Below are 57,671 nucleotides of genomic sequence, written 5' to 3'. Positions count from 1 at the left end.
CGCATTTTTCCCGCGTCCGGTACAACTGCGCTGGACCGGCGTGGAACCCACGCGTCGCGTAAAGCGCTTTGATCACGTGCCGCTGAGTTTTGCCGATGGTTTTCCGTTCCTGCTGGTGAATATGGCCTCGTTGCAGGATCTGCAGCAGCGTTGCCCGGCCAGCGTGCGCGTCGAGCAGTTTCGCCCCAATCTGGTGGTGAGCGGCGCAGCCGCGTGGGAAGAGGACAGCTGGAAACGTCTGCAGATTGGCGAAATCGTTTTTGAGATGCCGAAGCCGTGCAGTCGCTGCGTGTTTACTACCGTGGGCACCGAAAGCGGCCGTAAACATCCTGAGGGCGAGCCGCTCACCACCTTACAGCGTTTTCGCAGTGCGCAGGATGGCAGCGGTGATATCGATTTCGGCCTGAATTTGATCGCGCTGAATAGCGGTATTATTCGCGTCGGCGATGCGGTGACCATTATTGAGAAGCAAACGCCGCGCGCTTATGGTGCCGGTGCGGTCGTTGAAACCCTCGCACCGACCACCAGCAGCCACAGCGAAGTGACCATTGATTATCAGGGCACCGCCTTTAGCGGCGACAATCAGCAAGTGTTGCTGGAGCAGTTGGAGATGCAGGGATTTCGCATTCCCTACTCGTGTCGTGCCGGCATTTGCGGCAGTTGCAAAGTTAAGCTGGTTGCGGGCGAAGTGAAGGCATTAAAGAAAAGCGCGGTGCGCGCAGATGGCACTATCCTGAGCTGCAGCTGTATTCCCGCAGGCGATATCGAACTGGCCTAAGCCGATTATACCGCCCGCGCAAAGTGGGCGGTTTGCTCCTGCTGCTGCGGACGTAAACGATCGTTCATGATCTTAATCGCATCACCCAACTGCATACCTTTACCTGCCACGGTTAACGCGTTTTGCGCGACTAAGCACAGCGCCGCATTCTCACCGCTTTCAACCACAAACAGCTGTGCTTGTTCACCGCTATCGGCCAGCGTCACGGCAACCATCTCACCCGCGGCTGGCTGCCAGCTGTGCGCATGATTGGTGAAATGCCAGCTCTTAGGCATTAACGGTTTGAGAAAACGGCTCGCGACTAACGCGTTTAAAACTAATTCAGCGCGCTGATCGCCTTTTAATCCACTTTGGCGGCAGCGCTCCTCAAAAGTAAAATAGAGCGCGGCGTCATCAACGCAAAAACCGCTGACATTAAAGGCATCGGGCGTGAGCATTTTACGCGAGAAGCGCGAGCGAAATAACATACCATCCGCTAAATCCAGCATCATGCGGTCATGCTCGGCGTCGAAATACCAACGCCAGTTGTCATCAGGTTTGATTTTCATGATCTGCCCTGTGGTTTATCGCTGCGCTAAATGGCGCTTAATTAAAAAAATAAATCTGAGAAAAGGCTGAAAATGCACCAGCAGGACAAAATATAAACGAGCCGAAGGGATAAATAAACCCCTCGGCGCAGTAAAGTGGGAAATGTCTTAGAGGTGAGTCACGATATCTTTAATTAAACCCGGGCCTTTATAAATAAATCCGGAGTATATCTGCACTAATGTTGCACCCGCGGCGATTTTTTCACGCGCAGATACCAGCGAATCAATGCCACCTACGCCAATAATAGGTAAGCGTCCCTGAAGCTCTTGCGCCAGGCGGCGAATCACTTCGGTGCTGCGCGACTGCACCGGACGGCCACTTAATCCGCCCGCCTCGTCGGCATATTTAAGGCCGGTTACCAGCGAACGATCGAGCGTGGTATTCGTCGCAATCACTCCGTCAATTTCATGGCGCACCAAACTGTTCGCCACCTGAATCAATTCTTCTTCTGAAAGATCCGGTGCGATCTTAACCGCCACTGGCACATATTTAAGGTGCCGTTCTTGCAGCTCTTTTTGCTTTAATTTGATGGCGGAAAGAAGATCGTCCAGCGCTTCGCCATATTGCAGCGTGCGTAATCCTGGCGTGTTCGGCGAGGAGATATTGATGGCAATATAACCGGCGTGGGCATACACCTTTTCCATGCAGATGAGATAATCGTCTTTGCCTTTTTCGACCGGCGTATCTTTATTTTTACCAATATTGATACCGAGAATACCTTTAAAGCGCGACTTTTTAACGTTCGCAATCAGGTGATCAACACCGTGATTATTAAAGCCCATGCGGTTAATAATCCCTTCCGCCGCCACCAGACGGAACATGCGCGGTTTGTCGTTGCCCGGCTGGGCAAGTGGCGTCACGGTTCCGACTTCAACAAAACCAAAGCCCATTGCACCGAAGGCGTCAATGCACTCCGCATTTTTATCGAGACCGGCGGCTAAACCGAGTGCGTTCGGGAACGTCAATCCCATACAGGTAACCGGACGTGAAGGCAGCGACTGGCGAATCAGCCCTTCCAGCGGCGTACCGCTGATAAAACGCAGTTGTTGAAAGGTGAGTTCGTGCGCACGCTCAGGATCAAGCTTAAACAGCGCCGGCCGGACGATAGGATATAACATGCACTCTCCTCAAAGACGGATATCAGGGAAGTCGGGGTGCACGGGAATTTGTGCGCCAGAATGGTAAGGTGCTCTGGCGCAAAAGTAAATTGTTCTACTGCATCACAAATTGATCGGTATCAGCGCCGGGCAGAATAGCGTCCAAGCTGCTCGCGACACACCTGCAGCCCACTGTAAATCGTTGGGCAGTACCACATCAGTTTTAGACGCGCGCTGTACTGCAACACATTGCGCACCAGCTGATTCACCTGCGGCTGCCAATCTGTGGGAATCACCATATGATTTTTGCGAATTTGCGCTAAACAGCTTTGCATCACCGTTTGGTAATAGCTATCCAGCAGCGTTGCATCGACCGGCAGTTGATGATCGCGTAAGAACTGCTCGCTACTGGCGCGCGCAATAAAGTAGTTTTTCACATAGGAAAAATCGCGGGTGCTCTGCGACAACGATGTCAGCATAAAGCGTTTGTAGTAGTAGCTTTGGCTGGTGCAGTAGATGTTGCGCGCCTGCAGATAGAGCGCAAACATGTATGGTGCATCTTCATGGTTTTGGATCGGCAGAAACTGCAGCGCCAGCTGATCAATCAACCGGCGGGAAATAATGCTGCTCCACACCACGCGATGTGCCGATTGATGCTGCATCAAGGTACGCAAGCTGGTGCTGCCGCCGGGCAACAGCCCGCTAACATGACGCTGATGAATGGTTTGATAGTGCCGCTGTGCCGCAGGCAGATCAAAAAACATCTTCGCGCCGAAACAGAACAGATCGATATCGTCATGGCGCGCCTGTACGCGGCGGAAATCGGCGAACAGATCGGTGGAGACAAAATCGTCCGCATCCATAAAGTAAACGAAATCGCCGGTGGCGACAGACAGCCCTTTCATGCGTGCCGCACTGACGCCACCGCGTTCGCCGCTGAGCAGCACCACCTGCGGGTGCTGCTCAGCAAATTCCGTTAACCAGGCAACGCTGTTATCACTGGAGCCATCGTCGATAACAATGATCTGTTCCGGCGGCGATGACTGACGCAGCAGTGAACTCATCGCCTCTGGCAGCCAGGGCGCGCAATTCCAGTTCGGAATGATGACCGAAACCGTAGGGATACGGTGAGATGACATCATGCTCATCCTCTTTCCTCAACGTTAAACAACGGAATTCTGAGGCGCTTCAACACCACGCTATGCAGTAAGCAGCACACGCCGAGATTGAAGGCACCGATCACCGCCAGCCACAGCAGGTTGATCCAGCGATTTTGATTCCACTCGATAGGCAACAAGGTACTCAGCCAGGCAATTGCCGCAGAAACCGCCCAAATCAGCATCACGTCGCGGGTTAACCAGGTGAAATGAATGCCTGGTGCGAAGCGGCGATGCACCAGCCACGCCCAACCCACCAAATAGAAAATGTTCTGGCCCAGCCACAGCCAACCGGTGCCCAACGCGCCATAGTGAATAGCGCACCAGATATTGAGCGGCACCAGCAGCACGGCAAAGCAGGTGAACCCTTTCATATGCAGCTTGAGATTGCCGTTGATGTACTGCAGGTGATAGAGCAAGCCACAGATTGCCTGAATACCGCTCCCCAACGCGTACAGGCTGAGGACAAACGACATCTCATCAACAATCTGGCTCTTCTGCGTCCACGCCCACAGCAGCGGCCCGGCATAGCAGGCAATGGTAATGCTGAGCGGCGCCATGAAGATCGCTACCGCTTGCGTGGTGTAGCGATAGAGCTTCAGCGACTCCGCATCGCCCTCTTTACGCGTTTTCATGCCGGTCATGCGCGGCACAATGGCCTGCATAATCGGACTACTCAGCAGCAGGATCCCGGTAGCCGCGGTTGCTACCACGGTGAATGAACCGTATTCGCTCAACGGCAGCGTCTTGGACAGGACCAAACGGTCGATTTGCGAAATAAAGGTCCACACCGCGCTGGAAAATGCCGCGCTGAGAGCAAAACGAATGAAGGGTTTGAGCACCTCTTTGAGATCGCCGCGCTTCTCTTTGCGTGCCGCTCGGGGAATCAGCTGGCAGGATTTGTAAATGCAGCAGGCCGCCTCGGCAATCGACACCAGCAGTTGCCAGACAAAGAAGGCCAATACCGGATTAGAGAAGAATTGAATGACCAGCACCGCGCCGAAGGTACGCAACGTGGTGATGATCAGGTTAACGCCGTTCAGCCATACCTGATGCTCAAAGCCGACAATCACACTGCGATAAGGACTGGTGCGCCAGCGGATTGCAGCAGTGATCACCATGATTGCCACCGCAATCACCACATCACCTGACGGAAGATGCTTTGCATCCAGCCAGTGGGTCGCTATCCACGGCGTTGCCAGCCAGCCCAACACCACCAGCACGATGGTGGAGAACAGGAAAAATTTGGTGAGGGTGGCAAACAGCGCAGGAAACCAGACAAATTCCGCCTGGTTAGCCCGGTAGCGCGCCGCTTCGCGCATTAAGGTCGTGGAAACACCGGCATCCAGTAATTGCAGCCAGGTTAATAAGATCGAAAAGAAGCCGACTAATCCATAGGCTTCCATTCCTAAGTGTTGAATATAAAGGGGTACAACCAAAATACCTGACAGCGTCAGATAGATCTGGCCAACGTAGTTGGCAATCGCGTTACGTTTTATAGACATAGGTGTTTTGGCATCTGGGGATTTATCTCAGTGGCCTTAAGCGTGACATAAAAGCATTCACGCGCACACCGGAGTTATTCTTAAAATTAATGTTGGCGCTAAGCACCCAGCCTTTTTCTCATTTTCATAATAGAGAAATAGATGTCAGGTTGTTTCAACATAAGTTTTTCCATTGCACCCTGGACTGGAAAATTATCTGCAAAGTAAGTCAACGCATGACGGATATTATCTGAGAATTTATCTGCGCTACTCAACTCCTGCTGGACTAATTGTAATAAGCCGCTGCGTAAATAACTTTCACGGTAGCGGTTTCGCTCCGGAATAAAGTGTGACAAACGTGTGAGTTTTTCATAATCAGTAATAAATTGCTGATAAGTGAAGGGCTGAGAGGCATTTACGTTCGCTGCAAGCGCCGTTTCACTGGCGTAGTCGAGCACCCATGCGGTTTGGGTATGGAGTAATCCCGCCAGCATCACATCCTGAATCCGGTTTAGTGGCGCACCGCTCCGGGCCAGGCCCGCGCGCAAAATCACAGCAAAGGCGCCTTGTTGCCACCAGCGCTGCTCATGGAGTTGCTGAAACAGCTGGGTAGACGAATGCAAGCCGGCAGCCAGCTCTCGCTTTGCCAGAGAGACAATGAAACAGTTTAGCTCAGGCCGTTGATCGCTGAGTTTCGCGACATCCTGTAGCAGGCTGGCGGGCAAGGCACCGCGCTCTGCACTGAACAGCAGAAAATCATCGTCGGACGGTGTACTGTGCGGAAAGGTGGGCAACAGCGAAGAGGTAAAATGGGCTGACGCAGCATCAGCCTGTAGCCAATAACACACCAACTCCTCTGCAATTTTACTGGATGGCGTGAGGCGATTAAACGTGACAGGCGCAGCCTGCTGCTCAGTAAATTCCTGAGCACGTGTTGCTCTTTCCATATTCATCTCCCTGGGGAAAATTGGTTTGCCACAACGGCATTACACGCCACAAAAGGTGGACGTTAATTAAATAAGCGCAGTATCGTTATTGAGTTCTAGCGGAAATTAGCTCAACCAATTATAAACAGGCTGAGAGATTTAATTCCATCGTCGACCTTTTACGTTGCGTTTATGAAGCTCATAATTGTTCAATATAACTTGAGTAAAAAGTAAATCGCCGGGCAAAAAGTAACAATAAGTTTTGCTACTAGAGATAAGAACCGTCTTGTAATTAATCTTTGTAGGCTTTTTCGCAACCACCCGCTCAAATAAAAACCATTCATTAATAGGAAATAGTGGGCTCCTCCTAAGCTAATTCCGATTCCAGGTGAATAGAATAAGATTGAATCGGCATTTTTCTTCTTGTGATTCAATGGCAGTTTTCGCCAGCGCGGTATCATGTTGCCATCTGTGCAAATCTGTATCCGCGTAAACGCCTCTATTAAACCCTTTCATCAATGTGTTTAACCATTAACCGAGATAAACACGCTGTGCTGATTAATATAACTACGCCGTTTTTTCCCGGCTTTTCGGATTAACCCTAAGCATGCTAACCGGCCTGTATTCGTCTTCCTTTATATGTCTCTGGCTATCCCATTTTACGACTTAGGATTACCAGATAAATCATTTAAGCCTCGCCCCCCGCTCTGACAGTATTGAACACATCAGTTCTGAATATTAGATAATCAATAACTTTCAGTTATAAGGAGTGACTATGCGGGTTATTACGCTGGCGGGCAGCCCTCGCTTCCCTTCACGCTCTACAGCACTGCTCAGCCTGTGCCAGCACGCGCTGGAGGCACGCGGTGTTGACGTCATTCCATGGAATATTCACAACTTCCAGCCGGAAGATCTGCTTTATGCACGCTTCGATTCCCCCGCATTAGCCGCTCTGAAAGCTGATTTGGCGCTGGCAGATGGTTTAATCGTCGCCACCCCTATCTATAAAGCCTCGTTTTCCGGTGCGTTGAAAACCTTGCTTGATCTGCTGCCCGAGCGCGCACTGGAACACAAAGTGGTCCTGCCACTGGCGAGCGGCGGAAGTTCATCACACCTGCTGGCGGTCGATTATGCGCTGAAGCCGGTGCTCAACGCGCTGAAAGCGCAGGAAGTATTGCACGGCGTATTCGCCACTGACGGCCAGATTACCGATTACGATCGCCAGCCGCTGTTAGATCCGCTGCTGTCGCAACGCATTGATGAGGCGCTGGATACCTTCTGGCACGCGCTGCATCGTCGCCATCAACCCTACGCACAAGCGGTATAAAGGAAGCATGATGAAACGGATATTGACGGGCTTGCTGCTCCCCGCTGTAGCGGGACTACTGGCTTTAAGCGTTACAGCCCAGGCCGCTGATGCACCGGAACAGCTACGCATTGGTTATCAAAAGGGTTCGGTCAGCATGGTGTTGGCGAAAAGCCATAAGCTGCTGGAGCAGCGCTTTCCTCACACGCAGATAAAGTGGGTGGAATTCCCGGCTGGGCCGCAAATGCTGGAAGCGCTCAACGTCGACAGTATTGATTTGGGTAGCACCGGCGATATCCCGCCACTGTTTGCCCAGGCTGCTGGCGCCGATCTGTTGTATGTCGGATCTGAACCACCAAAACCGCAGGCGGAAGTGATTCTGGTGCCGAAAGAGAGCCCGATCCACAGCGTAGCCGATCTGAAAGGCCATAAGGTGGCGTTCCAGAAAGGCTCCAGCTCGCACAATCTTCTGCTGCGCGCCCTGGAACAAGCCGGACTGAGTTTTAAAGACATTCAACCCACCTATTTAACCCCCGCCGATGCGCGCGCGGCTTTCCAGCAAGGTGACGTGGATGCCTGGGCGATTTGGGATCCTTACTACTCTGCCGCCCTGCTGCAGGGCAACGTGCGTGTGCTGGTCGATGGCAGCAAGCTCAATCAAACCGGCTCCTTCTATCTAGCCACGCGCAAATACACCGAGGCTAACGGCGCATTCGTGCAGCAGGTGCTGAACACCTTCAGCGATGCCGATGCATTAACCCACAGCCAGCGCGACCAGAGTATCGATCTGCTGGCGCAGGCGATGGGCTTACCGAAGCCGGTGATTGCCAGCTATCTCGACCATCGTCCACCGACCACCATTACGCCGGTCAGCGCCCATACCGCGCAGGCCCAACAGCAAACGGCCGATCTGTTTTATGCCAATCATCTGATGCCGGTAAAAGTGAATATCGCCGATCGCATCTGGCAGCCACAATCCGCCCAGCCTAAAGGAAATTAATCATGAGCGTATCCGTATTCTGGTTTCTCCCGACTCACGGCGATGGTCACTATCTCGGCACGGCGGAAGGCTCGCGCCCGGTTGATCACGGCTACCTGCAACAGATTGCGCAGGCGGCGGATCGCCTCGGTTTCGGCGGCGTGCTGATTCCCACTGGTCGCTCCTGTGAAGATGCCTGGCTGGTAGCGGCATCTTTAATTCCGGTCACGCAGCGCCTGCGCTTCCTGGTCGCGCTGCGTCCGGGCGTGATATCGCCAACTCAGGCTGCGCGTCAGGCGGCCACGCTCGATCGTCTGTCGAATGGTCGTGCGCTGTTTAATCTGGTCACCGGCGGCGATCCGGAAGAGCTCGCCGGCGATGGTGTGTTCCTTGATCACCGTGAACGCTATGAAGAGTCCGCTGAGTTTACCCGCGTCTGGCGTCGGGTCACCGAAGGCGAAACCGTCGATTACGATGGCAAGCACGTGAAAGTGCGCGGTGCGCGCCTGATGTTTAAACCGGTGCAGCAGCCGCGTCCACCGCTGTGGTTTGGGGGATCGTCGGATGCGGCCCAGGATCTGGCCGCCGAGCAGGTCGATGTTTATCTCACCTGGGGCGAACCGCCAGCCTTAGTAAAAGAGAAGATTGAGCAGGTGCGGGCCAAAGCGGCGGCACAAGGTCGCACCGTTCGCTTCGGTATTCGTCTGCACGTCATTGTGCGTGAAACCAATGAAGAAGCGTGGCAGGCGGCAGATCGCCTGATTGCCCATCTCGACGATGCCACCATTGCCAAAGCGCAGGCGGCGTTTGCACGCACTGATTCGGTCGGTCAGCAACGTATGGCCGCGCTGCACGGTGGCCGCCGCGACAAGCTGGAGATCAGCCCGAATCTGTGGGCTGGCGTAGGTTTAGTTCGTGGTGGCGCCGGCACCGCACTGGTGGGCGATGGTCCAACCGTGGCGGCGCGCATGCAGGAGTACAGCGATCTCGGCATCGAGACCTTTATTCTCTCCGGTTATCCGCATCTGGAAGAGGCGTATCGCGTGGGTGAGCTGCTGTTCCCGCACCTCGATCTGGCCATTCCGGACGTACCGCAACCACGCGTGGTGCAAGCGCATGGGGAAGCGGTAGCCAATGATTTCACGCCACAAAAAGTGTCGCAGAGCTAAAGGAGCAGATGATGGCGAACGTTAAAACCAGGTTGACGAATGCGGTACTGCCCTGGGTTTTGCCGGTGGTGCTGATTGCGGTGTGGCAACTGGCATCGCAGGTGGGCTGGCTGTCGACGCGCATTCTGCCGTCGCCGGAAAATATCCTCATCACCTTCTGGAAGCTGACGGTAAGCGGTGAACTGTGGCAGAACCTGGCGATCAGCAGCTGGCGCGCCGCTATCGGCTTCTCCATTGGCGGTTCGATTGGTTTGATTCTGGGTTTGATTACCGGCACTTCACGCGTGGGTGAACGCTTGCTGGATACCTCGGTGCAGATGCTGCGTAACGTACCGCATCTGGCGCTGATTCCGCTGGTGATTTTGTGGTTCGGTATTGACGAATCCGCCAAGATTTTCCTCGTGGCGCTGGGTACTCTGTTCCCGATTTATCTCAACACTTATCACGGTATTCGCAACATTGATCGTGGCCTGGTGGAGATGGCGCGCAGCTATGGTTTATCCGGCTGGAGCTTATTCATTCAGGTGATTTTGCCGGGTGCGCTGCCGTCCATTATGGTCGGCGTGCGTTTTGCTCTCGGCCTGATGTGGCTGACCTTGATTGTCGCCGAGACCATTTCCGCTAACTCCGGCATTGGTTATCTGGCAATGAACGCCCGTGAATTCCTGCAAACCGATGTGGTGGTGGTGGCCATCATTCTCTATGCCCTGCTCGGCAAACTGGCTGACGTCGCGGCACAACTGCTGGAGCGCGTCTGGCTGCGCTGGCATCCGGCCTATCAATTGAAGGAGAACGCATGAGCAACGCAACCCTAAATCCGGCGCGCCTGAATCGCGGTACACCGGTTGGCGTAAAGGGCGTCAGCAAGCAATATGGCGATCGCACCATCCTGAACAATATTGATCTGCACATTCCGTCCGGACAGTTTGTTGCAGTTGTTGGCCGCAGCGGCTGTGGCAAAAGTACCCTGCTGCGCCTGTTAGCTGGCCTGGAATCCACCACGCGCGGTGCCTTACTGGCCGGAAATGCGCCGTTATCGCAAGCACGTGAAGACACGCGGCTGATGTTCCAGGATTCACGCCTGCTGCCGTGGAAAAAGGTGATTGATAACGTTGGACTGGGACTGAAAGGCCGCGAATGGCGTGCCGCCGCACTGGAAGCGCTGGATGCCGTTGGTTTGGCCGACCGCGCCAATGAGTGGCCCGCAGCCTTGTCCGGCGGTCAGAAACAGCGCGTGGCGCTGGCGCGTGCGCTGATTCACCGTCCCGGTTTGCTGCTGCTCGACGAACCGCTGGGTGCGCTGGATGCATTAACGCGTATTGAAATGCAGGGATTGATTGAGTCGCTATGGCAGCAGCATAACTTCACCGTGCTGCTGGTGACGCACGATGTTAGCGAAGCGGTGGCGATCGCCGATCGCGTGCTGCTGATTGAGGAGGGACAGATTGGGCTGGATTTGCTGGTCGATTTGCCGCGTCCGCGCCGTCGCGGATCTGCGCGTCTGGCGGAACTGGAGGCCGAAGTGCTGGATCGCGTGATGAAGCGAGGTTCATCGGAGCAGCCGCTGAAGTTTGCACAGCAGAGTTGATCAAAGACGCGCGATAAATCGCGCCGCTACAAATACGTGCAAAGTCCCGTAGCGGCGCAATTTATTGCGCATTGTTTTCTTAAGCGTTCAATGCTTTAGTGATCTTCTCGTACAGATCGCCAGACAGCTTATCCAACCCTTTCAACGTCTCCAGCGCCTTGCGCATCAACGCCTGACGGTCGGCATCGTAACGCTTCAGACGAATCAACGGCTCGATCATCCGCGCGGCCACCTGCGGGTTACGCGTATTGAGATCGGTCAACATCTCTACCAGGAACTGATAGCCGCTGCCATCTTTGGCGTGGAATGCCGCCGGATTAGCAGAAGCAAATGCCCCAATCAGCGAACGAATACGGTTCGGGTTGCCCATGGTGAATGATCGGTGATGCAGCAGTTCGCGCACCTTGCTCAGCACATCCGCCGCCGGGCTGGTGGCTTGCAGCACAAACCATTTATCCATCACCAAACCATCCTGATGCCAGCGCTCGTCGTATGCGGCTAACAAGGTATCGCGGCACGGCAGATTCGCCGCTACGGCCGCAGCCAGCGCCGCTAACGCGTCGGTCATGTTGTTCGCCTGCTGATATTGCGCCTGCACCAGCTTGTCTGCTTGTGCCGCATCGGCAAACGCCAGATAGCCAAGGCAGACGTTTTTCAGCGTGCGCTTGCCAATTTCTGCATGCTCAATTTTGTATTCGTTGCTTTGGTTGGCCAGATAGAGGGCAAAGAATTCATCACTCAACTCTTTAGCCAGCGTACGTACCAGCGCATCGCGCACCGCCGAGATCGCCAGCGGATCGATGACATCAAACAGTTCCGCAATTTCATTCTCAGAGGGCAGCGACAGAATCAACGCTTTCAGCGCCGGATCGCCCTGCTCATCCAGCAGCACCGCGCGGAATGCATCGGCGACATGCAGCGGCAGCGACAGCGGCTGCCCCTGCTGATGGCGGGCCACATTCAGACGAATGTAAGTGGCCAGCAGACTCTGTGCCGCATCCCAGCGGGCGAAATCGTTGCGCGCGTGACGCATCAGGAAGGTGAGCTGCGCATCGCTCCATTTATAGTCGAGCTTCACCGGCGCGGAGAATTCACGCAGCAGTGAGGGCACCGGCTGGAAATAGACTTTGTCGAAAATAAAAGTCTGGAACTCTTCGGTGACGTTCAGCACGTGATGCACCGGATGTCCGTTGTGCTGCAGCGGGATCACGTTGCCTTCGTTATCGTACAGTTCGATATCCAGCGGAATGTGTAGCGGCAGTTTCTCTTTCTGCTCGGCGGTGGCCGGCGTACGCTGGGTGACATGCAGCGTGTACTGCTCAAGCTCAGGATTGTAGTCATCGCGCACCGTCAGGATTGGCGTGCCCGCCTGGCTGTACCAGCGGCGGAACTGAGAAAGATCAACGTTGGAGGCATCTTCCATCGCCTGCACAAAATCATCACAGGTGGCAGCGCTGCCATCGTGGCGCTCGAAATAGAGCTGCATGCCCTTCTGGAAATTCTCTTCGCCGAGCAAGGTGTGCATCATGCGGATCACTTCCGAACCTTTCTCGTATACCGTTAAGGTGTAGAAGTTGTTCATCTCGATCACCTGATCCGGTCGGATCGGATGCGCCATGGGGCTGGCGTCTTCGGCAAACTGCGCACCACGCATCACGCGCACATTATCAATGCGGTTGACCGCACGTGAACCGAGGTCTGAACTGAACTCCTGATCGCGGAACACCGTCAGGCCCTCTTTCAGGCTGAGCTGGAACCAGTCGCGGCAGGTGACGCGGTTACCCGTCCAGTTGTGGAAATACTCATGTCCAATAACCGCTTCAATGCCAAGATAATCTTTGTCGGTGGCCGTTTCGGCTTTCGCCAGCACATATTTGGAGTTGAAGACGTTGAGACCTTTGTTCTCCATCGCGCCCATATTGAAGAAATCCACCGCAACGATCATAAAGATGTCGAGGTCATACTCGAGGTTGAAGCGCTCTTCATCCCACTTCATGCTGGCTTTTAGCGAGGTCATCGCCCAATCGGCGCGATCCAGATTGCCGCGGTCGACAAAGATCTCCAGCGCCACATCGCGGCCTGAGCGGGTGGTGAAACTGTCACGTAGCACGTCGAAATCACCGGCTACCAGCGCAAACAGGTAACAGGGTTTCGGGAAGGGATCTTGCCACTTCACCCAATGACGGCCATCTTCATGGCGCCCGCTCTCCAGCTTGTTGCCGTTCGAGAGTAAATAAGGATAGCGTGCGGCATCGGCAATAATGGTGGTGGTAAAGCGCGCCAGCACATCCGGGCGGTCGAGATACCAGGTGATGTGGCGGAAACCTTCGGCTTCACATTGGGTACAAAGCGCTTCGCCAGATTGATATAACCCTTCCAGCGCGGTGTTTTTATCCGGATGGATGTCATTAATGATGGTCAAGGTAAAGTTGTCCGGCACCTGGCTAATGAACAACGCGCCCTCTTCTTCGCGATAATGCGACCATGGATTGCCATCCACCGCTAGCGACACCAGCGTGAGGTCTTCACCATCAAGGCGCAGCTCCGCATCCGCAGCACCCAGTCGCTTGACCTGACTGACCGCCGTAACGCGCGTAGAGGCGGCATCCAGTTCAAACGTCAGGTCGATGTCGGTAATGGTGTAATCCGGCGCACGGTAATCGTGGCGATATTTAATTTGCGGCTGTTGCGTCATAAGTCCTTCTCGCATCTTTTAATCGTTAATATGTTGACCCGTCAAAGTCTAAGCGGGTTGTGCCTTCGTTGCTACGCACAATGCGTGCCTTCGTTGAAAAGGCTACAATTCATTAACAATGGCACAAATGACCCTCGACCTGCCACCCGCAATTATGGTGTGATCGCGGTCATTACTGTTTTATACTCCTGCGTCTTTATGACTTTGTTGAACACCGGGCTCTGCTCCGCGGAAGAGGATGCTGAAACGCACCATGACTGGACATGCTTCCCCGATTTTGACCACGCTGCTTGATACCGATGCGTACAAGCTTCATATGCAGCAGGCCGTCTATCATCGCTATTATGATGTCCCGGTTACGGCGGAATTTCGCTGCCGTGGCGATGAACTGCTGGGTATTTATGCGGACGAGATCCGCGCACAAATTGAAACCCTGCAAACGCTTGCCCTTAGCGACGATGAGTATCACTACCTTAGCGGGCTCCCCTTCTTTCAAACCGATTACCTCAACTGGCTGCGCCAGTTCCGCCTCGATCCTTCACAGGTAAATGTCCGCAACGACAATGGCCATCTGACGATTCAGATTCATGGTCCGTGGCGTGAAGTGATTCTGTGGGAAGTGCCGTTGCTGGCGTTGATCAGTGAAGTCGTGCATCGTCATCGCACGCCGCAGATGGGTGTGGACCAGGCGGTAGCGCACTTGCATGACAAGCTGGTGGCGTTCCGTCAGCAGGTGGGTGATTTGGATATGTCGCGCTTCCAACTGATGGATTTCGGCACGCGTCGCCGCTACTCCAAAGCGGTGCAGGAAGCGATTGTCAGTGCGCTAAAAGCCGAATTCCCGTGGTTGGTTGGCACCAGTAACTACGATTTGGCGCGCCGTCTGCAACTTAATCCGGTGGGTACTCAGGCGCATGAATGGTTCCAGGCGCATCAGCAGATTAGCCCGGTGCTGGCGAATAGCCAACGCGCCGCGCTGCAATCGTGGCTGGATGAGTATGATGATCAATTGGGCATCGCACTCACTGACTGCATCACGATGGACGCCTTCCTGCGCGACTTTGGGCCAGGCTTCGCCCATCGTTATCAGGGTTTGCGTCACGATTCCGGCGATCCGGTGGAATGGGGCGAGAAAGCCATTGCGCACTATCAGCGTCTGGATATCGACCCGAAAAGCAAAACGCTGGTGTTCTCAGATAACCTCAATCTGGACAAAGCGCTGGCGCTCTATCGTCATTTTGGTCAACGCGCCAATGTGGTATTCGGCATCGGTACGCGTTTGTCCTGCGATATTCCCGGCGTTACGCCACTGAATATCGTGATCAAACTGGTGAGCTGCAATGGCAAACCGGTGGCAAAACTCTCCGATAGCCCTGGCAAAACCATATGCCAGGATAAAGCCTTCGTGCGTGCCTTGCGCAAAGCTTTCGATCTGCCGCTGGTCAAAAGAGCCAGCTGATTCCTATTACAGGGTGCTTGCACCCTGCTTCTCGTCAACAAATCTCCCTTTCACCTGCCAATTTTGCTTGTTTCCTGTTGGCTCGCAAGTAACATAGCAAAACCCCGAAAAAGGGCTTTTATCCACTATATATATAGAGAGAACTTTATGAGCGTTGTGCCTGTAGCGGATGTACTGCACGGCCGTGTCGCGGTTGACAGTGAAGTCACCGTACGTGGTTGGGTGCGTACCCGAAGAGATTCCAAAGCTGGTCTTTCCTTTATCGCCGTTTACGACGGTTCCTGCTTTAATCCCGTTCAGGCCGTCGTCAATAATTCTCTGAATAATTATCAGGATGAAGTGCTGCGTCTGACCACCGGCTGTTCCGTGATCATTACCGGCAAAGTGGTGGAATCACCGGGCGAAGGCCAGGCATTTGAGCTGCAGGCGACCCAGGTTGAAGTCACCGGCTGGGTTGACGATCCAGATACCTATCCCATGGCGGCAAAACGTCACAGCATCGAATACCTGCGCGAAGTGGCGCATTTGCGTCCGCGTACCAACCTGGTTGGCGCCGTGGCTCGCGTACGTCATACGCTGGCGCAGGCGCTGCATCGCTTCTTCCACGAAAACGGTTATTTCTGGGTCTCCACTCCGCTGATCACCGCTTCGGATACGGAAGGTGCTGGCGAGATGTTCCGCGTGTCGACGCTCGACATGGAAAACCTGCCGCGCGATCCGCAGGGCAAAATCGATTTCGATAAAGATTTCTTCGGCAAAGAGGCGTTCCTGACCGTATCTGGTCAGCTCAATGCCGAAACCTATGCCTGTGCGCTCTCTAAGGTGTATACCTTTGGCCCAACCTTCCGTGCTGAAAACTCCAACACCAGCCGCCATCTGGCGGAATTCTGGATGCTTGAGCCAGAAGTGGCTTTCGCAACGCTGGATGATGCCGCAGCCCTGGCTGAAGCCATGCTGAAATACGTGTTCCAGGCGGTGTTGAATGAGCGCGCGGATGACATGGCTTTCTTTGCGGAGCGCGTTGACAAAGATGCAGTTGCCCGTTTGGAACGTTTTGTTCAGACCGATTTTGCGCAGGTGGATTATACCGATGCGGTAGAGATCCTGCTGAAAAGCGGCCAAACCTTCGAGAACCCAGTGTCTTGGGGCGTGGATCTCTCATCTGAACACGAGCGTTACCTTGCCGAGCAGCACTTTAAAGCACCGGTGGTAGTGAAAAACTATCCGAAAGACATCAAAGCTTTCTATATGCGTATGAACGACGATGGCAAAACCGTGGCAGCGATGGATGTCCTCGCGCCGGGTATCGGCGAAATCATCGGTGGTTCGCAGCGTGAAGAGCGTCTGGATGTACTGGATGCGCGTCTGGCAGAAATGGGCCTGAATAAAGAAGATTATTGGTGGTATCGTGACCTGCGTCGTTACGGCACCGTCCCACATGCAGGCTTCGGATTAGGTTTCGAACGATTAATCGCCTATGTCACCGGCGTACAAAATGTAAGGGATGTTATCCCCTTCCCACGTACCCCACGCAATGCGAATTTCTAAAATTAGCGATTAATTATAAGTAATTCATATATATAAAGAGGTCGGCCTAGCCGGCCTTTTTTTATTTTTGTAAATTTAGAGTTCTCTCACAAAGTTCCCGATATTTTACAAATTGTAATACAATTTTTCCTTTTGATACTCAATTGCGAGATTTGAATCATCTTCGGGCTAGAATTAGCAACCCCGTGATGGAAAGATGCGTGCAGACACAGGAGACATCAAACTTCTTTCAAGGTTCTGTAAAGATTTCTTGGCAGCAGTGGCAGATGTCCAAATAACTCCAATGAGGGTAATAAAAAATGATGAAGCGCAACATTCTTGCAGTGGTTATCCCAGCTCTGTTAGCTGCAGGCGCAGCAAACGCAGCAGAAATTTATAACAAAGACGGCAACAAACTGGACCTGTACGGTAAAGTTGATGCACGTCACACTTTCTCTGATGACGCTGGTAATGATGGCGATGCAACGTATGTTCGCTTCGGCTTCAAGGGTGAAACTCAGATTACCGACCAGCTGACCGGTTATGGCCAGTGGGAATACAACGTTCAGGCTAACAACACTGAAGGCGCTGATGCGCAAGACGGCAACAAAACCCGTCTGGGCTTCGCCGGTCTGAAATTTGGTGATGCAGGTTCATTCGACTACGGTCGTAACTACGGCGTTATCTATGACGCAATGTCTTACACTGACCAACTGCCAGTGTTCGGTGATGATACCCTGTATCAAGACAACGACAACTTCATGATTGGTCGTTCAAGCGGTCTGGCTACTTACCGTAACAGCAACTTCTTCGGTCTGGTTGAAGGCCTGAGCTTCGCAGCACAGTACCAGGGCAAAAACGAAGGTTCTCGTGACCCACTGGCACAGAACGGCGACGGCTGGGGTACTTCTGTAGCGTATGACACCGGTATGGGCATCAGCGCTGTCGGTTCTTACTTCTCTTCTGACCGTACCAACGATCAAGTTGCAGATGGCAACGGCGACAAAGCTGACGCATACGGTTTCGGTCTGAAATATGACGCGAACAACGTATACCTGGCAGCATTCTACGGTGAATCACGTAACACCACTGCTTACGGTAGCTTCGCTCGTCAGACTGCTAACAAAACTCAGAACTTCGAAGTGGTTGCACAGTATCAGTTCGATTTCGGTCTGCGCCCATCCATCGCTTACCTGCAGTCTAAAGGCAAGCAGCTGAATGGCAACACTAACACCGACAACGGTGCGACCTTCGCTGGTGGCGATGCTGACCTGGTTAAATACATCGAAGTGGGCACCTACTACTACTTCAACAAAAACATGTCTGCGTATGTTGACTACAAAATCAACCTGCTGGATGACAACGATTACACCCGTGCTCAGGGCGTAAGCACCGACGACGTAGTTGGCGTTGGCCTGGTTTACCAGTTCTAATCATCCGATTAGAGTTGCGTAATACCTAAAAACGGAGCCTTCGGGCTCCGTTTTGCATTTCAGTGATCGGCTTCGCAATTAGCTTTTCTACTTTCAGCACCCGCCCTATTTCTTTTTTATATCAACGGTTGGCAAGCGTGCCGTCTAACGCTAACCTGATAGCTCATTTCGCTAAAGTTCACCCAAACGGAACTGACTCATGTTTGAATCGATCTCTGCCGCACCCGCCGATCCTATTCTGGGACTGGCTGACCTTTTTCGCGCCGATGACCGCCCGACTAAAATCAATCTTGGCATTGGTGTGTATAAAGATGAAACCGGTAAAACGCCGGTACTCACCAGTGTTAAAAAAGCTGAGCAGTATCTGCTGGAAAACGAAACCACCAAAAACTATCTGAGCATTGATGGTCTGGCGGATTTCGCGCGTTGTACGCAGGAATTGCTATTCGGAAAAGAGAGCCCATTAATCTCAGCGGGCCGCGCCTGCACAGCACAGACGCCCGGCGGCACCGGCGCCCTGCGCGTAGCGGCAGATTTCCTGGCAAATCAAACTGACGTGAAGCGCGTTTGGGTGAGTAATCCAACCTGGCCGAACCATAATAATGTGTTCAACGCCGCGGGCCTCGAAGTATGTGATTACCACTATTATGACGCAGCAAGTCACAGCCTCGATTTTGACGGCATGGTGGCATCACTGCAGGAAGCCAAAGCGGGCGATGTAGTGTTATTCCATGGCTGCTGCCATAATCCAACCGGCGTCGATCCAACAGCCGATCAGTGGCAACAACTGGCGAAGCTGTCGCAAGAAAAAGGGTGGCTGCCACTGTTCGATTTCGCCTACCAGGGCTTTGCTCGCGGTCTGGATGAAGACGCTGAAGGCCTGCGTATTTTTGCAGCGTCACATCAGGAACTGATTGTTGCCAGCTCTTACTCTAAGAACTTCGGCTTGTATAACGAGCGCGTCGGCGCCCTGACGCTGGTTGCAGCGAGTAGCGACGTGGCGAAAACCGCGTTCAGTCAGGTTAAATACACCATTCGCGCCAACTATTCGAATCCACCTTCACACGGTGCTGCGGTAGTCGCCACCATTCTCAGCAATGATGCGCTGCGTACTATCTGGATTCAGGAACTGACCGATATGCGTCAGCGCATCCAGCGCATGCGTCAGCTGTTTGTGAATACCCTGGCGGAGAAAGGGGCTAACCAAGACTTTAGCTTTATCATTAAGCAGAACGGCATGTTCTCATTCAGCGGGCTGACTAAAGATCAGGTGGTGCGTCTGCGTGAGGAGTTCGGTGTATATGCGGTGAATTCTGGTCGCGTTAACGTGGCTGGTATGACGCCAGACAATATGTCGGCGCTGTGCGAGGCGATAGTCGCGGTTTTATAATCCGTTAAATAATTCATGATGCAGGCAGGCGGCAAACGAGAGAGTCCCGATGAGCTTACATTAGTAAGCGATTAGGCGAACGAGAGCAGCTAACGCGCCTGCAACATGAAACGGGTAAAAAAATGGGCCGGAATGGCCCATTTTCTATTCTTGCAGGAAAGGATTGCTAACGCGCTCGCGCCCCAACGTCGAGACAGGTCCATGACCCGGCACGAAAGTCACATCATCGCCTAATGGCAGCAGCTTGGTTTTAATCGCATTAATCAAGTCGCTGTGGCTGCCCTGCGGGAAATCGGTGCGTCCAACGCCCCCGTTAAATATCACATCCCCCGAAATCAGCAGACGTCCCGCACGGTCGAAGAACACAATATGGCCTGGCGTATGGCCGGGGCAAAGCAGCACTTCCAGTACGACATTGCCAACCTGCACGGTTTCGCCCTCTTCCAGCCAGCGATCCGGCGTCAGCGGTGCGCATTCCGGTAAGCCAAACATACGGCTCTGAGTCGGCAGATTATCCAACCAGAAAGCATCAAGCGGATGGGGACCGACGATCGGGACCTGATAGTGTGCAGCCAATTCTGCAGCGGCCCCAACATGATCGAGATGACCATGAGTGAGCAATATTTGCGACGGCGTTAAACCACGTTCAGCCAATATTGCTTTGATAGTTTCCGCATCACCGCCGGGATCGACCAGTGCGGCTTGTTGCGTTTCATCATCCCAGATAACTGAACAGTTCTGGGAAAAGGCCGTAACCGGAATAATTTGGTAATTCATAGCGCTCCATGACCGACACACGCAGCGCTGCCGGTATCAGGACCAGTGCCTTGCAGGCCCGGTATCAATGTGTACGAAGTTGCTGCGCGGGTAATATCCTACACCACCGGCGCGCATAGATAACGCCGCTTTGCGAACATTGCTCAACGAAATTCCCTCAATATGGAAATCCATCGCTTGTCCTTTAGTGTGATAGCTTTTTTTCGCCACGCCCGGACCGGACTCACGCAACATATTGTTGGTTGCCAGAGAACGGTAACCCGAGATCAGCTGCACCGGTTTACGCGTATCCAGCAATGTCTGCAAACGATAAAGCTGATCAAAAAGATGGGGATCGATATTCTTCACCTGATTGGCGCGGAAATCACGGAAGAAGTGGTTTAAACGTGCTAACTCATCCTTGTCATAACGCTTACCGTTAAAAAACTCTGTTTTGAGGGTTTCACCGGTATGAAGGTTACTAAGCGTCAATACTCGTGGGCGGGCAGTGGAAAGCGAAGCCAGAGCGGAGCCTGGAAGCATCGCCAAACCTGCTGCTGCGCCTCCAATCAAGAGTAATCGACGACGTTGAGAATCAAAATTAGCCATGAAACGGGGTTACCTAATCTAAAGCGGATAAAATATGTGCGAAAAGTACACAAGGCCGAACATTAACCGCAGGCAAAAGCTCAGTCAACCCAGAATATGGCGCAGACGGCCAAAACCAGCGCAAAATCAAATTTTCGCGACTGGTCTTGGTTAATGAAATGTAAAAGGAGGAGCGTCAAATCAATGACTAAAGCAGTAATTGTCCTGCTTTATGCAATACCTGACTGCCGGAACGCGCGGGATTATCATAATTGTAAATATCTGTACGATACTGTGGTTGCCCATCATCGGCGACCCAGGCGGTTAAATAATAGAGGTTGACCGGAATCCGATGGCGAATCGACACATAACGCGTGTTGCCCTCTTTCAATGTGTCCGAAATACGTCCGTCGTTCCAGCCCACATCCTGCAGCAAGAGATCGGCCAGCTCTGACGCTTTATTCACGCGCACGCAGCCCGAGCTAAGCGCCCGAATATCACGCTGGAACAGCGTGTGGTTGGGCGTATCGTGCAGATAAATGGCATCCGAACTTGGCATGTTGAACTTGTAACGCCCAAGTGAGTTGGTCGCGCCTGGCGCTTGGCGAATGCGATATGGGAAACTCGCTGCCGACACCATATGCCAGTCAATCATCGACGGATCAATCACTTCGGCATCAGCGCTCCAGCCAGACAGCAGCGTGTAGCCATGCTTATACAGGTAAGTCGGGTCCTGCTTCACTTTTGGCACAATATCCTGGCGTACCAGAGTAGTCGGAACGTTCCACGGTGGATTCAGCACCACATTATTCAGTGCGCTGCGCATCAATGGCGTTTTGCGGTCAGGACGTCCCACAATCACCCGGGATGACAGAATGGTGGCACCGTTGTTGTAGTAGGTCAGTGAATAGTTCGGGATATTCACCATGATGCCGTTATGCATATCATCCGGCAGCAGGCGCAGACGCTGGATATTCAGTGCCAGCAGCGAGGCACGCAGCTGCGGCGGCACATTCAACCATTGACGCGTACGCGGACCAATCGCGCCGTCATCTGCTAATCCCTGCCAATGCTGGAAGCGCTTGACCCCCTCGACCAGCGCAGTGTCATAGACATTGGGACCGGATGCCGTCGGAGTAGCAGCCACATTATTATTGGCCACGTCAGGAGAAGCAGCGAGAGCAGGCGCTGCATCAATATCATCAAAGTTTGCAGCGGACGGACTCACTGCCACCGGTTGATTGCTCTGGCTTACGGGAACCGGCGCTGTGGGTACTGCATCTTCTGCAGGTGTTGGCGTGCTACTGTGGCTAGCGGTCAGCATGCCTGTACGTTGCAGAATCTCACGCAGCGCCGGCACATCATTACTGATCTGGCCCGGGCGCAGGGTGCTGCTGTCGCGCAGTTGCGGCCATGGATTATTATCAGTCAGCAGGGCTTTCAGTGCGTTATGCATCGGCAGGTATTGCGGATGCTGTGGTTGCAATGACAACACGAACGTGCGGCTACCACCGGCGTTAACCGCATTCTGCCATTGATTGATCGCCGCTAGCGCTGGCATGGTCAGCTTATACGGCACATTGCTGTAGAGCCAGGTTTCGCCTTGCGTCGGCACGTTGGCAACGAATTGCAGATAGCCTAGCATGGCATCACTCAGCACGATATCGCGCGCCAGCCCTTTGATATTAGGGTTGGTCAGCCGCTCCACCCAGCGGGTAAATTGTGGCTGCACGCCGGAGAGCGCCACTTCCGCCAGCTGTTGCTGAAACGCCTGCACCGCTTGCGGGTCTTGCCAAAGCGGTGCCATATCACGCGATGCGTAAATGCCGGCTAAGCCCGGCAAGTAGAAAGGTTGCTCAGTGGCGCTAAAGGCCTGCTGAATTTGTTGCTGGCTGGCAGCAACTGACATTGTACTGTGCGTAGAGTGGGGTAGCGTGGAGGTGATGGCCGCATAGCTTACCGTCAACGGCGATAATACCAATGACAAACCGAGTGCTACTGCAGCACGACTCATTTTGCTCTTATTGTTTAGCAACATCCCTGCCCCCTTCTCACTAATGACACAGCGCCCTGTGATCGCCATGTACAGCCATACTCTTAATGTTGAGTATACGAATAAAAAACGGCATCTGCCTCTCAGTGCAAATGCCGCTTATAGATTAAACGCAGTGCTGTTTTTTAACCAGATTCAGCGTTAGCTATTTTCCGTTTCCAGACCGAGCCTGGAATTTTCATTTTTCACCGGCGATGGGTCCGCTGAAAAACCGCGCAGACCAACGACATGCACGTGCTCAGTGTTGTTAAACACCTTACGCACCAGCTTGTAGGTGGTCCCTTTTTCCGGGCTGATGTTTTCCGGTGCTGCAATAACCAGCTGCATCTCCAGACGTTCGCACAGCTCAAACAGCGTAGCGATTGAACGTGCATCCAGACGCGCCGCTTCATCAAGGAACAGCAGACGGCACGGCGAAATATCTTTGCCACGCAGACGACGCGACTCCTCTTCCCAGCTCTGGACCACCATCACCAGAATCGACATCCCGGTACCAATCGCTTCACCGGTAGAAAGTGCGCCACTTTCCGCACGCAGCCAGCCATCAGAACCACGGTTAACCTCCACTTCCATCTCGAGATAGTTGCGATAGTCGAGTAGCTCTTCACCAATGGTTTGCGGCGTGCGCTGGCCCATATCGATCTGCGGATTCAGGCGCTGATAAAGTTTCGCCAGCGCTTCTGAGAAGGTCAGGCGATTACTGGTGAACAGATCCTGATGCTGCTCATGCTCTTCTGACAGCGTATCCAGCAGCGTTGAGTGCGCTTCACGTACGTTAACGTTCAGGCGAACGCTGCGCACCTGACCAAAGCTTACGGCCTGCAAGCCCTGATTCAGTTGGCGGATACGGTTCTGCTCGCGCTGGATCGTTTTGCGAATAATGTTCGCCGCACTGCGTGAACTGATGGCTAGCGTTTGCTCGCGCGCGGTCAGCTCTTCAGTCAGACGATTCAGTTCGATTTCCATCTGTTCGATAGCTTCGACCGGATCGTCGGTACGAATGATGTCCTGACGAATACGTTCACGCAGATGCTGGTACACCGCGATAAAGAACTGAATCTTGCGTTCCGGACGTTTCGGATCTTCAGACATGCGCAGCACATCGCGCAGATGTTCGTTATCCGCCACCGCCAGACGCAGCGCACCCAGCGCCTTATCCGACATGGATCGCAGCTCATCGCCGCTGAGATACGCCAGTTCGCGACGATGCAAACGACGCTCAACGCCGTTCTCTTTAACCAGACGCAACACCGTGCACCAGCCCGCTTTGGCAGTAACCACCTGCTCACGAATCTGGTGATAATCGCGCTCCAGCTTGCGCAGTTTCTTCTGCAGGCTGTCCATCTCGGCTTCACAGAAGGTGATCTGTTTTTCCAGCTGATTGCGACGCGCACGGTTATGGCTAAGCGCGCTGTACAACTCATCACGACGAATGCGCGCCCGCTCTTCCGCGCTGGCATCCGCCTGCACGCCGATATCCTGCATCTCTTGCTGCAGCTCTTTCAGCATGTCGCGCTTAGCATCGTAAGAACTTTTTAGCGACGCCAGCACCTGTGAATACTGCGTCAGCTGCGCCTGATGCCCGCGCAGACGTTCGCGCGCGCGGCTGCGCTCGCCTTCTGCCTGCTCGAGACGCTGGCGCAGTTGTTCATTGAGATCGGTGTTGCCGCCCAACATGCCAGCCGAGCTTTCATAGTTGAAATGCGCACGGCGCTGCACCACTTCGGTCAGGGCAAAGGCCTGCTGACGTGCATCGCGCTGCTGTTGCTGTGCCTGCTGATAATCGCGCTGCAACTGATCGTGCTGCTGCGGATCGCTTTGCAGTACCGCAATCAACGGCTCCAGTTTGCTGAGTTTGCTGCCGTGCTGATGCAGGAAACGCGCGGCTTCCTGCGCCTCTTCCACGCGCTCGCGAATCTCTTCACAACGATCGCCGAGCGTATCATCGAGCAGCAGATTAACGCGCGGTAATAGGCGGTTCAGCTGGCTCACGCCCTCTTTAGCCTGCTCAAACTGTGCGCGCTGCTGTTGATTGTCGTTTTCATGCTGCGCCAACGCACGCTCCAGTTCGCCACGGCGGCTGTTGAGCTGGCGAATCAGTGCTTCCGGATCTTCATCAAACGCCACCGCTAAGTGGCTACCGATAAAGCGGCTGAAGGATTGATGCAGACGTTGGGTTTTCTGCACATCAAACGACAGCGTGGCGTAACGCTCAGCCAGCTGTTCACGTTCGTTGTTGAGCAGCTCAAGCTGATTTTCACGCGCCGCACGACCAAATAGCGGCACTTTCGGGAAGCGTGAGTAGCGCCACTGACGCTCAGCCACTTTCACCACCACCGCTTTTTCCAGCTCTTCGACGCTAAAGACGCTATCGTCAAACGCTTGCGGATCGCCCTCAATCAGGTAGAGATCTTCCGGGCACTCATCTAAACCGTCGAGCAGTTCGCGCACCAGCGACAAATCTGGCACCACGATGGCGTGACGCGATGGACCATACAACGCCGAGAAGTACGGCGCGTCATCCAGCGTGACATCGTCGTAAATTTCAGACAGCAGCACGCCGCCAAAGCGTTCCGCCAGCTGCGTCAGGCGCGCATCTTCCGCTCCGCCCGGCTGGCTCAGTCGTTCAATTTGCTGTTCGACTTCACGCTTACGCGCCGCCAGCTCATCGCGCTCAACGGTGGTTTCGCGCTCGCGCTCCAGCAGTTGCTGCATAAACTCGGTGATTTGCTGGCTGCTGGTCAGCTCCTGGCCGGTTTGCTCGCTGAGTTGGGTGAGGATCTCCTGCGCTGCCAGCCAATGTGGCGCGCGCGCGGTCAATGCGGTAATACGCTCACGCAGCTGCTCCAGCTCCTGACGCATCAGCATGCGGCGTTCACCCGCATCCGAGACGCTTTCATTAAGCTGCTCGATTTGCGCTTCGAGTTCACGCTGCAAACCGTCCAGTGCATCCGCATCGTATTGCTGGCCCTGACGTTTACAGAAGTCCGCCAGCAGGCGCTCGGCATCATGCTGCTCACGCAGACGGGTTTCCAGCTCGTTGAGACGCAAACGCAGCGATGACAGCTGATCGGCATGATGACGCTGATTAGCCGCATCGCGCAGTAATTCGCGCCCCACTTGCCAGGCATCCTGACGGCCGACGTCATCACCGGCAATGCTGGTGACCAGGCTTAACGCCTGCTCGAACTGGCTGTGTGCCGCTTCGGCGACGCTCAGCTTCTGCTCCAGACGCAGTAATCGCTCGGTGGCTTCTTCTTCCCGCGCCTGGAAGGTTTCCTGCCATTCGGCAGCATTATCGATACTCAAATCGGGCAGCTGACACTGCGTACGCGCTTTTTCCAACGCCTGCAATGCCTGCTGATACTGAATCGCCCGCGTCTGTTGCACATCAAGTGCCTGCTGAAAATCAGCAAGCTGGCTTTTCAGCTCATCCACTTCGATTTCAGCCGCTTCGGCGCGCGCTTCATTCTCTTCCTGCACGTCACGCGCTTCAGCAACCACTTCGTTCTGCTCTTCCAGACGATAGGTCAACTCTTCCAAATCGGCATCGTATCGCTCGATTTTCTCCTGCTGACGCATCGCGGTTTGCACCAGATTGAGGTGATCGCTGGCACCCTGATAATCGGTTTCCAGGTCGTTCTCGGCAGCGTTGTGCTCAGACAACTCACGCGCCATCTCAATGTGACGATACTGCTCGGAAATCAGCTGATTGCGACTGGTGAACAACTCATTACGCAGTTGGAGCGCACCGTCGAGGTGAATACGACGCTCGTTGGCGTGGCGCATGTAGTCGGCAGAAACATAGCTGGTGGCTTCAGAGATCAGATGCTTAAACAGGTCGCGATCGGACTGGGTGACGCGAATCGCTTCCAGCGTCATGCGGTTTTCACGCAGCGCGGCTTCCATATCCTGGAAAGCCTTACGCACGCCGCCGTTTTCCGGCAGCAGGTAGTCGCGCAGCGAGCGGGTAATGGCGCTAGAGATACCGCCATACAAGGAAGCTTCAATCAGGCGATAGAACTTACTGCGATCGCTGGCATTACGCAGACGACGCGGCACTACGCCGAGCTCGAACAGCACCGCATGATAGTCCGTTACTGAGTTGTACTGGCGGAACTGCACGCCTTCCTGCGCTTCAACGCGCTCCTTCACTTCCGTCAGCGGTAAGACGCGCGCCTGGCGGTTGTTGAGGATTTCAGTCAGCATGTCGGTTGGCTGCGAATCCGTCGGTAAACCGTGAATACTGAATGGCTTGATATCGACCTTTTTATCGCGCCCGGCCACCTGCTGCAGACGCACCCCAACCACCACACGTTGATGGCGTGAGTTGACCACATCCAGCACCGAATAACAGACGCCAGCGCGCAGTTTGCCGTGCAGCCCTTTATCGCGCGAACCCGATGTCGCCCCCGCTTCGGTGGTGTTTCGGAAGTGCAACAGCGTTAGATCAGGGATCATCGCCGTGACGAAGGCCGCCATGGTGGTAGATTTACCGGCACCGTTACCGCCCGATAGCGTGGTCACCAGCTCATCGAGATCAAAAGTACGGGCAAAGAAGCCGTTCCAGTTGATCAGCGTTAGCGAACGAAATTTACCGCGTTCAATCATGCTTGCTCATCCTCCGCGTTATCACTCGCGTCGCTTTCAGCGTCAATATCATTATCTGCTTCATCGTTCTCTGTCGCAGCCGGCGCGCTTTCCAGCGTCATCGCTTCACCGTCACGAATCAGACGCAGCTGCGCTTCACGCGCATCGTCACCGCTGCGCACGTCAGCACCAAAGCGGAACACCGATTCGGTGATGCGGAATTTGCTGCTGTCATTGCCCATAAACCACACCATGCCAAGACGGCGCAGACGGCTCAGCGAGGCGCGCATTTTTTCCTGCAGCTTAGCGCGATCGAGATCGGAACCGGTGGAACGCTGGTTCACCAGCTTCAGCAGTTTGCTCTCATCGGCCAGCGACAGCAGCTCGTCGTACAGCTCCTGGTGGGTAAAAATTCCCTCATTGGCCAGACGTTCCGGACTGAGATAGAGGTAACAAAGAATTTTGCCCACCATCATATCCAGCTCGGACAGTACCGAGCGCGGAATCAATGTGGTAGAACGCGGACGCAGATAGAAAAAGCCTTCCGGCGCGCGGATCAGTTCAACGTTGTAGCGCGCGTAAAACTCTTCGAGGTATTCCTGGTAATCCATCAGGAAGGCGTGATTATCCAGCTCTTCAATGCCAATGTGGCGACCCGCGCGTAACTGGCTATCGAGCGCCGGGAAAATCGGATTTGCCAGAGCCAATGCCAGTTTGACTGGCATCACTTGTTCAATATTTGTCGATGACATGTGCCTGCACCTTGGCTCCGTAATCATTAATGGCCTGCCATTGCGCAGGCAGGCCGGCTAAATCAGCTTCGGCCACGCCGAGTCGTACCGCCTGGTCGATGACGATACGTGCCAAATCAAAGTGGCGCGCGCGCGGATACTGCGACAGGTAGTCGCGCATAACCGTCGCCAGATGGAGCGGTTTCTGCTCCTGCTTGTAGATCTGCAGCGCCTCTTCGATCATCGCGGCCAGCTGTTCGCGAATCTCATTAAACTCTTCATATTCCATTTCCGGCGGCAGCTCGCCCATCACTTCGTCATTGCGCAGCGTCATCTCTTCATCGCGCATATCATAAAGACGATCGGCATTGGCGTAGGTTAGCGCCCACGGCTGGTCGAAATAGTTCTGCACCGACAGGCGTAAACGCTGCGCAAAAACGCGGTTCTTATCCATGTCGATGGCGGTACGAATAAACTTATGTACGTGGCGGTCATAGCCGATCCACAAATCGATAGCCTGCTGGCCCCAGCTGATGATGCGATCCAGCTTGTTTTGCAGATCAAACACCAGCTTATCGACAAAGCCGAGATCCGGGCTGCTCAGCGTGGCGTCCTGGATACGCAGCAGGTTGGCCTGCAGCTTATCGCCCGCCGCCTCTAGCGTATCCTGCAGCTCACGTAGGGTACCGGAGGTTTCTGACAACAACATTTCACAGCTGGAGATCGCCGCACGCCAATCTTTGTTAAGCAGATCGGCAATATCGGTTTTCACCGCCTGTTGCTGCTCATCCATCAGACGTTGCGTCATGTCGATGCTATCAAAAATTTCCGCCACCGAATATTTCAGCGGCGCAAAGACGTTGCGATGCCAGTGGAATTCGTCACCATCTTCTTCGGCCGCATCCGCCGCGCGTTTAAGTTCCTGCGCCACAATCGACAGCTGCATCGAGAGACGCAACGTGGAGAATTCACGCTGGCGAATGTAGTAGTCGGTAATGCCGATGGCGAGCGGCGTCAGACGATAGATGGCGTGGCCTTCCGTCAGCTCACTGGTAAAGCGGTTGAGCAAGCGCTGGCGCACCATGTCATTAATGGCGTTATTGGCACGCACCTGCACGGTTTCGTGGGTTTGTTCGAAAGCCTTGCTAACGTGACGAAACGCGTCAATCAGCTCGCCTTCGCTCATCTCGCCGTCCATGCGCTCACCGTTTAAGGTGGCGATAGCCAGCAAAAAGGCCAGACGTTCTACCGGCAACGCAAGCGAAAAGTCGTTCTTGCGCGCCCATGCCACCAATTCGGGGACCGTCTGGGAAAATTCGCTCATAATTGATCCTTCTGACTGGGTTTGCGCGCGGTCACGTGGATATAGCGCCCTAAACTCAAAAAGGGCTCCTGGCGACAGAAACGCCGTTCCATCTCAATGATTTCCTCAACGCTCTTCCCTGCGCCGGGTTGCGGCTTCATATAATCACAGAAGACGCGAATGCCCGCACGCCGTTCAATTTCAAATCCGCAGTTTGTCAGCCAACGCGTCACATCATCGGGATCGCGAGGGAAATCCGGCGACAGCGTGCGCTTTTTGCGTTTGCTCATATTGGCGCGCATATAGCCGAAATTACCGAGCGTTAGGGTGCGGAAAGTTAAGCCATGCGCGTTGTAGAACATCAGCGACAGCACGCCGCCAGGCTTCAACGTGTGCCACAACGCTTGCAGCACCTCTTCCGGCTGTGCGACCCATTCCAACACCGCGTGAAACAATACCAGATCAACCTGCGTATCCAAATGTTCGCCCACCTGCTGGGCGCTAATTTGTTTGAATTGCATGTTGTGGCTCACACCCGCGTTGTGCGCATGTGCTTCGGCCAACTTCAGCATCTCGCCAGAGAGATCGCACAGCAGCACCTGATGACCACGTGCAGCCAGGCCGCTTGAGATTTGTCCCACGCCGCCACCGGCATCCAGCACCGCGAGCGGTCCAGCGGGCAGCGTGGGTAACAGTGCTTCCAGTTCATCCCAGACGATCGCCTGGCGCACCTGGCCTTTGCGCGTGCCATAAATGTTCTGTGAGAATTTGTCCGCCAGATCGTCAAAGTTACGATCCTGCATGATGATGGCTCCGCTTTGCTGCATTCAACTTGTGCTATTTTGTCACAGGCTCAACAAGAATGAACCTTTCATGCCACCGTAACTGTCTGGCTGCTGTTTTTTCGGACAAAAGGAGCAATTTTCGATGTTTTTCACTGTTAAAAAAGTCGTCGGCGGGATGTTGCTACCCTTGCCACTGCTGTTATTGCTCATGGCAGCGGGACTTTTGCTGCTCTGGTTCAGTCGCTGGCAAAAATGCGGCAAAATCATCATCTCTTGTAGCTGGTTGTTACTGCTACTGCTAAGTTTGCAGCCGATCGCCGATCGCCTGTTGTTACCATTGGAAAACCACTATCCCACCTGGAACGGTAACGAGCCGGTCGATTATATCGTGGTGCTCGGCGGCGGCTACACCTTCAATCCGAATTGGGCGCCGAGTTCCAATCTTATTAACAACAGCTTGCCGCGAGTGACGGAAGGTGTTCGGCAATGGAAGCGCTATCCGCAGGCGAAAATGATCTTTACTGGCGCAGCAGCGGGCAAAAATCCACGCAGCAGTGCCAGCGTGGCTGCCGAGGTAGCAGAGAGCCTTGGCGTTCCTCGTGAAGCGATTATTCAGCTGGATCAACCACGAGATACGCTTGGCGAAGCGCGGGCGGTAAAACAGGCGATTGGTGAACATCCGTTTTTGCTGGTGACATCTGCTAACCATTTGCCGCGTGCGATGCACTTTTTCCAGCGCGCAGGCATGAATCCGCTGGCAGCACCGGCAAATCAGCTGGCAGTAACATCGCCGTTAAACGGGTGGGAACGCGTTATTCCATCGCCAGTTTGGCTCGCCCACAGTGAACGTGCCGTTTATGAATCGCTGGGACAGATCTGGCAGCAGCTGCGCGGTGACGAACTTACCTCAACCCAGCCAGGGGAGTAATTGCGCGCGGGCATGATCAAAGCGCGGACGATCAAACTGTCCGCTGCTGACCAGCGTATCGACGCAGTCCCACAGCTGATACAACCAGCGTCGCCAAAGAAAACCCTCCGCCACAGGCGCACGCTGCAAATAGTGTTGCAGCAGCGAAGCTTCTGCCCCGCTATCTGCCAGCCGCATCAGATCGTATTCCCGCGGCGCCCAAAGGATATTTCCCGGCTGCATCATCGCAATCAGTTGGTCGCTGTGCGCATCTTTTAACACGCTGGCCAAACGTAAATTACCGTGCATCAACACGCAGGCATCGTTAAAACCGTTGAAAAAACGTGGAAGCAGCTGGCGACTGCGGAACAATATTTGACGATCTTCCATGGTGAAAAACGGTGGCGACAGATAACCCAACGTCGACCACAACACATCAACCCGTTGGCGATACCACGCTGGCCAGTTGTTTTCCTGCACGCTGTCTACGCTGCCGACTAAGCCCTGACTGTCGATGCGATGCCAGGCCAACACACCTTCCACAATCTGTTCGCACAGTTGTTCCCAGCGCGCAGCATTGCGCGTTGGAGCTTCTGCCGACACGCCATTAAAACGCGCCATCAGCAACATCTCATGCGCGGGCTTCTGCTGACTTAGCACCAAGCCAAATACCGCTGGCACGGCGATCAAACCATCGTGACCGAGCATGGTGAGTTTTTTGGCTTCCAGCGCAGCACGTCCCTGATGGCGAAAATACTTCGCTACCAGCGGCATCGGTTTACCGGCGTCATCATAGAGTGCGTACAGCCGCGTTTGCGCCTGCTCGCTGATGGTTTCGAGACGGCTGATGCTTTCACCCAGCACCAAGGCAAGTTCTGAACGGAGCTGTTCCATGCGATATCCTCCGATGTCAAAGGGCTAGAATATGCTGGAGGTGATGGCGACGCGAAACTTAGCGCCAGATCAAACTTTTAGGCCAGCGAGAGCCGCTGGCCGGTCGGAGATTAACCCTGCATAGCGAGACGAACGCGCTCAAGGTCTTCCGGCGTATCTACTCCAACACTTGGGATAGTTTTTGCCACCGCGACGTGAATTTTTTCACCGTACCACAGCACGCGTAACTGTTCGAGTAGCTCAATGTGCTCCAGCGGGCAGGGCTCCCACGCGATATAGCGACGGATAAAACCGGCGCGGTAGGCATAGATACCAATATGGCGCAGTAGCGTGTCGCCGATCTGCTCACGCGAACGAGCATAACGCTCGCGATCCCAGGGAATGGTGGCACGTGAAAAGTACAGCGCATACCCTTTCGCATCCATCACTACTTTCACTGCGTTCGGGTTAAAGGCCTCTTCAGCATCGGTAATTGGCACCGCCAGCGTAGCCATTCCGGCTTCAGACTGCGCCAGATTACCCGCCACCTGGCGTACAATTTCCGCCGGGATCATCGGCTCATCGCCCTGCACGTTGACGATAATAGTATCGTCAGCAAACTGGTATTTCTCGATCACTTCTGCCAGGCGTTCAGTGCCTGATTGATGATCGACGCGCGTCATGCATACTTCTCCGCCCGCCGCCGTCACCGCCGCAGCGACATCCGGATGATCGGTGGCGACAATCACACGATCGGCGCCCGATTCGCGCGCGCGTTCCATCACGTGCAGCACCATCGGTTTGCCCTGAATATCCACCAGCGGCTTGCCTGGCAGACGCGTTGAAGCGTAACGCGCAGGAATAATGGCCACAAAACTCATGGATGGATCTCTTCAACAGACAGCGTACGCGCTTCCACTTCCAGTAACACCGGAATACCATCGCGTACTGGATAGGCCAGGCCGTCGGGTTTACAGATCAGCTCTTGCTGCTCTTTGTTGAAATACAGTTTTCCGTTGCAAACCGGGCAGGCAACGATCTCGAGTAAACGGTGATCCATAATCTTCTCCTTTCAGGACCGCTTCAGGCGGTTAGCATATCATAATAGCGTGCGCGTTAATGACGCACTAAAGCCAGACTCTTTGCGGATTTATTCGCTGATCGACCAGCGATTTGACCAAGCCGCCAGAAGTTCTGCAGGCGCATTTTCGATCATCACTTCATTGGCACCTTGCCAATGAGCAAAGCGATTAATGGCTTTTTGTACATCATTGAGAAAAGCATTACTAACGCGCGTGCCCTGTTCCAGCCAGAATGTACGAATCACTAATTGCTGTGCCTGACGATCCATTTTGGCGTCAATACGCGCTTTTAGTGCCCCGCGGTGCAAAACTGGCAGGACAAAATAACCATATTTGCGCTTCTCTGCTGGCGTATAGCACTCAATGCGGTAATCAAAATTAAACAGCTCCAGCGCGCGCCGCCGATCCCAAACCACAGGATCAAAGGGCGATAGCAGAGCCGTATGTGTAGCAGAAAGCGGCTTTTCCAGCATTGGCAATAATGTGTGGTGTAACCACATTTCTCCCAGCTGCTCCACCTCAACACGGACAATCTCGCCGCGTGCTGCGGCATCGGCTAGCCACAACTTGAGCGGTGCATGCTTGAGGCGATAGTAATCCGCTAACCAACTGCCGCGGAAAATCCCGAGACTGCGTGCACTGTGATTCAACATTTGCATAACAGCCTCTGCTTCACTCAGCGCATGCTGTTCGTCAATCCAGTCTGGCATGACACGGCTATGCAGATCATAAACCCTTTGGAAGTTGCGCCGCTCGACTACCATCAATTCACCCGAACTGAACAAGTTTTCCAGATGACGTTTATGCGGCTTCCATGCCCACCAGCCAGGTTTAGTCTGTTTGTCATTACTGAAATCGGCAGCACGAACTGGTCCGTTGGCGGCAATGTGCTCCAGCACCTCAGCAATTTCCTGCTGATGCTTTGCCACCCAATCCGCGCTGTATTTCCAGCCAAGTCGCTGTGGCTGCAGCATACGATGGCGCAGCAAAGGATAATCTTCGAAGGGAATAAAACAGGCTTCATGCGCCCAATATTCAAACAACGCCCCTGACGCCAGCGCCTCTTCCAGCCAGTTGGCGGGGTAGTTACCAAGCCGGCTGAACAGCACCAGATAAGGGCTCCGCGCGACAACATTAATGGTGTCAATTTGCAGCAGCGACATCTGACGCACGGTCGCGTGAATATCGGCAAAGCGCGCGCGGCGGCCCAAAGGACGCAGCAGTCCCTGAGCGGCCAAATGGAGATGACGAGCAGTTTGCAGCGAGAGGGAAGCGGAAAGGTTCATGGCTTAATTCCCTTTCAGATGTTTAGCGCGAACGGGCTTCGCGTGCGGTGAGGCCGAGTTGGGTGATATCGTCTAACAGGGTTGCCACACTCGCTCCTTGCAGATGCGCATCGACTGGCAGATACCACCAATTGGGGCGAGCAAAGCTGCGGCACTTCACTGCATCTTTTTCCGTCATCAGCAAGCACTGTTCTGCCTGAGTCAAACGACGCAATTCGTCTTCGCTATAAGCATGGTGATCGGCGAAAGCAATTTCTGCCACCGGCTTAACGCCTTGCTGTTTAAGGGTATTGAAGAAGCGCGGTGGATGTCCAATACCAGCCATCGCCACAATTTCTGGCAGCTGTTCCAGCGAGGCGGTGGCGCCGCTAATCAGATTAACAGCCAGCCCGGGTTGTAATGTCATGGCAATTTCGTTGCTTTGCGTATCACCACCATTGAAGATTACGGCGTTGACCTCACGCAAACGGGAAGCGCGCTCGCGCATCGGTCCAGCCGGTAACCACCAGCCATTGCCAAAACGGCGTATGCCATCCACCACCACAATTTCGCGGTCGCGCTGTAATGCATAATGCTGCAGGCCATCGTCAGTGATGATCACATCAAGGTCGTGCACAGCAAGTAAGCCTTCGACCGCCAGACGGCGCTGCGGCGCAACCGCAACCGGCACCTGAGTACGCTGTGCGATTAACACCGGTTCATCGCCTGCTTGCGACGTTGCTGTCTCAGCGGTGACGAGCAGGGGATAACGTTCGGCTTTACCGCCGTAACCACGCGATACCACGCCAACACGTAATCCGCGTTGTTGCAGGGCCTGCACCAGCCAAATCACAACTGGCGTTTTACCATTGCCGCCGGCGGTAAGGTTACCCACTACAACTACCGGACAAGGCGCACGCCAGCTTTTACGCCATCCGCGTATAAAGCTAAGGCGAATCAGCCAGGTGATCGCCCCATACAGCAAACTTAGCGGCCAAAGCAGCAGCCATAACGGCGATCGCCCGCTCCAGATGCGTTCAATCATTGACCAAACTGCATCTTATGAAGTTGCGCATACGCGCCCTTCTGTTCCAGCAGAACGGTGTGAGTGCCGCGCTCTACAATGCGCCCATCTTCAACCACAACAATCTCATCGGCCTTTTCAATGGTCGACAGGCGGTGCGCAATAACCAATGAGGTGCGGTTTTTCTGCAACTCATCCAGCGCAGCCTGAATGGCACGTTCTGATTCGGTATCCAGCGCTGAAGTCGCTTCATCAAGAATCAAAATTGGGCAGTCACGCAGAAGCGCACGCGCAATCGCAATACGTTGACGCTGTCCACCAGAAAGCAGTACGCCGTTCTCACCAATGATCGTATCGAGGCCATTATCCATTTTCTGGATAAAGTCCATTGCGTGCGCCATGGTTGCAGCCTGTTCGATTTGCTCACGCGTATATTGGCCGTTACGAGCATAGGCGATGTTATTAGCAATGGTGTCGTTGAAAAGGTGCACGTTTTGAGAAACCAATGCCACCTGATTTCGCAACGAACGTAGGGTGTATTCACGCAAATCATGACCATCCAGCAGAATCTCACCGCTATCAATGTCATAAAAGCGCGTTAACAAGCTGGCCATTGTAGATTTACCGGAACCTGAGCGTCCTACCAATGCTACGGTTTTACCCGCAGGCAGCGACAGATTGATATCACGCAGCGCGGGAATATCACGACCAGGATAGGTAAATGTCACATTGCGGAATTCAACATCACCTTTTGCGCGTTCCAATTCACGCTTGCCATTGTCAACTTCCTGCTCGCTGTCGAGAATTGAGAACAGCGTCTGACAAGCAGCCATACCACGCTGGAACTGCGCATTGACGTTGGTCAGTGACTTCAGTGGACGCATCAAAGCGATCATGGAAGAGAACACGACAGTGATGGTACCGGCAGTTAACGTCTCCATTACGCTTGGGAAGCTGGCGGCATAAAGTACGAAAGCCAGTGCCAGCGATGCGATTAGCTGAATAATCGGATCAGAGATGGAGGAAGCCGACACCAACTTCATGCCTTGCTGACGCATTCTGTTGCTGACCTGAGAAAAACGCTTCGCTTCTACATCTTGCCCACCAAAGATCAGCACCTCTTTATGCCCTTTCAGCATCTGTTCAGCACTAGTGGTGACCTGACCCATGGTGTTTTGCATATTTTTACTGATGCTGCGGAAACGCTTTGAGACGGTGCGAATTGCAAAAGAAACGATGGGAGCCAGCACGATGAGAATCAGTGACAACTGCCAGCTGTAATAGAACATCATGATAAACAGGCCAATGATCGAAGCGCCTTCACGCACGACGGTAACCAGTGCACTTGAAGAGGAAGAGGCAACCTGCTCAGAATCATAGGTAATACGTGATAAAAGCGTACCGGTAGATTGCTGATCAAAGAAGGTGACTGGCATTCCCATCATATGACCGAATAAACGGCGACGCATGTTCATGACCACGTTGCCGGAAACCCATGAGATGCAATAACTGGAAATATAACTGGTCACGCCGCGTACCAGCATCAGGCCGATAACGACCAGTGGCATCCACAGCATTACGGATCTGTCAGCTTTACCGAAGCCATCATCCAGTAAAGGTTTCAACAGAGAGAGCATCAGGGTGTCGCCTGCCGCATTGATAATCAGCGCTATCGCTGACACATACAGGCCAGCCTTGTGGGGTGCAATCATCGGCCAGAGTCGACGGAATGTCTGCCACGTTGAGAGATCTTTATCTTGATGCATTATTTATTCACGCTGTTTGAAATAGCCGCTCATTCTACCTGGATTCGCGTTTGACGCCAAACCACTGATGATACCAGCGGGGCATTATTTGCTCTCGTAAGCCCTTAATTTGCCAATGCCCCTGTCTGATAGCGATATGAATCTGCCCTGATTGCCCCGTGTCGTACCACCTGTAACCCTGTTGACGATAGCGTTCTACCACCGCGGGTGCCGGCATACGCCAGGCGTTATAATGTGCCAGTGAAGCAAGTGCAGCCTGACCTGCAACATTACGTAACAGTAATGAACCTGAAGAGGTGCGACTGCCGTGATGTGGGACCTGTAAAAATGTTGCCTTCAGCGCATCATGTTCGAGTGCGACGATTTTTCTCTCCGCTTCTAACTCAATATCACCGGTCAGCAGCAGACTAATTTTACCGTCATCGACGTGAATAACACACGAATCGTTATTTTGCCCTTGCGTTTGATTTGCCGGCGGCCACAACGCCGTAAATTGCAATTTTCCCCACTGCCACTTTTGACCACGATGGCAGGGCAAGTGCCCCTCTTCCCCCAAGGCACTGCGAACTTTTATTGTTGGATTCGCGTTGAGCACTGAGTGTAGTCCACCACGGTGATCAAGATGTTTATGGCTCAGTATCAGTGAATGAAGCTTCCGTCCTTGATATTGCAGCCATGGCAGAAGCACGCGCGCACCGGCATCATCCTGCTTCCAGGCTGGGCCGACGTCATACAACACCACTTCTTTACCCTGTGTAATAGCAATGGCTAAACCGTGTCCTACATCAATCATGTCTATCTGCCAATCATCACGTTGCGCATTATTGCGCCAGACGATGATCGCGATGACCAGACTCAAGCAAGGCATTACGCTGCGATGTGCCAGCCCGCTACGCCAAAGCAGCATTCCCACCCAAAGCAGCACAATAGCGGGGAGCGTATCGCTCCATGCCCACCAGCCTGCAGGTAACGACTGCAGCCCACTCATCACTGTAGTAATCGAAAGATCAGCCAGGCTCCATAATCCACTTGATATAACCGGCGCAGGCAGCAGCATTGCCAGTAATATCAGTGGTACGGTGATGAATGACACCACCGGTACCGCCATCAAATTGGCCACTAACGCACTAAGGCTTAAGCCCTGGAACAGGAAAATTTGTAACGGTGCCATCAGAATCATCATGCCGAGCTGTAAATGCAGCAATTGGAGCAACAGCCATCGACGCTGCGTGCGAAAACGAGGCGGTAAAGCAAACCATTGATACCAGACGATCAACATAGCGACTGCAAGTGCCGATAACCAAAAACTCTCGGATAATACAGTTAGCGGATCAAGCGCCAGTAATCCGCCTATACATAATGTCCATACTTGCCAGCCAGTTAATTGCCAGCCGGCCGCGCGAATCCCGATCCATAGAATCAGCGCAACTATCGCACGCTGAGCCGGAGCGTGACTGCCTGACACCCAAGTGTAAGTCGCCGCAGTGATCACGCTCACCATGAGCGGAAATAGATAACCAATTAGATGGGCGGGTAAAATTACCTGAATAACACGTGCCAGTAGCCACCCAACGCTCGCGGCCAGCGCAATATGCATACCTGAGATCGCCATTAAGTGAGCAGTACCCGTTTCTCGCAGCAGTTGCCGCTGCTCTTCGGTCATGTTGGTGCGTATACCAAACGCCAGTGCCTGAATAATCCCGGGATGCTGAAGCGTTGCAAATGCGGGCCAATGGTAATTGATCAAGGCTGTCCGCCAGCTACAAGATAACGATTCTGACTGCTGGCCGATGATGCGCCCTTGCAGCGGCATATGATTAGACATAGCAAAGCGCTGAATATCAAACTCACCTTCATTTAATCTTCCATGGACAGGCCGCAACTTAAGTTTCATTTTCCAGCGTTGACCGGAACAGAATGATTGAATTAACGCTGCGTTGTTGAGCGTGACAAATACGGGAGGGAATTGATAACGATCGCCAACACGCAAAATTTGTGCCGTCAGTTGCTGCTTTTCTTCGCGAACCTCTGTAATACGGACAGTCGCCTCTATGGGAGCGGCAGCCAATAACTCGATTGTATTGACCATGTGCCGCGCCTCAAACATCGCCCAGGATAACAGTAATAGAGCCACACCCATCATGCGCAGCAAGCCATTTGGCGTTACTCCTAATAGCAATGCAAAACCTGCTATAGCCACAATCACGCTGGTTTCGGGTATTTGCGGCAGGACGCCTAATGGTAATGCTGACACAATCATCATTCTGGCCAGCACAATCCAACTTATTCGCATTGGTACTCTCCCTTAGTGGGAAAGATTGTGCGGTTAACAGGAAGAGATTGCTCCTCGGGAAAATTAGGATACAGAGGTGAATTCAGAAATTTATAACGGTATTACAGCTAAAGTAGCAATGCTTTGAGGGCAGACTCTCAATACTGAAGATTTAAGCAAAAAAAAACGACACTCAAGAGTGTCGTTTTTATCGTTCGGTAACGGCTTAGCCGTAAATATTCGCACGGTCACGCAATTCTTTGCCCGGCTTAAAGTGGGGAACGTATTTACCTTCCAGATCCACTTTATCACCCGTTTTCGGGTTACGACCCGTTCGTGGTGCGCGGTAATGCAAAGAAAAGCTGCCGAATCCCCGGATTTCAATGCGCTCGCCCTGTGCCAACGTAGTGGCCATGTGCTCAAGCATCTCTTTGACCGCATCCTCAACGACTTTCGCCGGAATATGAGTATGCTGTCCAGCAAGTCTTTCAATCAGTTCTGACTTGGTCATGTAACCTCCGGTTAATCCTTATTTGGAAAGGTATGACAGCTTTTACCGAAACCGGACGACTTGCATCGTCCGGTGCCTTAGGTCGATTACTCGCCTTTAGCCGCTTTGAACGCTTCAGCCATTGCGCTAGAGAAGTTGCTGCCTTCATCCTGTTTGGTGTTAACAGTGTTGATAGCTTCTTTCTCATCAGCCTGGTCTTTAGCACGAACAGACAGGCTCACAACGCGGTTCTTACGGTCAACGCCGGTGAATTTAGCTTCAACGTCGTCACCAACGCTCAGAACCAGAGTTGCGTCTTCGATGCGGTCCAGAGAAGCTTCAGAAGCGCGCAGGTAACCCTCTACGCCGTCAGCTAATTCTACTGTAGCACCTTTCGCGTCAACTGCAGTGACTTTACCAGTCACGATAGCGCCTTTCTTGTTCAGGGTGATGTAGTTGTTGAATGGATCTTCAGCCAATTGCTTCACACCCAGAGAGATGCGCTCGCGCTCTGCATCAACCTGAAGTACAACGGCAGCGATTTCGTCGCCTTTCTTGTACTCACGAACGGCTTCTTCGCCAGTCGCGTTCCAGGAGATGTCAGACAGGTGAACCAGACCGTCGATGCCACCGTCCAGGCCGATGAAGATACCGAAGTCAGTGATTGACTTGATTTTACCTTCAACACGATCGCCTTTGTTGTGGGTCTCTGCGAACAGCTGCCATGGGTTAGATTTGCACTGCTTCAGACCCAGGGAGATACGACGACGCTCTTCGTCGATGTCCAGAACCATTACTTCAACCACGTCGCCTACGTTAACAACTTTAGACGGATGGATGTTTTTGTTGGTCCAGTCCATTTCAGAAACGTGTACCAGACCTTCAACGCCTTCTTCGATTTCTACGAAGCAGCCGTAATCAGTCAGGTTGGTTACACGACCGGTCAGCTTGGTGCCTTCCGGATAGCGCTTAGCGATAGCTACCCACGGATCTTCGCCCAGTTGTTTCAGGCCCAGAGATACACGGGTACGCTCGCGGTCGAACTTCAGCACTTTAACAGTGATTTCGTCGCCCACGTTGACGATTTCGCTCGGATGCTTAACGCGTTTCCAAGCCATATCGGTAATGTGCAGCAGGCCGTCAACGCCGCCCAGATCCACGAATGCACCGTAGTCAGTGAGGTTCTTAACGATACCTTTAACTTCCATGCCTTCCTGCAGGTTTTCCAGCAGCTGATCGCGTTCAGCGCTGTTCTCAGATTCAATAACTGCACGACGTGAAACCACGACGTTGTTACGTTTCTGATCAAGCTTGATTACTTTGAATTCAAGCTCTTTGCCTTCCAGGTGCAGAGTATCGCGAACCGGACGAACGTCTACCAGTGAACCTGGCAGGAACGCACGAATACCGTTCAGCTCAACTGTGAAGCCACCTTTAACTTTGCCGTTAATAACACCGGTAACAGTTTCAGCGTCTTCGTAAGCTTTTTCCAGCGTGATCCAAGCTTCATGACGTTTAGCTTTCTCACGGGACAGCAGGGTTTCACCGAAGCCGTCTTCTACTGCGTCCAGCGCAACGTCAACTTCGTCACCTACCTGGATTTCCAGTTCGCCGGCTGCGTTCTTGAACTGCTCTGCAGGAATTGCAGATTCAGATTTCAGACCCGCATCAACCAGGACTACGTCTTTGTCGATAGAGACAACAACGCCACGAACGATGGAACCCGGACGGGTTTCGATTTCTTTCAGGGACTCTTCAAAGAGTTGAGCAAAAGATTCAGTCATATTGATAATCTTAGGATTCTTCAATTTAACGTCCACCTGACGTCATTGTCGGATGGGGTTGTTTCACATGCCCAGCACCGGGTCCTTGGTACAAGGTTACAACAATTCGATTGCCGAAAGATTAAATGCCCAGCTTTTGCCTGGCATAATCAAGCGCCTTTTCAATCACTTGCTCAATAGACATACTGGTTGAGTCCAGTACCAGAGCATCAGTGGCAGGCACTAAAGGTGCAATGGCACGATTACGATCGCGGTCATCACGTTCCTTTATCTCGGATAAAAGGCGATCAAAGTTAACATTAAAGCCCTTCTCCTGCAACTGTAGCATACGGCGATGCGCCCGCTCTTCCGAGCTAGCGTCGAGGAAAATTTTTACTGGCGCGTCAGGGAAAACTACTGTCCCCATGTCACGTCCATCGGCGATTAAACCGGGTTCTTCGCGGAAGGCGCGCTGGCGTCGCAGTAATGCCTCGCGCACTCGCGGAAAAGCAGCAACGCGTGATGCGGTGTTGCTCACTTCTTGCGTGCGGATTTCACCGGTAACGTCTTCACCTTCCAGTACCACCTGCATTTCACCCTCAACCGACAAAAAACGCACATCGAGGTGTGCCGCCATCGGCACTAATGCTTCTTCGGATTCAATATCCACCTGATGATGAAGTGCGGCCAATGCTAAAACGCGATAAATAGCGCCAGAATCCAGTAAGTGCCACTGCAACGACTCCGCCATCGCTTTACATAAAGTCCCTTTACCCGCGCCACTTGGCCCATCAATGGTAATAACCGGGGCGATTGCCGTCATTGTTCTCTCCTGTTGCTGCGTGCTTATTTTCAGCCCTTCCAGGCCGCCTGGAATGCGCGGCATTATACGCTGCCCGCATCAGGTTGGTTACCCTTTAGCGTAGACAGCGCTAGAAATATAGACAGATTCAGAAGAATTTCCGCCTGATAAGGCCAAAAGTTAGCAAAGAAACCCGGCGCAGCGCACCGGGTTAGAAGATCAGGACGTGCTGCTAATTTTCGCCAATTGCTCGAAGTAGCTTGGGAAGGTTTTCGCGGTACAGCCGGGGTCAAGGATCGTTACTGGCGTATCGGAAAGCGCCACCAGCGCAAAACACATCGCCATGCGGTGATCGTTGTAGGTGCCAATATCTGCGTGTTGCAGTTTCGCCGGTGGTGTGACACGAATAAAATCATGCCCTTCTTCAACTTCAGCACCAACTTTGCGCAATTCAGTCGCCATGGCGGCAAGACGATCGGTCTCTTTTACGCGCCAGTTATAGATGTTACGCATCAGCGTGGTGCCTTGTGCAAACAGCGCTGTCGTGGCAATCGTCATCGCCGCATCGGGAATATGATTCATATCCATATCAATGGCAGTAAGCGAACCACGCGTACAAGAAATGTAGTCATCGCCCCACTCAATCACCGCGCCCATCTTTTCCAACACATCAGCAAAATGGATGTCGCCCTGAACGCTGTTGCGACCAATACCGGTTACGCGCACCGTACCACCTTTGATGGCTGCCGCAGCGAGGAAGTACGAGGCGGAGGACGCATCACCTTCCACCAGATAATCACCCGGAGACTGGTACTGTTGCTGTCCTTTTACCACAAATCGCTGGTAATTCTGGTTATCAACTTCGACGCCGAAGCTACGCATCAGGTGCAGCGTGATATCAATATAAGGCTTGGAAACCAGGTCGCCCTTAATAGTAATAACTGTATCTTGCTGCGCCAGCGGCGCGGTCATCAGCAATGCAGTGAGAAACTGACTCGAAACGCTGCCATCTACGCTAACTTCACCACCCACAAAGCCACCATTGAGACGCACTGGCGGATAATCAGTCTGCTCCAGATAATCGATGTTGGCTCCGCCTTGACGCAGTGCATCAACCAGATGACCGATTGGGCGTTCTTTCATGCGCGGCTCGCCCGTCAGGACGATTGATTGTTGGCCCAAACAGAGCGCAGCAGCCAATGGGCGCATCGCTGTACCAGCATTACCAAGGAATAATTCGAGGGGTTGTTCAGCACGCAAAGGCCCCGCGTTACCCACCACTTCGCATACAGTGCGATCGGCAGAGAGCGTGAAGCTGACACCCAGCGCTTTTAGCGCGTTCAGCATGTGTTTAACGTCATCGCTATCAAGTAAGTTAGTTAAACGCGTAGTGCCGTTTGCCAGCGCGGCCAGCAATAGTGCGCGGTTCGAGACGCTTTTTGAACCCGGTAGGTTTACCGTGCCGTCAACGTGGGCAATCGGTTGTAGAGTCAGGGAGTCCTGCATGTGAAACTAAATCTCCAGAAAATACGAAACCCCATCATATGACGGGGTCTGATACCAGACAGGCTGGCATGAAAAAAGTCGTTAACCGTGGCGACGTTCGAAATCAACCATAAACTCAGTTAGTGTTTTGACGCCTTCCAGCGGCATCGCATTGTAGATTGATGCACGCATACCGCCAACCACGCGGTGGCCTTTCAGTGCGTGCAGGCCCGCGTTGAGGGACTCATCAAGGAACACTTTATCCAACGCTGAATCCGCCAACTGGAATGGCACATTCATACGAGAACGGTTTTCGGTCGCTACATCGTTACGATAAAACGCGCTATTATCAATCACACCGTACAACAAATCGGCTTTGGCCTGATTCAGCTTATCCATCTCAGCAACGCCGCCCTTCTCTTTCAGCCATTTGAATACCAGACCAGAGAGATACCAGGCGAAAGTCGGCGGGGTGTTAAACATCGATTCGTTTTCTGCCAACACTTTGTAATCAAGAATAGATGGCACATAACGCTGCGCTTTACCCAGCAAATCTTCACGCACAACCACCAGCGTTAAACCCGCTGGTCCAATATTTTTTTGCGCGCCAGCATAGATTACGCCATAGCGATTGATATCAATCGGACGCGACAAAATAGTAGAGGAGAGATCCGCAACCACAACCTTATTGCCAAAATCCGGCTCTTCATCAATGGCAATACCGTCAATAGTTTCATTCGGACAGAAGTGGACATAAGCTGCATCGTCGCTCAACTGCCATTCACGCATAGGTAATAAAGCACGCTTACCATCACGCGTGGTTTTTACATTAATGGTCTTAGGTGAGCAGAATTTTTCGGCTTCCTTGATGGCGCTATGAGCCCAGTAACCACCATCTATATAATCTGCCGTTTTAGCCTCACCCAATAAGTTACCGGGAATAGCAGCGAACTGCGCGCGGGCACCGCCGTGGCAGAACAAAACTTTGTAGTTGGCTGGGATCTTCAGCAGATCGCGAAAATCTTGTTCTGCCGCTTCCGCAACCGCAATAAACTCTTTGCTGCGGTGACTGATCTCCATCACCGAGGTGCCTAACCCGTGCCAGTTTGTCAGTTCTTGTTCTGCGCGACGGAGCACTTCTACCGGCAGCATAGCCGGGCCAGAGCTAAAATTATAAACCTGCGTCATTTCCCCTCACCACTGTCATATCGAACGGTTATGAATACCCCATCGGTTTTATCATTGCCTCCAGATGGCTGCAATCATTAATCCGGCAGCGATCACATTTCCAGAGCCAGCCCCACCGCAGCTTATGTCATAAATGCATTAAGCTGCGGAATTTTGTGAGGTGGCTTATGAAACAAGAACCCAGGTGTTAAAGGGAGTAAATGCCGTTACCAGACTCAGATAAATTTGGCGGACTGAATAGCGAAGCACGTGTAAAACCCGTATTATTGCGCGCTTTACGCCCACCCCATTGACTTGAGAGAGCGCCACCATGACGCAAACGTTTATCCCCGGTAAAGATGCCGCACTGGAAGATTCCATTGCACGCTTCCAGCAGAAACTGCAAGACCTTGGTTTCAATATTGAAGAAGCTTCCTGGCTGAATCCGGTACCACACGTCTGGTCAGTGCACATTCGCGATCGCGACTGCCCGCTCTGCTTTACTAACGGTAAAGGTGCCAGCAAAAAAGCGGCATTAGCCTCAGCGCTGGGCGAATATTTCGAACGTCTCTCAACCAACTATTTCTTTGCTGATTTTTGGTTGGGCAAATCCATCGCCAATGGCGATTTTGTACACTATCCGAATGAAAAGTGGTTCCCGCTCACAGAGGATGACAGCCTGCCGGAAGGCATTCTGGATGCGCGCCTGCGCAAATTCTACGATCCTGATGAGAGCCTGGGTGCCTCTGAGTTAATTGATCTGCAATCTGGAAATAGCGAGCGCGGCATTTGCGGCCTGCCATTTACCCGTCAATCTGATCAGCAAACGGTTTATATCCCGATGAACATCATCGGTAACCTGTATGTCTCAAATGGCATGTCAGCTGGTAACACCGCAAACGAAGCGCGTGTACAAGGCTTATCTGAAGTGTTTGAGCGTCATATCAAGAACCGCATCATCGCCGAGTCCATCAGCCTGCCAGAAATTCCTGAAGCAGTAATGCAGCGTTATCCGGGAGTGATAGAAGCGATTGAGCGTCTGGAAGCAGAAGGTTTCCCTATCTTCTCTTATGATGCTTCACTGGGCGGCAAATATCCGGTTATCTGCGTCGTGTTGTTCAACCCGGCGAACGGCACCTGCTTTGCCTCTTTCGGCGCACATCCGGACTTTGGCGTTGCGCTGGAGCGGACGGTAACTGAGCTATTGCAGGGCCGCGGTCTGAAAGATCTCGACGTGTTCACGCCACCTACATTTGATGATGAAGAAGTAGCTGAACACGCTAACCTGGAAACTCACTTCATCGACTCTAGCGGCCTGATCTCATGGGATATGTTTAAAGAAGATGCCGATTATCCATTCGTCGACTGGAGCTTTGCGGGTACGACTCACGAAGAGTTTGATACTTTGATGGCCATCTTCCGTGCGGAAGATAAAGAAGTTTACATTGCCGATTACGAACATCTGAGTGTTTACGCCTGCCGCATCATCGTGCCTGGCATGTCCGACATCTATCCGGCAGAAGATCTACTCCTGGCAAACAACAGTATGGGTGCACCGCTGCGCGAGACGCTGCTCGCGTTGCCAGAGAGTCAGTGGGAACCTGAAGCCTATCTCGATCTTATTGTTCAGTTAGATGAAGAAGGTCACGATGACTTTACTCGCGTGCGTGAACTGCTGGGTCTGGCGTCGGGCAAAGATAATGGCTGGTATACGCTGCGTATTGGCGAGCTAAAAGCAATGCTGGCACTCGCTGGCGGTGATTTGGATCAGGCGTTGATCTGGACTGAATGGACGATGGAATTCAACCAGTCGATCTTTAGCGAAGAACGCGCTAACTATTATCGCTGCCTGCAAACTTTGCTGTTACTGGCGATGGAAGAAGAGCGTGACCCACTTCAATACCATCGTGCTTTCACACGTATGTATGGTGAAGCAGCCGTAGATGCTGCTTCAGCCGCGATCAGTGGTGAAGCGCCATTCTATGGATTGCAAGCCGTCGATCTGGACCTTAAAGCCTTCCCTGCTCATCAATCACTGTTAGCCGCTTATGAAAAATTACAGGCAGCTAAACGTCGTTACTGGTCACAAAAATAATTATCCCTCTTTAATTTTTTAGTTGGATAATTCACGTAACGTAAATGGCACTGAGTAAGATCAGTGCCATTTTTTTAATCAAAAAATTAAAGAAGCATAAAACTTTATATTAAATAACAATTCAGCTTTAATCGTTAATGATATTTAACAAAACCAAGCCTGCATCACAACTCACTTCAACTTATTTTGCATAAATTAAAAATTATTTATTCTATTAATTTCAATATCTTAATTTAAAATCACCTTACTAGTCGCTTCGCTTAGCGCCTACCTTCCGGTCAAATATGATCCACGTCAATTTCTGACCTATACTCCTTTGTTAGTATCTTTACAGGCAATTTTTGGAGAGCGTTAGTGTGAAAGCTGACAACCCTTTTAATTCATTATTACCGGCGGCAATGGCAAAAGTTGCAGAAGAAGCCGGCATATATAAAGCAACCAAACATCCTTTAACCACATTCTTCCTTGCCATTACTGCTGGCGTATTTATCTCAATTGCATTTGTCTTCTATATCACTGCGACTACCGGAAGTGGAGCGATGCCTTATGGCATAGCAAAATTGATAGGCGGCATCTGTTTCTCACTCGGTTTGATGTTGGTAGTGGTTTGCGGTGCTGACCTGTTCACCTCAACCGTATTGATAGTGGTAGCGAAAGCCAGCGGACGAATTACCTGGTTGCAACTGGGCCGACACTGGCTGACCGTCTATATCGGCAATCTGTTCGGTGCACTATTCTTTGTAGCACTCATCTGGTTAGCTGGTGAACACATGGTGGCAAATGGTGCATGGGGTTTAAACGTTCTGCAAACTGCTGACCATAAAATGCATCACACCTTTATTGAAGCCGTCAGTCTCGGCACGCTCGCCAACCTTATGGTTTGCCTCGCTGTGTGGATGAGTTATTCCGGCCGCAGTTTGATGGATAAGATGTTCGCGATGATTTTACCGGTGGCGATGTTTGTTGCCTGCGGCTTCGAACATAGCATCGCCAACATGTTCCTGATCCCAATGGCCATCGTTATTCGCGATTTCGCCAGCCCAGAATTCTGGCAAATGGCCGGTGCAAGCGCAGCTCAATTTCCTTCACTTAGCGTTAGCGATTTCATTCTTAACAATCTTATTCCCGTGACCATCGGCAACATTATTGGCGGCGGATTGTTAGTAGGTTTGACCTACTGGGTAATCTATCTGCGTGGCAATGAGCCGGTGCATTAATGAATTGGTACGGGCGTGCTGACTCAGCGCGCCATACGTCAAAGTCTCCCTAAATAAGGCAGGTATATCATGTCCGAACTGAATGAAAAAATGGCGTCAGCCTGGGAAGGATTTAGCGCCGGCGAATGGCAGAACAGCGTCAACGTCCGTGACTTTATCCAGAAAAACTATACACCGTATGAAGGCGACGAATCCTTCCTGGCCGGTGCAACTCCGGCCACAACTAAGCTGTGGGATAGCGTGCTTGAAGGCATCAAAATCGAGAACCGTACTCACGCTCCGGTTGATTTTGATACCGATTTGGCTTCAACCATTACCTCTCACGATGCAGGTTATATCAGCAAGTCGCTGGAAAAAATTGTTGGCCTACAAACTGAAGCGCCATTGAAACGAGCCATCATTCCTTTTGGCGGCATAAAAATGGTTGAGGGTTCATGCAAAGTTTATGGCCGCGAACTCGACCCTGCGCTAAAAAAAGTTTTCACCGAGTATCGTAAAACCCACAACCAGGGTGTATTCGATGTTTATACCCCAGACATTATGCGCTGTCGTAAATCAGGCGTACTGACTGGTCTGCCAGATGCTTATGGTCGCGGACGTATCATCGGTGACTACCGTCGCGTTGCGCTGTACGGCATCGACTATCTGATGAAAGACAAAGTCGCGCAGTTCAATTCATTACAGAGCGATATGGAAAACGGCGTTGATCTGGAAGCCACCATCCGCCTGCGTGAAGAGATCTCTGAACAGCATCGTGCGCTTGGTCAGATTAAAGAGATGGCTGCGAAATATGGCTCAGACATTTCACTGCCGGCCACTAATGCACAAGAAGCAGTACAGTGGACTTACTACGGCTACCTCGCTGCGGTGAAATCGCAGAACGGTGCAGCGATGTCCTTTGGACGCGTATCAACCTTCCTGGATGTATATATCGATCGTGATATTCAGGCAGGCAAACTGAATGAAGAAGAAGCACAGGAACTGATTGACCATCTGGTCATGAAACTTCGTATGGTGCGCTTCCTGCGTACCCCTGAATATGATGAGCTGTTCTCAGGTGACCCAATCTGGGCAACTGAATCACTCGCCGGTATGGGTGTTGATGGCCGTACTCTGGTGACCAAAAGCACCTTCCGCTTCCTGAACACGCTTTACACCATGGGCCCATCACCGGAACCCAACATGACCATTCTTTGGTCTGAAAAATTACCGGTTAATTTCAAAAAATACGCAGCGAAAGTCTCGATCGATACGTCTTCATTGCAGTATGAGAATGATGACCTGATGCGTCCTGACTTCGATAACGATGACTATGCTATCGCTTGCTGCGTAAGCCCGATGATTGTCGGCAAACAGATGCAATTCTTCGGAGCACGCGCCAACCTGGCTAAAACTCTGCTGTATGCAATCAACGGTGGCGTAGATGAGAAGCTGAAAATGCAGGTTGGCCCAAAAGAAGCGCCAATTACTGACGAAATTCTCGACTTCGATACTGTGATGGAACGTCTGGATCACTTCATGGATTGGCTGGCTAAGCAGTATGTCACCTCCCTGAATATCATTCACTACATGCATGATAAGTACAGCTACGAAGCTTCATTAATGGCGCTGCACGATCGTGACGTTTATCGCACCATGGCGTGTGGTATCGCTGGCCTGTCTGTCGCAGCTGACTCACTCTCTGCGATCAAATATGCGAAAGTAAAAACCATCCGTGATGAAGATGGCTTAGCAGTAGATTTCGAAATTGAAGGTGAATATCCACAGTTTGGTAATAACGACTCTCGCGTTGATGATATGGCCTGCGATCTGGTTGAACGTTTCATGAAGAAAATTCAGAAACTGCAAACCTACCGCAACGCGGTACCAACGCAATCAGTACTGACCATCACCTCTAACGTAGTTTACGGTAAGAAAACCGGTAATACCCCAGATGGCCGTCGTGCAGGTGCGCCGTTTGGACCGGGCGCTAACCCAATGCATGGTCGTGACCAGAAAGGTGCAGTTGCGTCATTGACCTCAGTCGCGAAACTGCCGTTCGCTTACGCTAAAGACGGTATCTCTTATACCTTCTCCATCGTGCCGAATGCGCTGGGCAAAGATGATAACGTGCGTAAAACTAACCTTGCAGGCCTAATGGATGGATATTTCCATCACGAAGCCAACATCGAAGGTGGTCAGCATCTGAACGTCAACGTAATGAATCGTGAGATGCTGTTGGATGCCATGGAACATCCTGAGAAATATCCGCAGCTGACCATCCGCGTTTCTGGCTATGCTGTACGCTTCAACTCGCTCACTAAAGAGCAGCAGAAAGATGTAATTACACGTACTTTCACCCAGTCGTTGTAATCGCACCTTACTAAGATTAAAAGGCTCCTTCGGGAGCCTTTTCTCCAAAGTCCGTTTTGCCAGTTTGCTAATGCAGGCACCCTGGCAAAACCGACTTTCACTTAGAGCACAACAGAGATTGTGCTGCCTGATGTTCAGGCTCACCTGGAGAACTTATCGCAATGTCAACCATCGGTCGTATCCACTCCTTTGAATCCTGCGGCACCGTTGATGGCCCGGGCATACGCTTTATCACCTTTTTCCAGGGTTGCCTGATGCGCTGCCTGTATTGCCACAATCGCGATACCTGGGATACACACGGCGGGAAAGAGGTAACTGTTGAAGAGTTGATGAAGGATGTACTGTCATATCGCCACTTCATGAATGCATCTGGCGGCGGCGTTACAGCATCCGGCGGAGAAGCGATTTTACAAGCCGAATTTGTCCGTGACTGGTTCCGAGCCTGCCGGGCTGAAGGTATCCATACCTGCCTCGACACTAATGGCTTTGTTCGCCGCTACGATCCAGTGATCGATGAACTGCTGGAAGCCACTGACTTGGTGATGCTCGATCTCAAGCAGATTAACGATGATGTGCATCAGATTCTGGTGGGTGTGTCTAATCATCGCACGCTGGATTTTGCACGCTATTTGCACAAGAAAGGTAAACGCACCTGGATTCGGTTTGTGGTAGTGCCAGGCTACTCCGATGATGACGACTCTGTTCATCGCTTAGGCGAGTTCACTAAAGATATGGATAATATCGAGAAGATTGAGCTATTGCCCTACCACGAGTTGGGCAAACACAAGTGGATTGCCATGGGGGAAGAGTACAAGCTGGATGGTGTTAAGCCGCCGAGTAAGGAAACCATGGAGCGAGTAAAGAGTATTCTCGCCAGCTACGGTCATGAAGTGATGTACTAATCAACAAAAGGGGAGCCGCTGGCTCCCCTTTTTAGTGATTCATATTTCTGTATTATGCGTGTGCAACTGGCGTTGCCTGATGATCGACTTTACGCAGTAACATTACCAGATAAACCAGCGCCACCGCCGCAATCATCACAAACAGCAGTCGATCAGAGTAGTTCTGCATTAACATCGCCGTCATTCCCGGCCCCACCAGGCTGCCTACGGTATAGCTAAACAGTAATGCCTGATTCATCGCCACTAATTCGTGGTGCGCCACGGTTTCACACGCCCACGACATGGCCACCGGATAGAGTGTAAAACCAGCAAGTCCCAGCACAAACAACGCCGGTGCCATCGCTGCATCACCAAGCATAGCGATAGCACCTAAAATCACCACGAACACTTGTACACGCAGCACCATCAAACGGCCAAAACGATCGGCCAGGCGCCCTACTGGCCACTGACCGACAATGCCTGAACTTACTAATAATGCCATCCAGTAACCGACGGTTGCATCGCTCATGCCCTGATGAGAAAGATACAGTGGCATCAAGCCATAAAGGGAACCGAGAACGATACCGGAAATAATGCAGCCATTGATACCAAGGCGAGAACTGCGACGGCGCAACATAATCCAGATATGGCCCGTTGAGGCCTCTTCCGTTGCTACAGTCGCTTTTACCTGCACAAAAACTACCGGCAATACCGCACAGATAATCAGTGTGGTCACCCATGGAATCACGTGCAGCAATTCTGTCGAAAGGCGGCTCACCAACAGCTGACCTGCTACCGTCCCGAGATAATAGATAATCATGTAAGCAGCCAGTAACTGGCCACGATTACGCACGGTACCGCTGCAGAGCAAAGCGCTCTCAACCACAACCCAAATCAAGGCGCATCCGATGCCTGCAGTGAAGCGCAGCATCGTCCAGCTGTAAAATCCATCCAGCATAACCATGCCCATGGTCGCCACGGCGAAAAGTACGCTAGCCAAATAGAAACAGCGGTTAAAACCATAACGATTGATCAACCAGCCCGCCAGTAAGGTGCCTAGCAAATTACCGGTGTAATACGATGAGCTGGCCATACCCACTTGCCAGGTTGGCAATTGATCGTGAGTAAGCCACAGCGGTACCAACGTATTAAGCACAGCAATAGACACCGTCATAAGCATTAAGCCGCAGAGCAGCAAAACGACGGGGCGGGACCAGGTTGACATAGTGAGGAAACCAAAAGAGATGATGATAATTGCGCGCAGTTTGCCATTCACCATTTTAAAGTCAATGTGCAAAAAATCACCGCAGCACGATTTGCTGATGAACAATTTATTTTTCTTATCTTCAGCAGGTTAGAAGGGTGCGGGAGCAATTAAGATGGATAGCTATCTACTTGAATTAGCGATTTTTAATGCTTTATAGCCATTTGCTGTCGATAACGTTTATTTCTGATTAATTCCAACTAAAAAATAATTATGTTACAGCTTAAGAAACAAAAAACCCGGCATTGCCGGGTTAATATCATTGAGCGTTGATTAGCCAACAAATTCCAGACCGCCCATGTAAGGACGCAATACTTCTGGAACTTCAATACGACCGTCGGCCAGCTGATAGTTTTCAAGCACCGCAACCAGGGTACGGCCTACCGCCAAACCAGAACCATTCAGCGTATGCAGCAAACGCGGCTTCTTATCGGTTTTGCTACGGCAACGCGCCTGCATACGACGCGCCTGGAAATCACCCATGTTGGAACAAGATGAAATCTCGCGATAGGTATCTTGCGCGGGCAACCAAACTTCCAGATCGTAGGTTTTGGCTGAACCAAAGCCCATATCGCCGGTGCAAAGCAGAACTTTGCGATATGGCAGATTGAGCAGTTGCAGCACTTTCTCAGCGTGGCCGACCAACTCTTCTAGCGCATCCATGGAAGATTCAGGTGCGACAATCTGCACCATCTCAACTTTGTCGAACTGATGCATGCGAATTAAGCCGCGCGTATCGCGTCCATATGAACCGGCTTCTGAACGGAAGCATGGCGTATGCGCGGTAAGTTTAATCGGCAACGCTTCTTCTTCAACGATCTCATCACGCACTAAGTTGGTCAACGGCACTTCTGCTGTTGGGATCAGCGCATAGTTGCTGCTACCCGCTTCTTCGCCCAACGGTTTGGTATGGAACAGGTCTTCACCAAATTTCGGCAATTGTCCGGTACCGTATAATGTTTCCTGGTTGACCAGATAGGGAACATAGGTTTCGAGATAACCGTGCTGTTGCGTGTGCAGATCAAGCATAAACTGGCTTAAGGCACGATGCAGGCGCGCGATCTGACCTTGCATCACGATAAAACGTGAACCAGTCAGTTTTACGGCGGCTGCAAAATCGAGGCCTTTGGCGGCTTCACCCAACTCAACGTGGTCTTTTACCGGAAAATCAAACTGGCGCGGCTGGCCCCAGCGGCTGACTTCCTGATTCTCGCTGTCATCTTTACCCAACGGCACTTCATCAACCGGCAGGTTAGGCAGCGCGAGGGCAAAATCACGGATCTCATTTTGCAGCGTATCCAGTTCTGCTTTAGCTGCATCCAGGCGTTCGCCCAGTGCGTTCACTTCCTGACGCAGTGGCTCGATATCTTCCCCACGTGCTTTGGCCTGACCGATGGATTTGGATCGGGAATTACGCTCAGCCTGTAGATTTTCAGTTTCTACCTGCAAGACTTTACGGCGCTCTTCGAGCGAACGTAACGTTTCCACATCCAGTTTAAATCCTCGGCGTGCCAGTTTTTCTGCGACTGCGTCTGGCTCGTTACGCAGCAGGTTGGGATCGAGCATGCTAATCCTGTGTAATAAAAGGTTGATTGAACGAATGGCGGGACGCATCCCTATGGAATGCAATGAAATCCTTGCTCACCTTACCGTAAGGTGTTTATCAGCGGTAGCGTTTTATCGGGCTATTTTGATCCTGCTCAGCCAGCCAGGCGAGTTTTTCGCCAATTTTCCCTTCAAGCCCGCGATTAGTCGGCTGATAGTAGCGAGTCTGCGCCATTTCCGGCGGGAAATAGACTTCCCCAGCCGCATATGCGTGAGTTTCATCGTGCGCGTAGCGATACTCTTTACCCAATCCCATTTCCTTCATTAACTTAGTGGGCGCATTGCGTAAATGCTCCGGCACGTCGTAATCAGGAAACTCGCGCGCATCGCGCATCGCGGCTTTGAAAGCGGTATAAACTGCATTACTTTTTGGCGCACTGGCAAGGTAAACAATCGCCTGAGCAATGGCTCGCTCACCCTCAGCTGGACCGACGCGGGTAAAGCAATCCCAAGCGGCCAATGCGACCTGCATACCGCGTGGATCGGCGTTTCCGACGTCCTCTGAGGCAATCGCCAGCAAACGTCGAGCGACATACAATGGATCTCCGCCAGCGGTGATGATTCTTGCATACCAATAGAGCGCCGCATCAGGTGCTGAGCCACGCACAGATTTGTGCAAGGCGGAAATCAGATCGTAGAAGCGGTCGCCTTTATTATCAAAACGCGCTGCCCTTTCACCCGACACTTCATTGAGTAACTGTGGCGTTAATTCACGCTGGCCCTCAGCGTTGCTCTCTGCCATATCCGCCATCATTTCCAGCGTATTCAAAGCACGACGTGCGTCACCATTGACCAGTTCAGCAATCATGCGACGCGTATTATCCGGCAGCACAATATCACTCTTGCCATAGCCGCGTTCTTCATCCTCCATCGCCTGCAGCAGTACCTGCTCAATATCAGCGGTGGTGAGCGACTTAAGCAAATAAACACGTGCTCGCGATAGTAACGCCGAGTTGAGTTCAAACGAGGGATTTTCGGTGGTGGCGCCAATAAAAGTTATCGTGCCATCTTCAATGTGTGGCAAAAACGCATCTTGCTGGCTTTTGTTGAAGCGATGCACCTCATCTACAAACAAGATGGTGCGACGACCCACCTGACGATTTTGACGCGCACGTTCGATGGCTTCACGAATCTCTTTAACACCAGAAGTCACCGCAGATATGCGCTCAACATCGGCTTTACCATAATGACCAATGATTTCAGCCAGCGTTGTTTTCCCTGTCCCCGGCGGTCCCCATAAAATCATCGAATGCAGATGCCCAGCCTCAATGGCACGCGGTAAGGGCTTACCTGGCGCCAGCAAATGTTGCTGCCCAATATAGTGTTGCAGCGTAGCCGGCCGCATACGCGCGGCCAGCGGCTGAAACTCATTCGACGGGGCGAAATCCAGAGACAGATTACTCACTGTGGCCTCACTGACGTTGATCGTCCACCGTTACTCCTTTTGGCGGCGTAAAGGTGAATTTATCTGGGCTAATGGCGCCGTTGTTCTGGCTTTTCAACTGGTAATCGCTGTGCTGTCCATCTTGCTCAATCGCGCTGAACTTATTGATGGTGCCTGCTGACGTCACATTAATGGTGAATTGCTTGAGATTGCCATCACTGCTTTTCGGGGTCAGCTCGAAGTTATCACCCTGCTGCTTGATGTTGTATTGCTTCCAGTCACTTGGCTGGTTGCGAGCAATCAACATAAACGGCGTGTTGCTGGCGGCATTTTGCAGCAGGCTAACACTTGCTTGTTCAACAAATGGATTGTAGAACCACAGATTCTTACCATCAGAAATAATCACGCTTTCATCCGGTGCTGTCATGTGCCAATTAAACAAACTTGGACGCTTTACCCAAAGCTCTCCTTCGCCGTCCTGTACATTGGCACCGCCGCCGTCAGTCACTTTCTGACTGAAGCTGGCATGGAAGCTGTTCACTTTATTGAGACGCTGTTGCAGATCGCTGGACGCATCCGCCAAAACTGATGCGGAAACTAAACTGGCCATTAGGCCGCAGGCAATAACGTGTAATTTCATCTGATTCAATTCCTTATTCATTGTTTCCCGACACTTACCACATTAAACGTAGTTGCCGCCCTGTCTCTTCGACAGGAGAAAAAGCCGAAAGCTCCCGAAAATATGGGGATCGACCAACAGATAAACAATGGGCCAGTATTAACTGGCCCATAAGAGAACAATTGCACGTAATAAGCTACATCTCGTGTGGCGGCGGCGATAGTACTTCGCGGTTACCATTGTGTCCGGGTTCAGAAACGATACCCTGCGCTTCCATCTGTTCGATGATGCGTGCAGCACGGTTATAGCCAATACGGAATTGGCGCTGAACCCCAGAGATGGAAGCGCGGCGTTTTTCCACCACGAAAGAGACCGCCTGATCGAACAGCGGATCCAACTCTTCATCACCCATCATACCGCCAGCAGCACTGTCGCTCTCTTCACCCGCGGTAATGCTTTCGATGTATTGTGGGCGACCACGCGCTTTCCAGTCCTGGACCACCGCATGCACTTCCTGATCGCGCACAAACGCACCGTGCACACGCACTGGCATAGAGGAGTTAGGCGGCATGTAAAGCATGTCACCCATTCCCAGCAACGATTCTGCGCCACCCTGATCGAGAATAGTACGTGAATCGATCTTACTGGAAACGGTGAAAGCGATACGCGTCGGGATGTTAGCTTTAATCAGGCCCGTAATGACATCTACCGACGGACGTTGCGTTGCCAGCACTAAGTGAATGCCCGCAGCTCGCGCTTTCTGCGCCAGACGTGCAATCAACTCTTCGACTTTCTTACCCACCGCCATCATAAGGTCGGCAAATTCGTCGACCAGCACCACAATGTACGGCAATTTTTCCAGCACTGGCGGCGTAGTGTCCATGCTATCACCCGGCTTCCAGAATGGATCGGGGATTGGTCGGCCCATCGCTGCAGCTTGCTCAATCTTTTCGTTGTAGCCCGCAAGGTTACGTAC

The 57,671-nt window shown here is 52.5% G+C and carries 45 protein-coding genes (2 of these 45 running past the window's edge); 15 read left to right on the top strand and 30 right to left on the bottom strand.

Annotated features, from left to right (window positions below; all coding sequences use genetic code 11):
- Positions 1-778, top strand: partial view of a YcbX family protein gene (locus AC790_RS04590; RefSeq protein ID WP_049851036.1) — the 3' portion only. The gene continues 332 nt to the left of window position 1, outside the view; only the last 778 of its 1,110 coding nucleotides appear in the window; its start codon lies beyond the left edge, outside the window; the stop codon is at positions 776-778.
- 5 nt (positions 779-783) lie between these two features.
- Here the strand turns inward: AC790_RS04590 and AC790_RS04585 are convergent, their stop codons facing one another.
- From AC790_RS04585 to AC790_RS04565, 5 genes are all read right to left on the bottom strand, one after another.
- Entirely contained in the window at positions 784-1,326 is a 543-nt protein-coding gene (locus AC790_RS04585) for a cell division protein ZapC (RefSeq protein ID WP_007887369.1), read from the bottom strand.
- A gap of 147 nt (positions 1,327-1,473) precedes the next feature.
- On the bottom strand, positions 1,474-2,484 hold the full coding sequence (gene pyrD, locus AC790_RS04580; protein ID WP_007887371.1) for a quinone-dependent dihydroorotate dehydrogenase: 1,011 nt from the start codon (positions 2,482-2,484) through the stop codon (positions 1,474-1,476).
- Positions 2,485-2,603: 119 nt separating this feature from the next.
- On the bottom strand, positions 2,604-3,605 hold the full coding sequence (locus tag AC790_RS04575; protein ID WP_235440726.1) for a glycosyltransferase: 1,002 nt from the start codon (positions 3,603-3,605) through the stop codon (positions 2,604-2,606).
- Between the two features lie 2 nt (positions 3,606-3,607).
- The gene (locus tag AC790_RS04570) at positions 3,608-5,125 is read right to left on the bottom strand and encodes a lipopolysaccharide biosynthesis protein (protein ID WP_049851034.1); all 1,518 of its coding nucleotides are present in this window, start codon (positions 5,123-5,125) and stop codon (positions 3,608-3,610) included.
- Between the two features lie 98 nt (positions 5,126-5,223).
- The gene (locus AC790_RS04565; protein ID WP_049851033.1) at positions 5,224-6,051 is read right to left on the bottom strand and encodes a hypothetical protein; all 828 of its coding nucleotides are present in this window, start codon (positions 6,049-6,051) and stop codon (positions 5,224-5,226) included.
- A 754-nt stretch (positions 6,052-6,805) separates the two neighbouring features.
- On the opposite strand from AC790_RS04565, the gene ssuE reads away from it, so the two are divergent.
- From ssuE to ssuB, 5 genes are read left to right on the top strand one after another with little or no spacing between them, the layout of a single operon-like run.
- On the top strand, positions 6,806-7,357 hold the full coding sequence (gene ssuE, locus AC790_RS04560) for an NADPH-dependent FMN reductase (RefSeq protein WP_007887375.1): 552 nt from the start codon (positions 6,806-6,808) through the stop codon (positions 7,355-7,357).
- A 10-nt stretch (positions 7,358-7,367) separates the two neighbouring features.
- The gene (locus AC790_RS04555) at positions 7,368-8,336 is read left to right on the top strand and encodes a sulfonate ABC transporter substrate-binding protein (protein WP_007887376.1); all 969 of its coding nucleotides are present in this window, start codon (positions 7,368-7,370) and stop codon (positions 8,334-8,336) included.
- A gap of 2 nt (positions 8,337-8,338) precedes the next feature.
- Positions 8,339-9,484, top strand: a complete 1,146-nt coding sequence (gene ssuD, locus AC790_RS04550) for an FMNH2-dependent alkanesulfonate monooxygenase (protein WP_049851032.1) — start codon at positions 8,339-8,341, stop codon at positions 9,482-9,484.
- Positions 9,485-9,495: 11 nt separating this feature from the next.
- Complete coding sequence (gene ssuC, locus AC790_RS04545) at positions 9,496-10,284, top strand: aliphatic sulfonate ABC transporter permease SsuC (RefSeq protein WP_007887383.1); 789 nt, start codon at positions 9,496-9,498, stop codon at positions 10,282-10,284.
- Positions 10,281-11,072 (top strand): aliphatic sulfonates ABC transporter ATP-binding protein, encoded by a 792-nt coding sequence (ssuB, locus tag AC790_RS04540; protein WP_049851031.1) that lies wholly within the window; start codon positions 10,281-10,283, stop codon positions 11,070-11,072. The genes ssuC and ssuB overlap by 4 nt, the downstream gene beginning before the upstream one ends.
- 79 nt (positions 11,073-11,151) lie before the next feature.
- On the opposite strand, the gene pepN is transcribed toward ssuB, so the two are convergent.
- Positions 11,152-13,767 (bottom strand): aminopeptidase N, encoded by a 2,616-nt coding sequence (gene pepN / locus AC790_RS04535; RefSeq protein ID WP_049851030.1) that lies wholly within the window; start codon positions 13,765-13,767, stop codon positions 11,152-11,154.
- 253 nt (positions 13,768-14,020) lie between these two features.
- Between pepN and pncB the strand changes: the two genes are divergently transcribed.
- The 4 genes from pncB to AC790_RS04515 all read left to right on the top strand — a co-directional run bounded on the left by pncB (position 14,021) and on the right by AC790_RS04515 (position 19,576).
- Positions 14,021-15,226, top strand: coding sequence for a nicotinate phosphoribosyltransferase (gene pncB / locus AC790_RS04530; protein WP_049851216.1), 1,206 nt, complete (start codon positions 14,021-14,023; stop codon positions 15,224-15,226).
- A gap of 147 nt (positions 15,227-15,373) precedes the next feature.
- Complete coding sequence (gene asnS, locus AC790_RS04525) at positions 15,374-16,774, top strand: asparagine--tRNA ligase (protein WP_049851029.1); 1,401 nt, start codon at positions 15,374-15,376, stop codon at positions 16,772-16,774.
- 299 nt (positions 16,775-17,073) lie between these two features.
- Positions 17,074-18,186: a porin OmpC gene (ompC, locus tag AC790_RS04520; protein WP_049851028.1), complete on the top strand. Its 1,113-nt coding sequence runs from the start codon at positions 17,074-17,076 to the stop codon at positions 18,184-18,186.
- A gap of 199 nt (positions 18,187-18,385) precedes the next feature.
- Positions 18,386-19,576 (top strand): amino acid aminotransferase, encoded by a 1,191-nt coding sequence (locus tag AC790_RS04515; protein WP_049851027.1) that lies wholly within the window; start codon positions 18,386-18,388, stop codon positions 19,574-19,576.
- A 144-nt stretch (positions 19,577-19,720) separates the two neighbouring features.
- On the opposite strand, the gene AC790_RS04510 is transcribed toward AC790_RS04515, so the two are convergent.
- The 7 genes from AC790_RS04510 to cmoM all read right to left on the bottom strand — a co-directional run bounded on the left by AC790_RS04510 (position 19,721) and on the right by cmoM (position 30,400).
- Positions 19,721-20,353, bottom strand: coding sequence for an MBL fold metallo-hydrolase (locus tag AC790_RS04510; RefSeq protein WP_049851026.1), 633 nt, complete (start codon positions 20,351-20,353; stop codon positions 19,721-19,723).
- Positions 20,354-20,389: 36 nt separating this feature from the next.
- A complete protein-coding gene (locus tag AC790_RS04505; protein WP_007887399.1) occupies positions 20,390-20,941 on the bottom strand; it encodes a YcbK family protein in 552 nt (183 codons plus the stop codon).
- 187 nt (positions 20,942-21,128) lie between these two features.
- Positions 21,129-22,958: a L,D-transpeptidase gene (gene ldtD, locus AC790_RS04500; RefSeq protein ID WP_049851025.1), complete on the bottom strand. Its 1,830-nt coding sequence runs from the start codon at positions 22,956-22,958 to the stop codon at positions 21,129-21,131.
- Positions 22,959-23,114: 156 nt separating this feature from the next.
- Positions 23,115-27,584, bottom strand: coding sequence for a chromosome partition protein MukB (gene mukB / locus AC790_RS04495; RefSeq protein WP_049851024.1), 4,470 nt, complete (start codon positions 27,582-27,584; stop codon positions 23,115-23,117).
- Positions 27,581-28,315, bottom strand: a complete 735-nt coding sequence (mukE, locus tag AC790_RS04490; RefSeq protein ID WP_007887407.1) for a chromosome partition protein MukE — start codon at positions 28,313-28,315, stop codon at positions 27,581-27,583. The genes mukB and mukE overlap by 4 nt, the downstream gene beginning before the upstream one ends.
- Entirely contained in the window at positions 28,296-29,618 is a 1,323-nt protein-coding gene (gene mukF, locus AC790_RS04485) for a chromosome partition protein MukF (protein ID WP_007887410.1), read from the bottom strand. The genes mukE and mukF overlap by 20 nt, the downstream gene beginning before the upstream one ends.
- The gene (gene cmoM, locus AC790_RS04480) at positions 29,615-30,400 is read right to left on the bottom strand and encodes a tRNA uridine 5-oxyacetic acid(34) methyltransferase CmoM (RefSeq protein ID WP_007887412.1); all 786 of its coding nucleotides are present in this window, start codon (positions 30,398-30,400) and stop codon (positions 29,615-29,617) included. The genes mukF and cmoM overlap by 4 nt, the downstream gene beginning before the upstream one ends.
- Before the next feature lie 124 nt (positions 30,401-30,524).
- Between cmoM and elyC the strand changes: the two genes are divergently transcribed.
- A complete protein-coding gene (gene elyC / locus AC790_RS04475; RefSeq protein WP_049851023.1) occupies positions 30,525-31,310 on the top strand; it encodes an envelope biogenesis factor ElyC in 786 nt (261 codons plus the stop codon).
- Here the strand turns inward: elyC and AC790_RS04470 are convergent.
- From AC790_RS04470 to serC, 12 genes are all read right to left on the bottom strand, one after another.
- Positions 31,290-32,183 carry a YcbJ family phosphotransferase gene (locus tag AC790_RS04470; protein ID WP_049851022.1) on the bottom strand — a complete coding sequence of 298 codons (894 nt, stop codon included), beginning with the start codon at positions 32,181-32,183 and terminating at the stop codon, positions 31,290-31,292. The genes elyC and AC790_RS04470 overlap by 21 nt on opposite strands.
- Before the next feature lie 110 nt (positions 32,184-32,293).
- The gene (gene kdsB, locus AC790_RS04465; protein WP_049851021.1) at positions 32,294-33,043 is read right to left on the bottom strand and encodes a 3-deoxy-manno-octulosonate cytidylyltransferase; all 750 of its coding nucleotides are present in this window, start codon (positions 33,041-33,043) and stop codon (positions 32,294-32,296) included.
- On the bottom strand, positions 33,040-33,222 hold the full coding sequence (locus AC790_RS04460; RefSeq protein ID WP_007887424.1) for a Trm112 family protein: 183 nt from the start codon (positions 33,220-33,222) through the stop codon (positions 33,040-33,042). Before AC790_RS04460 ends, kdsB begins: the two co-directional genes overlap by 4 nt.
- Positions 33,223-33,312: 90 nt before the next feature.
- Complete coding sequence (locus AC790_RS04455) at positions 33,313-34,530, bottom strand: winged helix-turn-helix domain-containing protein (protein WP_049851020.1); 1,218 nt, start codon at positions 34,528-34,530, stop codon at positions 33,313-33,315.
- A 22-nt stretch (positions 34,531-34,552) separates the two neighbouring features.
- Complete coding sequence (lpxK, locus tag AC790_RS04450; protein WP_049851019.1) at positions 34,553-35,554, bottom strand: tetraacyldisaccharide 4'-kinase; 1,002 nt, start codon at positions 35,552-35,554, stop codon at positions 34,553-34,555.
- Positions 35,551-37,299 (bottom strand): lipid A ABC transporter ATP-binding protein/permease MsbA, encoded by a 1,749-nt coding sequence (msbA, locus tag AC790_RS04445; protein ID WP_007887429.1) that lies wholly within the window; start codon positions 37,297-37,299, stop codon positions 35,551-35,553. Before msbA ends, lpxK begins: the two co-directional genes overlap by 4 nt.
- 34 nt (positions 37,300-37,333) lie before the next feature.
- The gene (locus tag AC790_RS04440) at positions 37,334-39,592 is read right to left on the bottom strand and encodes a DNA internalization-related competence protein ComEC/Rec2 (RefSeq protein WP_049851018.1); all 2,259 of its coding nucleotides are present in this window, start codon (positions 39,590-39,592) and stop codon (positions 37,334-37,336) included.
- A 205-nt stretch (positions 39,593-39,797) separates the two neighbouring features.
- A complete protein-coding gene (ihfB, locus tag AC790_RS04435) occupies positions 39,798-40,082 on the bottom strand; it encodes an integration host factor subunit beta (protein ID WP_003849360.1) in 285 nt (94 codons plus the stop codon).
- 86 nt (positions 40,083-40,168) lie between these two features.
- Positions 40,169-41,845 carry a 30S ribosomal protein S1 gene (gene rpsA / locus AC790_RS04430; RefSeq protein ID WP_049851017.1) on the bottom strand — a complete coding sequence of 559 codons (1,677 nt, stop codon included), beginning with the start codon at positions 41,843-41,845 and terminating at the stop codon, positions 40,169-40,171.
- Between the two features lie 121 nt (positions 41,846-41,966).
- The gene (cmk, locus tag AC790_RS04425) at positions 41,967-42,647 is read right to left on the bottom strand and encodes a (d)CMP kinase (RefSeq protein WP_007887471.1); all 681 of its coding nucleotides are present in this window, start codon (positions 42,645-42,647) and stop codon (positions 41,967-41,969) included.
- A 198-nt stretch (positions 42,648-42,845) separates the two neighbouring features.
- Entirely contained in the window at positions 42,846-44,132 is a 1,287-nt protein-coding gene (gene aroA, locus AC790_RS04420; protein ID WP_049851016.1) for a 3-phosphoshikimate 1-carboxyvinyltransferase, read from the bottom strand.
- 81 nt (positions 44,133-44,213) lie between these two features.
- Complete coding sequence (serC, locus tag AC790_RS04415; RefSeq protein WP_049851015.1) at positions 44,214-45,299, bottom strand: 3-phosphoserine/phosphohydroxythreonine transaminase; 1,086 nt, start codon at positions 45,297-45,299, stop codon at positions 44,214-44,216.
- Positions 45,300-45,609: 310 nt separating this feature from the next.
- Here serC and ycaO point away from each other — a divergent pair, with 310 nt between their 5' ends.
- The 4 genes from ycaO to pflA all read left to right on the top strand — a co-directional run bounded on the left by ycaO (position 45,610) and on the right by pflA (position 51,844).
- The gene (gene ycaO, locus AC790_RS04410; protein WP_049851014.1) at positions 45,610-47,373 is read left to right on the top strand and encodes a 30S ribosomal protein S12 methylthiotransferase accessory factor YcaO; all 1,764 of its coding nucleotides are present in this window, start codon (positions 45,610-45,612) and stop codon (positions 47,371-47,373) included.
- A 356-nt stretch (positions 47,374-47,729) separates the two neighbouring features.
- Positions 47,730-48,590 (top strand): formate transporter FocA, encoded by an 861-nt coding sequence (gene focA / locus AC790_RS04405; protein WP_049851013.1) that lies wholly within the window; start codon positions 47,730-47,732, stop codon positions 48,588-48,590.
- A 69-nt stretch (positions 48,591-48,659) separates the two neighbouring features.
- Entirely contained in the window at positions 48,660-50,942 is a 2,283-nt protein-coding gene (gene pflB / locus AC790_RS04400; RefSeq protein ID WP_007887486.1) for a formate C-acetyltransferase, read from the top strand.
- A gap of 161 nt (positions 50,943-51,103) precedes the next feature.
- A complete protein-coding gene (gene pflA / locus AC790_RS04395; RefSeq protein WP_049851012.1) occupies positions 51,104-51,844 on the top strand; it encodes a pyruvate formate lyase 1-activating protein in 741 nt (246 codons plus the stop codon).
- Positions 51,845-51,896: 52 nt separating this feature from the next.
- On the opposite strand, the gene AC790_RS04390 is transcribed toward pflA, so the two are convergent.
- From AC790_RS04390 to AC790_RS04370, 5 genes are all read right to left on the bottom strand, one after another.
- A complete protein-coding gene (locus AC790_RS04390) occupies positions 51,897-53,048 on the bottom strand; it encodes an MFS transporter (RefSeq protein ID WP_036620530.1) in 1,152 nt (383 codons plus the stop codon).
- A gap of 312 nt (positions 53,049-53,360) precedes the next feature.
- Entirely contained in the window at positions 53,361-54,653 is a 1,293-nt protein-coding gene (serS, locus tag AC790_RS04385; protein ID WP_007887492.1) for a serine--tRNA ligase, read from the bottom strand.
- Positions 54,654-54,750: 97 nt separating this feature from the next.
- The gene (locus tag AC790_RS04380) at positions 54,751-56,097 is read right to left on the bottom strand and encodes a replication-associated recombination protein A (protein WP_007887493.1); all 1,347 of its coding nucleotides are present in this window, start codon (positions 56,095-56,097) and stop codon (positions 54,751-54,753) included.
- Positions 56,098-56,104: 7 nt separating this feature from the next.
- Positions 56,105-56,716, bottom strand: coding sequence for an outer membrane lipoprotein chaperone LolA (gene lolA / locus AC790_RS04375; protein ID WP_049851011.1), 612 nt, complete (start codon positions 56,714-56,716; stop codon positions 56,105-56,107).
- A gap of 175 nt (positions 56,717-56,891) precedes the next feature.
- Positions 56,892-57,671: the 3' end of a DNA translocase FtsK 4TM domain-containing protein gene (locus AC790_RS04370; RefSeq protein ID WP_049851010.1), read on the bottom strand. It continues 2,610 nt past the right edge of the window; only the last 780 of its 3,390 coding nucleotides appear in the window; its start codon lies beyond the right edge, outside the window; it ends in the stop codon at positions 56,892-56,894.

The organism is Pantoea sp. RIT-PI-b (assembly GCF_001187905.1).
GTDB lineage: Bacteria > Pseudomonadota > Gammaproteobacteria > Enterobacterales > Enterobacteriaceae > Pantoea > Pantoea nemavictus.
Note: the sequence above shows the minus strand (reverse complement) of the source record. Positions and strands in the feature narration are given on the sequence as shown.

What these genes read in the sequence shown, in the direction of transcription:
- AC790_RS04585 (WP_007887369.1), bottom strand. Translation starts at nt 1,326, where the DNA reads ATGAAAATCAAACCTGATGACAACTGGCGTTGGTATTTCGACGCCGAG.
- pyrD (WP_007887371.1), bottom strand. Translation starts at nt 2,484, where the DNA reads ATGTTATATCCTATCGTCCGGCCGGCGCTGTTTAAGCTTGATCCTGAG.
- AC790_RS04575 (WP_235440726.1), bottom strand. Translation starts at nt 3,605, where the DNA reads ATGATGTCATCTCACCGTATCCCTACGGTTTCGGTCATCATTCCGAAC.
- AC790_RS04570 (WP_049851034.1), bottom strand. Translation starts at nt 5,125, where the DNA reads ATGTCTATAAAACGTAACGCGATTGCCAACTACGTTGGCCAGATCTAT.
- AC790_RS04565 (WP_049851033.1), bottom strand. Translation starts at nt 6,051, where the DNA reads ATGGAAAGAGCAACACGTGCTCAGGAATTTACTGAGCAGCAGGCTGCG.
- ssuE (WP_007887375.1), top strand. Translation starts at nt 6,806, where the DNA reads ATGCGGGTTATTACGCTGGCGGGCAGCCCTCGCTTCCCTTCACGCTCT.
- AC790_RS04555 (WP_007887376.1), top strand. Translation starts at nt 7,368, where the DNA reads ATGAAACGGATATTGACGGGCTTGCTGCTCCCCGCTGTAGCGGGACTA.
- ssuD (WP_049851032.1), top strand. Translation starts at nt 8,339, where the DNA reads ATGAGCGTATCCGTATTCTGGTTTCTCCCGACTCACGGCGATGGTCAC.
- ssuC (WP_007887383.1), top strand. Translation starts at nt 9,496, where the DNA reads ATGGCGAACGTTAAAACCAGGTTGACGAATGCGGTACTGCCCTGGGTT.
- ssuB (WP_049851031.1), top strand. Translation starts at nt 10,281, where the DNA reads ATGAGCAACGCAACCCTAAATCCGGCGCGCCTGAATCGCGGTACACCG.
- pepN (WP_049851030.1), bottom strand. Translation starts at nt 13,767, where the DNA reads ATGACGCAACAGCCGCAAATTAAATATCGCCACGATTACCGTGCGCCG.
- pncB (WP_049851216.1), top strand. Translation starts at nt 14,021, where the DNA reads ATGACTGGACATGCTTCCCCGATTTTGACCACGCTGCTTGATACCGAT.
- asnS (WP_049851029.1), top strand. Translation starts at nt 15,374, where the DNA reads ATGAGCGTTGTGCCTGTAGCGGATGTACTGCACGGCCGTGTCGCGGTT.
- ompC (WP_049851028.1), top strand. Translation starts at nt 17,074, where the DNA reads ATGATGAAGCGCAACATTCTTGCAGTGGTTATCCCAGCTCTGTTAGCT.
- AC790_RS04515 (WP_049851027.1), top strand. Translation starts at nt 18,386, where the DNA reads ATGTTTGAATCGATCTCTGCCGCACCCGCCGATCCTATTCTGGGACTG.
- AC790_RS04510 (WP_049851026.1), bottom strand. Translation starts at nt 20,353, where the DNA reads ATGAATTACCAAATTATTCCGGTTACGGCCTTTTCCCAGAACTGTTCA.
- AC790_RS04505 (WP_007887399.1), bottom strand. Translation starts at nt 20,941, where the DNA reads ATGGCTAATTTTGATTCTCAACGTCGTCGATTACTCTTGATTGGAGGC.
- ldtD (WP_049851025.1), bottom strand. Translation starts at nt 22,958, where the DNA reads ATGTTGCTAAACAATAAGAGCAAAATGAGTCGTGCTGCAGTAGCACTC.
- mukB (WP_049851024.1), bottom strand. Translation starts at nt 27,584, where the DNA reads ATGATTGAACGCGGTAAATTTCGTTCGCTAACGCTGATCAACTGGAAC.
- mukE (WP_007887407.1), bottom strand. Translation starts at nt 28,315, where the DNA reads ATGTCATCGACAAATATTGAACAAGTGATGCCAGTCAAACTGGCATTG.
- mukF (WP_007887410.1), bottom strand. Translation starts at nt 29,618, where the DNA reads ATGAGCGAATTTTCCCAGACGGTCCCCGAATTGGTGGCATGGGCGCGC.
- cmoM (WP_007887412.1), bottom strand. Translation starts at nt 30,400, where the DNA reads ATGCAGGATCGTAACTTTGACGATCTGGCGGACAAATTCTCACAGAAC.
- elyC (WP_049851023.1), top strand. Translation starts at nt 30,525, where the DNA reads ATGTTTTTCACTGTTAAAAAAGTCGTCGGCGGGATGTTGCTACCCTTG.
- AC790_RS04470 (WP_049851022.1), bottom strand. Translation starts at nt 32,183, where the DNA reads ATGGAACAGCTCCGTTCAGAACTTGCCTTGGTGCTGGGTGAAAGCATC.
- kdsB (WP_049851021.1), bottom strand. Translation starts at nt 33,043, where the DNA reads ATGAGTTTTGTGGCCATTATTCCTGCGCGTTACGCTTCAACGCGTCTG.
- AC790_RS04460 (WP_007887424.1), bottom strand. Translation starts at nt 33,222, where the DNA reads ATGGATCACCGTTTACTCGAGATCGTTGCCTGCCCGGTTTGCAACGGA.
- AC790_RS04455 (WP_049851020.1), bottom strand. Translation starts at nt 34,530, where the DNA reads ATGAACCTTTCCGCTTCCCTCTCGCTGCAAACTGCTCGTCATCTCCAT.
- lpxK (WP_049851019.1), bottom strand. Translation starts at nt 35,554, where the DNA reads ATGATTGAACGCATCTGGAGCGGGCGATCGCCGTTATGGCTGCTGCTT.
- msbA (WP_007887429.1), bottom strand. Translation starts at nt 37,299, where the DNA reads ATGCATCAAGATAAAGATCTCTCAACGTGGCAGACATTCCGTCGACTC.
- AC790_RS04440 (WP_049851018.1), bottom strand. Translation starts at nt 39,592, where the DNA reads ATGCGAATAAGTTGGATTGTGCTGGCCAGAATGATGATTGTGTCAGCA.
- ihfB (WP_003849360.1), bottom strand. Translation starts at nt 40,082, where the DNA reads ATGACCAAGTCAGAACTGATTGAAAGACTTGCTGGACAGCATACTCAT.
- rpsA (WP_049851017.1), bottom strand. Translation starts at nt 41,845, where the DNA reads ATGACTGAATCTTTTGCTCAACTCTTTGAAGAGTCCCTGAAAGAAATC.
- cmk (WP_007887471.1), bottom strand. Translation starts at nt 42,647, where the DNA reads ATGACGGCAATCGCCCCGGTTATTACCATTGATGGGCCAAGTGGCGCG.
- aroA (WP_049851016.1), bottom strand. Translation starts at nt 44,132, where the DNA reads ATGCAGGACTCCCTGACTCTACAACCGATTGCCCACGTTGACGGCACG.
- serC (WP_049851015.1), bottom strand. Translation starts at nt 45,299, where the DNA reads ATGACGCAGGTTTATAATTTTAGCTCTGGCCCGGCTATGCTGCCGGTA.
- ycaO (WP_049851014.1), top strand. Translation starts at nt 45,610, where the DNA reads ATGACGCAAACGTTTATCCCCGGTAAAGATGCCGCACTGGAAGATTCC.
- pflB (WP_007887486.1), top strand. Translation starts at nt 48,660, where the DNA reads ATGTCCGAACTGAATGAAAAAATGGCGTCAGCCTGGGAAGGATTTAGC.
- pflA (WP_049851012.1), top strand. Translation starts at nt 51,104, where the DNA reads ATGTCAACCATCGGTCGTATCCACTCCTTTGAATCCTGCGGCACCGTT.
- AC790_RS04390 (WP_036620530.1), bottom strand. Translation starts at nt 53,048, where the DNA reads ATGTCAACCTGGTCCCGCCCCGTCGTTTTGCTGCTCTGCGGCTTAATG.
- serS (WP_007887492.1), bottom strand. Translation starts at nt 54,653, where the DNA reads ATGCTCGATCCCAACCTGCTGCGTAACGAGCCAGACGCAGTCGCAGAA.
- lolA (WP_049851011.1), bottom strand. Translation starts at nt 56,716, where the DNA reads ATGAAATTACACGTTATTGCCTGCGGCCTAATGGCCAGTTTAGTTTCC.